This is a genomic window from Pseudomonas sp. LFM046, assembly GCF_000949385.2.
Lineage (GTDB): Bacteria > Pseudomonadota > Gammaproteobacteria > Pseudomonadales > Pseudomonadaceae > Metapseudomonas.
On record NZ_JYKO02000001.1, the window covers coordinates 5,078,820 to 5,134,204 of the forward strand.

Annotated in this window: 55 protein-coding genes (2 of these 55 cut by a window edge); 34 read left to right on the top strand and 21 right to left on the bottom strand. The window is 66.1% G+C overall.

Annotation, left to right across the window (positions count from 1 at the left end; translation table 11 throughout):
* On the bottom strand, positions 1–305 hold the 5' portion of the coding sequence (locus TQ98_RS23410) for a lytic transglycosylase domain-containing protein (protein ID WP_044873990.1). 346 nt of this gene lie to the left of the window's left edge; 305 of the gene's 651 nt are visible here — the first part of the coding sequence; it begins with the start codon at positions 303–305; its stop codon lies off the left edge, out of view.
* Positions 306–788: 483 nt separating this feature from the next.
* Here TQ98_RS23410 and TQ98_RS23415 point away from each other — a divergent pair, with 483 nt between their 5' ends.
* From TQ98_RS23415 to TQ98_RS23485, 15 genes are all read left to right on the top strand, one after another.
* Positions 789–1,223, top strand: coding sequence for a 3-isopropylmalate dehydratase (locus tag TQ98_RS23415; RefSeq protein WP_044873989.1), 435 nt, complete (start codon positions 789–791; stop codon positions 1,221–1,223).
* Positions 1,224–1,714: 491 nt separating this feature from the next.
* Complete coding sequence (locus TQ98_RS23420; RefSeq protein ID WP_044873988.1) at positions 1,715–2,473, top strand: sulfite exporter TauE/SafE family protein; 759 nt, start codon at positions 1,715–1,717, stop codon at positions 2,471–2,473.
* Positions 2,474–2,671: 198 nt separating this feature from the next.
* Positions 2,672–2,914: an exodeoxyribonuclease VII small subunit gene (locus TQ98_RS23425; RefSeq protein WP_044873987.1), complete on the top strand. Its 243-nt coding sequence runs from the start codon at positions 2,672–2,674 to the stop codon at positions 2,912–2,914.
* Entirely contained in the window at positions 2,911–3,798 is an 888-nt protein-coding gene (gene ispA / locus TQ98_RS23430) for a (2E,6E)-farnesyl diphosphate synthase (RefSeq protein ID WP_044873986.1), read from the top strand. The genes TQ98_RS23425 and ispA overlap by 4 nt, the downstream gene beginning before the upstream one ends.
* A gap of 115 nt (positions 3,799–3,913) precedes the next feature.
* Positions 3,914–4,849, top strand: a complete 936-nt coding sequence (locus TQ98_RS23435; protein WP_044873985.1) for a 4-hydroxyproline epimerase — start codon at positions 3,914–3,916, stop codon at positions 4,847–4,849.
* Positions 4,846–5,967 (top strand): FAD-dependent oxidoreductase, encoded by a 1,122-nt coding sequence (locus TQ98_RS23440; RefSeq protein ID WP_044873984.1) that lies wholly within the window; start codon positions 4,846–4,848, stop codon positions 5,965–5,967. Before TQ98_RS23435 ends, TQ98_RS23440 begins: the two co-directional genes overlap by 4 nt.
* Positions 5,964–6,200, top strand: coding sequence for a (2Fe-2S)-binding protein (locus tag TQ98_RS23445; RefSeq protein ID WP_044873983.1), 237 nt, complete (start codon positions 5,964–5,966; stop codon positions 6,198–6,200). Before TQ98_RS23440 ends, TQ98_RS23445 begins: the two co-directional genes overlap by 4 nt.
* Positions 6,197–7,450, top strand: coding sequence for an FAD/NAD(P)-binding oxidoreductase (locus TQ98_RS23450; protein ID WP_044873982.1), 1,254 nt, complete (start codon positions 6,197–6,199; stop codon positions 7,448–7,450). Before TQ98_RS23445 ends, TQ98_RS23450 begins: the two co-directional genes overlap by 4 nt.
* Positions 7,451–7,643: 193 nt before the next feature.
* The gene (locus TQ98_RS23455) at positions 7,644–8,390 is read left to right on the top strand and encodes an AraC family transcriptional regulator (RefSeq protein WP_177410195.1); all 747 of its coding nucleotides are present in this window, start codon (positions 7,644–7,646) and stop codon (positions 8,388–8,390) included.
* Between the two features lie 263 nt (positions 8,391–8,653).
* Entirely contained in the window at positions 8,654–9,475 is an 822-nt protein-coding gene (locus TQ98_RS23460) for a transporter substrate-binding domain-containing protein (protein WP_103103069.1), read from the top strand.
* 82 nt (positions 9,476–9,557) lie between these two features.
* Positions 9,558–10,223: an amino acid ABC transporter permease gene (locus TQ98_RS23465; protein ID WP_044873978.1), complete on the top strand. Its 666-nt coding sequence runs from the start codon at positions 9,558–9,560 to the stop codon at positions 10,221–10,223.
* A gap of 10 nt (positions 10,224–10,233) precedes the next feature.
* Entirely contained in the window at positions 10,234–10,884 is a 651-nt protein-coding gene (locus TQ98_RS23470; RefSeq protein ID WP_044873977.1) for an amino acid ABC transporter permease, read from the top strand.
* Entirely contained in the window at positions 10,877–11,599 is a 723-nt protein-coding gene (locus TQ98_RS23475; RefSeq protein WP_044873976.1) for an amino acid ABC transporter ATP-binding protein, read from the top strand. The genes TQ98_RS23470 and TQ98_RS23475 overlap by 8 nt, the downstream gene beginning before the upstream one ends.
* Position 11,600: 1 nt before the next feature.
* Positions 11,601–12,650, top strand: a complete 1,050-nt coding sequence (locus TQ98_RS23480; protein ID WP_044873975.1) for a proline racemase family protein — start codon at positions 11,601–11,603, stop codon at positions 12,648–12,650.
* A gap of 126 nt (positions 12,651–12,776) precedes the next feature.
* Positions 12,777–13,694, top strand: a complete 918-nt coding sequence (locus TQ98_RS23485; RefSeq protein ID WP_044873974.1) for a dihydrodipicolinate synthase family protein — start codon at positions 12,777–12,779, stop codon at positions 13,692–13,694.
* A gap of 93 nt (positions 13,695–13,787) precedes the next feature.
* Here TQ98_RS23485 and TQ98_RS23490 read toward each other — a convergent pair whose 3' ends face one another.
* Complete coding sequence (locus tag TQ98_RS23490) at positions 13,788–14,687, bottom strand: phosphatase PAP2 family protein (RefSeq protein ID WP_052659227.1); 900 nt, start codon at positions 14,685–14,687, stop codon at positions 13,788–13,790.
* A gap of 262 nt (positions 14,688–14,949) precedes the next feature.
* Here TQ98_RS23490 and dxs point away from each other — a divergent pair, with 262 nt between their 5' ends.
* Positions 14,950–16,845, top strand: coding sequence for a 1-deoxy-D-xylulose-5-phosphate synthase (gene dxs / locus TQ98_RS23495; RefSeq protein WP_103103071.1), 1,896 nt, complete (start codon positions 14,950–14,952; stop codon positions 16,843–16,845).
* A gap of 75 nt (positions 16,846–16,920) precedes the next feature.
* Here the strand turns inward: dxs and TQ98_RS23500 are convergent, their stop codons facing one another.
* A complete protein-coding gene (locus TQ98_RS23500; protein ID WP_044873971.1) occupies positions 16,921–18,318 on the bottom strand; it encodes a VOC family protein in 1,398 nt (465 codons plus the stop codon).
* A gap of 324 nt (positions 18,319–18,642) precedes the next feature.
* Between TQ98_RS23500 and TQ98_RS23505 the strand changes: the two genes are divergently transcribed.
* The 3 genes from TQ98_RS23505 (at position 18,643) to TQ98_RS23515 (ending at position 21,418) form a co-directional block, all read left to right on the top strand.
* Positions 18,643–19,932: an FAD-binding oxidoreductase gene (locus tag TQ98_RS23505; protein ID WP_044873970.1), complete on the top strand. Its 1,290-nt coding sequence runs from the start codon at positions 18,643–18,645 to the stop codon at positions 19,930–19,932.
* A 435-nt stretch (positions 19,933–20,367) separates the two neighbouring features.
* Complete coding sequence (locus tag TQ98_RS28190) at positions 20,368–21,057, top strand: Bro-N domain-containing protein (RefSeq protein WP_242443219.1); 690 nt, start codon at positions 20,368–20,370, stop codon at positions 21,055–21,057.
* Positions 20,942–21,418: a transposase gene (locus TQ98_RS23515; RefSeq protein ID WP_242443220.1), complete on the top strand. Its 477-nt coding sequence runs from the start codon at positions 20,942–20,944 to the stop codon at positions 21,416–21,418. The genes TQ98_RS28190 and TQ98_RS23515 overlap by 116 nt, the downstream gene beginning before the upstream one ends.
* A 110-nt stretch (positions 21,419–21,528) precedes the next feature.
* Here TQ98_RS23515 and TQ98_RS23520 read toward each other — a convergent pair whose 3' ends face one another.
* The 3 genes from TQ98_RS23520 to TQ98_RS23530 form a co-directional block, all read right to left on the bottom strand.
* The gene (locus TQ98_RS23520; RefSeq protein ID WP_044873967.1) at positions 21,529–23,025 is read right to left on the bottom strand and encodes a CoA-acylating methylmalonate-semialdehyde dehydrogenase; all 1,497 of its coding nucleotides are present in this window, start codon (positions 23,023–23,025) and stop codon (positions 21,529–21,531) included.
* 188 nt (positions 23,026–23,213) lie between these two features.
* Positions 23,214–23,501 (bottom strand): cupin domain-containing protein, encoded by a 288-nt coding sequence (locus TQ98_RS23525; RefSeq protein ID WP_044873966.1) that lies wholly within the window; start codon positions 23,499–23,501, stop codon positions 23,214–23,216.
* Positions 23,501–24,847 (bottom strand): aspartate aminotransferase family protein, encoded by a 1,347-nt coding sequence (locus tag TQ98_RS23530; protein ID WP_044873965.1) that lies wholly within the window; start codon positions 24,845–24,847, stop codon positions 23,501–23,503. The genes TQ98_RS23525 and TQ98_RS23530 overlap by 1 nt, the downstream gene beginning before the upstream one ends.
* Positions 24,848–24,967: 120 nt before the next feature.
* Between TQ98_RS23530 and TQ98_RS23535 the strand changes: the two genes are divergently transcribed.
* The 4 genes from TQ98_RS23535 (at position 24,968) to TQ98_RS23550 (ending at position 28,979) form a co-directional block, all read left to right on the top strand.
* Entirely contained in the window at positions 24,968–25,888 is a 921-nt protein-coding gene (locus tag TQ98_RS23535) for a LysR family transcriptional regulator (protein ID WP_044873964.1), read from the top strand.
* Between the two features lie 271 nt (positions 25,889–26,159).
* The gene (locus TQ98_RS23540; protein ID WP_044873963.1) at positions 26,160–26,828 is read left to right on the top strand and encodes a TetR/AcrR family transcriptional regulator; all 669 of its coding nucleotides are present in this window, start codon (positions 26,160–26,162) and stop codon (positions 26,826–26,828) included.
* A complete protein-coding gene (locus TQ98_RS23545; protein ID WP_044873962.1) occupies positions 26,828–27,412 on the top strand; it encodes a YigZ family protein in 585 nt (194 codons plus the stop codon). The genes TQ98_RS23540 and TQ98_RS23545 overlap by 1 nt, the downstream gene beginning before the upstream one ends.
* 616 nt (positions 27,413–28,028) lie before the next feature.
* Positions 28,029–28,979, top strand: a complete 951-nt coding sequence (locus TQ98_RS23550; protein WP_044873961.1) for an adenosine deaminase — start codon at positions 28,029–28,031, stop codon at positions 28,977–28,979.
* A gap of 48 nt (positions 28,980–29,027) precedes the next feature.
* Here TQ98_RS23550 and TQ98_RS23555 read toward each other — a convergent pair whose 3' ends face one another.
* The 5 genes from TQ98_RS23555 to TQ98_RS23575 all read right to left on the bottom strand — a co-directional run bounded on the left by TQ98_RS23555 (position 29,028) and on the right by TQ98_RS23575 (position 34,434).
* Positions 29,028–29,681 (bottom strand): 7-cyano-7-deazaguanine/7-aminomethyl-7-deazaguanine transporter, encoded by a 654-nt coding sequence (locus tag TQ98_RS23555; protein WP_044873960.1) that lies wholly within the window; start codon positions 29,679–29,681, stop codon positions 29,028–29,030.
* Between the two features lie 214 nt (positions 29,682–29,895).
* On the bottom strand, positions 29,896–30,429 hold the full coding sequence (locus TQ98_RS23560; RefSeq protein WP_044873959.1) for a cytochrome b/b6 domain-containing protein: 534 nt from the start codon (positions 30,427–30,429) through the stop codon (positions 29,896–29,898).
* A 3-nt stretch (positions 30,430–30,432) separates the two neighbouring features.
* Positions 30,433–30,699, bottom strand: a complete 267-nt coding sequence (locus tag TQ98_RS23565) for a PepSY domain-containing protein (protein ID WP_044873958.1) — start codon at positions 30,697–30,699, stop codon at positions 30,433–30,435.
* Positions 30,700–30,819: 120 nt separating this feature from the next.
* Positions 30,820–33,360 (bottom strand): PAS domain S-box protein, encoded by a 2,541-nt coding sequence (locus TQ98_RS23570; protein ID WP_052659226.1) that lies wholly within the window; start codon positions 33,358–33,360, stop codon positions 30,820–30,822.
* A gap of 159 nt (positions 33,361–33,519) precedes the next feature.
* The gene (locus tag TQ98_RS23575; protein WP_044873957.1) at positions 33,520–34,434 is read right to left on the bottom strand and encodes a LysR family transcriptional regulator; all 915 of its coding nucleotides are present in this window, start codon (positions 34,432–34,434) and stop codon (positions 33,520–33,522) included.
* A gap of 100 nt (positions 34,435–34,534) precedes the next feature.
* Between TQ98_RS23575 and TQ98_RS23580 the strand changes: the two genes are divergently transcribed.
* The 3 genes from TQ98_RS23580 to TQ98_RS28195 all read left to right on the top strand — a co-directional run bounded on the left by TQ98_RS23580 (position 34,535) and on the right by TQ98_RS28195 (position 37,065).
* Positions 34,535–35,551, top strand: a complete 1,017-nt coding sequence (locus tag TQ98_RS23580; RefSeq protein ID WP_044873956.1) for a zinc-binding alcohol dehydrogenase family protein — start codon at positions 34,535–34,537, stop codon at positions 35,549–35,551.
* 214 nt (positions 35,552–35,765) lie between these two features.
* Entirely contained in the window at positions 35,766–36,779 is a 1,014-nt protein-coding gene (locus TQ98_RS23585; protein WP_044873955.1) for a PAS domain S-box protein, read from the top strand.
* Between the two features lie 106 nt (positions 36,780–36,885).
* Positions 36,886–37,065: a hypothetical protein gene (locus tag TQ98_RS28195; protein ID WP_082073275.1), complete on the top strand. Its 180-nt coding sequence runs from the start codon at positions 36,886–36,888 to the stop codon at positions 37,063–37,065.
* On the opposite strand, the gene TQ98_RS23595 is transcribed toward TQ98_RS28195, so the two are convergent.
* The 3 genes from TQ98_RS23595 to TQ98_RS23605 all read right to left on the bottom strand — a co-directional run bounded on the left by TQ98_RS23595 (position 37,062) and on the right by TQ98_RS23605 (position 42,693).
* Positions 37,062–38,252 (bottom strand): Bcr/CflA family multidrug efflux MFS transporter, encoded by a 1,191-nt coding sequence (locus tag TQ98_RS23595; RefSeq protein WP_044874143.1) that lies wholly within the window; start codon positions 38,250–38,252, stop codon positions 37,062–37,064. The genes TQ98_RS28195 and TQ98_RS23595 overlap by 4 nt on opposite strands.
* Positions 38,253–38,363: 111 nt before the next feature.
* The gene (locus TQ98_RS23600) at positions 38,364–41,504 is read right to left on the bottom strand and encodes an efflux RND transporter permease subunit (protein ID WP_044873954.1); all 3,141 of its coding nucleotides are present in this window, start codon (positions 41,502–41,504) and stop codon (positions 38,364–38,366) included.
* A gap of 13 nt (positions 41,505–41,517) precedes the next feature.
* The gene (locus TQ98_RS23605; RefSeq protein ID WP_044873953.1) at positions 41,518–42,693 is read right to left on the bottom strand and encodes an efflux RND transporter periplasmic adaptor subunit; all 1,176 of its coding nucleotides are present in this window, start codon (positions 42,691–42,693) and stop codon (positions 41,518–41,520) included.
* A gap of 144 nt (positions 42,694–42,837) precedes the next feature.
* Here TQ98_RS23605 and TQ98_RS23610 point away from each other — a divergent pair, with 144 nt between their 5' ends.
* Positions 42,838–43,458 carry a TetR family transcriptional regulator gene (locus TQ98_RS23610; protein WP_044873952.1) on the top strand — a complete coding sequence of 207 codons (621 nt, stop codon included), beginning with the start codon at positions 42,838–42,840 and terminating at the stop codon, positions 43,456–43,458.
* Between the two features lie 103 nt (positions 43,459–43,561).
* On the opposite strand, the gene TQ98_RS23615 is transcribed toward TQ98_RS23610, so the two are convergent.
* Positions 43,562–43,759 (bottom strand): cation transporter, encoded by a 198-nt coding sequence (locus TQ98_RS23615; RefSeq protein WP_044873951.1) that lies wholly within the window; start codon positions 43,757–43,759, stop codon positions 43,562–43,564.
* 148 nt (positions 43,760–43,907) lie between these two features.
* On the opposite strand from TQ98_RS23615, the gene TQ98_RS23620 reads away from it, so the two are divergent.
* From TQ98_RS23620 to cueR, 3 genes are all read left to right on the top strand, one after another.
* Positions 43,908–44,279 (top strand): hypothetical protein, encoded by a 372-nt coding sequence (locus TQ98_RS23620; protein WP_044873950.1) that lies wholly within the window; start codon positions 43,908–43,910, stop codon positions 44,277–44,279.
* Between the two features lie 61 nt (positions 44,280–44,340).
* Positions 44,341–46,725, top strand: a complete 2,385-nt coding sequence (locus TQ98_RS23625) for a heavy metal translocating P-type ATPase (RefSeq protein ID WP_044873949.1) — start codon at positions 44,341–44,343, stop codon at positions 46,723–46,725.
* A 71-nt stretch (positions 46,726–46,796) separates the two neighbouring features.
* A complete protein-coding gene (gene cueR / locus TQ98_RS23630; RefSeq protein WP_103103072.1) occupies positions 46,797–47,198 on the top strand; it encodes a Cu(I)-responsive transcriptional regulator in 402 nt (133 codons plus the stop codon).
* Here the strand turns inward: cueR and TQ98_RS23635 are convergent.
* The 5 genes from TQ98_RS23635 to TQ98_RS23655 form a co-directional block, all read right to left on the bottom strand.
* A complete protein-coding gene (locus tag TQ98_RS23635) occupies positions 47,164–48,066 on the bottom strand; it encodes an EamA family transporter (RefSeq protein WP_044873946.1) in 903 nt (300 codons plus the stop codon). The two genes, cueR and TQ98_RS23635, sit on opposite strands and share 35 nt — an antisense overlap.
* Before the next feature lie 474 nt (positions 48,067–48,540).
* The gene (locus TQ98_RS23640) at positions 48,541–49,407 is read right to left on the bottom strand and encodes a sterol desaturase family protein (protein WP_044873945.1); all 867 of its coding nucleotides are present in this window, start codon (positions 49,405–49,407) and stop codon (positions 48,541–48,543) included.
* Between the two features lie 144 nt (positions 49,408–49,551).
* Complete coding sequence (gene bfr / locus TQ98_RS23645; protein WP_044873944.1) at positions 49,552–50,016, bottom strand: bacterioferritin; 465 nt, start codon at positions 50,014–50,016, stop codon at positions 49,552–49,554.
* A 66-nt stretch (positions 50,017–50,082) separates the two neighbouring features.
* Complete coding sequence (locus TQ98_RS23650) at positions 50,083–50,976, bottom strand: PA4780 family RIO1-like protein kinase (protein ID WP_044873943.1); 894 nt, start codon at positions 50,974–50,976, stop codon at positions 50,083–50,085.
* Positions 50,977–51,048: 72 nt separating this feature from the next.
* The gene (locus tag TQ98_RS23655; protein ID WP_044873942.1) at positions 51,049–51,942 is read right to left on the bottom strand and encodes a LysR family transcriptional regulator; all 894 of its coding nucleotides are present in this window, start codon (positions 51,940–51,942) and stop codon (positions 51,049–51,051) included.
* Between the two features lie 102 nt (positions 51,943–52,044).
* Between TQ98_RS23655 and TQ98_RS23660 the strand changes: the two genes are divergently transcribed.
* The 3 genes from TQ98_RS23660 to TQ98_RS28200 all read left to right on the top strand — a co-directional run bounded on the left by TQ98_RS23660 (position 52,045) and on the right by TQ98_RS28200 (position 53,531).
* On the top strand, positions 52,045–52,686 hold the full coding sequence (locus tag TQ98_RS23660) for an NAD(P)-dependent oxidoreductase (RefSeq protein WP_044873941.1): 642 nt from the start codon (positions 52,045–52,047) through the stop codon (positions 52,684–52,686).
* Positions 52,687–52,696: 10 nt separating this feature from the next.
* Entirely contained in the window at positions 52,697–52,978 is a 282-nt protein-coding gene (locus tag TQ98_RS23665) for a DUF2218 domain-containing protein (protein WP_044873940.1), read from the top strand.
* Positions 52,979–53,201: 223 nt separating this feature from the next.
* Positions 53,202–53,531, top strand: a complete 330-nt coding sequence (locus TQ98_RS28200; RefSeq protein ID WP_052659225.1) for a hypothetical protein — start codon at positions 53,202–53,204, stop codon at positions 53,529–53,531.
* Positions 53,532–53,707: 176 nt separating this feature from the next.
* Here TQ98_RS28200 and TQ98_RS23675 read toward each other — a convergent pair whose 3' ends face one another.
* Positions 53,708–54,985, bottom strand: coding sequence for an acetyl-CoA C-acetyltransferase (locus tag TQ98_RS23675; RefSeq protein WP_044873939.1), 1,278 nt, complete (start codon positions 54,983–54,985; stop codon positions 53,708–53,710).
* 163 nt (positions 54,986–55,148) lie between these two features.
* On the opposite strand from TQ98_RS23675, the gene TQ98_RS23680 reads away from it, so the two are divergent.
* On the top strand, positions 55,149–55,385 hold the 5' portion of the coding sequence (locus TQ98_RS23680) for a 3-oxoacyl-ACP reductase (protein ID WP_044873938.1). It continues 1,119 nt past the right edge of the window; only the first 237 of its 1,356 coding nucleotides appear in the window; its start codon is at positions 55,149–55,151; its stop codon lies beyond the right edge, outside the window.

A 55,385-nucleotide genomic window follows, 5' to 3' on the forward strand; every position in this document is an offset into this window, starting at 1 on the left:
AGCTCGGTCGGCAGGTCGTACTCGAAGGCCGCTTGCGCCACGATCAGCGCATAGCGTGGGGCCGACTTGTGCGGCGGCTTGTTCAGCGCCGTGTACGGGCGCCTGACCCTGGGCTTCATCACGTTCGGCGCCCAGGCCAGCATCGGAGCCTCGCGGTGCGGGCGGACGCCTTTGTGGACAGAACGATGAACATTGGTGAGGGTGATGTGGCCGTCGACGGAGGTCACCTGATAGATATCGGCCTGGGCGCTGACGGCGCCGGTCGCGACGATGCTGAACAGCACCAGAGCGGGCACTTTCATCATGTTCTCTCCCTTCGGAGGGCTCGGCCCTTGGGGTTGTTGGGTGCTGTACGGTGAGCAAAGCACGTGCCGGAAAAGAACGCGCCGGTGTGCGTCGGTCGCCTCGCCCGCTCGTCGTGGTTACCCCTGCATGGCCGCCGCCACTGATGCTGCCCCGAAACCGAGGCTCGCATGACGACGAAACCCCCGCCCCAACTGGACTTCACCCTTCTCGAACGTCTGCCAATGCGGGTGAATTCCGTCCTTTTCGCCAGCATTGTGGCGCCAAACTATTTCCGTTAGCCGACCGTTCGTAGATGAATCTGCCCTGGCTCAGACCGAGATCTTTCATCCAGGAACCTGATATTCGCCGCCTGTTGAGTGGGGTCACTCGCACAGCGCCGAACAGGGCCTGGCGATGCGATCCAGAGCGGTCCGTGGCAATCCCCGGCTCATCCACTAGAGTTCCAGCAGCACCTTTCGACCCCTACGCCCAAGGAGGGCCTCATGCGCCTGTTCTGCGCCGCTGTCTCCCTGATCCTGCTCGCCGGCTGCTCGTCCTACCGCGCCGACTCCAACCAGATATCCCAGGTACCCGCCGACCGCCTGCTGGCCTTCCAGGAGCCGGTGCAGGGAGGTGGAAGGATAGTCGTGAACCGCGACATGGGTGGGCTCGGCAGCGGCTGCTACATCGCCGTGCATGTGGATCGCCAGTTGGCCGCGCGCATCGGCATCGGCGAAGTCGCCACCTTCGAAGTGCCGGCGGGGGATCGGATCATCGGTATCGGTCTCGATGAACAGGACGACACGCTCTGCTCCAAGGGGAGCCTGCGCCGCGAGAAGGCGGCCCATGTGGAGCCGGGCCAGAGCGAACATTTCCGCATCATCAGCGACAACCGCGAAGGCTTCGCCATCCGTGCAGAAGACGCTGACGTGAAGTAACGCGGCCGGCCCCTTGCGCCAGGTCTGGACCGTAGGGTGCGCTGCGCGCACCGATTCAGAGGTCGGACTGGGCACTACGTCCAACCACCGGTGCGCACGGCGCACCCTACGGGTTGGAGCCTGAGGGCGCGATTCGTAATAGGCAAAACCGGTGATTCAGGCGCAGGTTTCCCAGGCCCAAATGAAAGAGGCCGGCTCCGAGTACTGCTGAACTCGAATCCGGCCCGACGCTCAAGGCTGGCTTACAGTGAATCAACCCTTGCGCCTTCCCCTGTTACTGCTCGGAAAGGTCATTGGAGTGGGCTTCCCTGCGGTCTACTACCCCCGCCCCATACGGTTGTTGCCAGATTACTGCTACCGCAGGTTTGCGGGCTCCCGCCCATCAGCGTTTCGGCTCACTGGTCGGCGCGGAGCCAGGCACCTCGCCACTCGGCGGGCCTTTGCCACCGTTCACCCCCGACGGTAACCTGCGGCTTTTTGCGCGCCCGATCATGAGCCTCCACGATTTCTTCATCCTGCTGCTCGCCGGCTTCGCCGCTGGCGGCATGAATGCCCTCGCCGGTGGCGGTACCTTCTTCTCCTTTCCCGCCCTGCTCGCCACCGGCCTGCCGCCGGTGACCGCCAACGCCACCAATGCCGTGGCCCTGTGGCCGGCCAGCCTGACCGCCAGTTGGGCAGCGCGGGAGCAATTGCGCCCCCTGGGACGCTACGTGGTGCCGCTGGTGCTGGTGTCCCTGCTGGGCGGTCTCGGGGGCGGGCTGCTCCTGCTGGCCGGCGGTGACGAAATCTTTCGAAAGCTGATTCCCTGGCTGCTGCTGGCCGCCACCCTGCTGTTCGCCGCCAGCCCCTGGCTGAGCCGGCTGATCAACCGTCAGCACGGCGCAGGCGGCCTGCCGCCCCACGGCCCGGTCAGCCACCTCTCCCACAGCCTGGTGGCCCTCTACGGCGGCTACTTCGGCGCGGGCATGGGCATCCTGCAACTGGCGGCGTTCTCCATCGAAGGCCACCCGCTACTGCGAGCCAATGCCCTGAAGAACCTGCTGTCCAGCACCATCTACAGCGTCGCGGTGGTCACCTTCGTCGCCGCCGGCCGGGTCAGCTGGAGCGAACTCGCGGTGCTGCTGGCCGCTGCCAGCTGCGGTGGCTACGCCGGCGGCGCCCTGGCCCGGCGCCTGCCGACCCGTTGGTTGCGCTGGCTGGTGATTGGCGTGGGGGCCGGGATGACGGCCTATTACTTCGCCACCACCTGAGCCCCGTGCGCGTCTGTGGGGGGCTGTTCGTAGGATGTGGTGGAGCTTGCGATACCCATCACCGGTGGAATCGATGGGTATCGCTCCGCTCCACCCATCCTACGGGTTGAACCCGGCAACCATCCGCCCCCTTCATTTGCGGCGCAGGGTGCGGCTCTGCTAGTGTCGCGCCCGATTTGACCTCCGCGAGACAGCAGCATGGCCCGCAAGAAAGCCACCCCCGATTTCGAACAGTCCCTCGCCGACCTGCAGGCCCTGGTGGAACGCCTGGAAAGCGGCGAGCTGTCGCTGGAGGACTCCCTCAGCGCCTTCGAACAAGGCATCCGCCTGACCCGGGAATGCCAGTCCGCGCTGAACCAGGCCGAGCAGAAAGTGCAAATCCTGCTGGAGCGCGACGGTCAACTGGAAGAAGCGCCATTCGACGCGGATGAGCAAGCATGATTTCCAGCTATCAGGCCCGCTGTCAGCAGCGCGTGGACGCGGCCCTCGAAGAGCTGTTCACCGCTCCGCTCGCCCCGCTGGAACGTCTCTACCAGGCCATGCGCTACAGCGTGGTGAACGGCGGCAAGCGCGTGCGCCCGCTGCTGGTCTACGCCGCCTGCGAAGCCCTGGGCGGTGACGTGGCCCGCGCCGATGGCGCGGCCTGCGCGGTGGAGCTGATTCATGCCTATTCCTTGGTCCATGACGACCTGCCGGCCATGGACGACGACGACCTGCGCCGGGGCCAGCCCACCACCCATATCGCCTTCGACGAGGCCACCGCCATCCTTGCCGGCGACGGCCTGCAGACGCTGGCTTTCGAAGTGCTGGCCGACGCCCAGCGCAACCCGCACGACGCCGAAACCCGCCTGGCCATGATCGCCAGCCTCGGTCACGCCGCCGGCCCCGCCGGCATGGTGGGTGGCCAGGCCATCGACCTCGGCTCGGTAGGCCTCAAGCTCGACCAGGCCGCCCTGGAAACCATGCACCGGCACAAGACCGGCGCCCTGATCGAAACCAGCGTGCGTCTCGGCGCCCTGGCCAGCGGTCATGCCAACCCCGCCGCCCTGGCAGCCCTGCGGATCTATTCCCGCGCCGTCGGCCTGGCCTTCCAGGTGCAGGACGACATCCTCGACGTGGAAAGCGATACCGCCACCCTCGGCAAGACCCAGGGCAAGGACCAGGCCCACGACAAGCCCACCTACCCCGCCCTGCTCGGCCTCGACAACGCCAAGGCCTACGCCCTGGAGCTGCGCGACCAGGCCCTGAACGCCCTCGCCAGTTTCGGCGAGTCCGCCGAGCCCCTGCGCGCCCTGGCCCGCTACATCGTCGAACGCCGCAGCTGAGCCCCTTTTCCGGCCTGTGCCGATTTCGTCACGGGCCGGAACGAAATCCCTCAAGCCGCCGATCGGCTTCCGACGCCACCCTTGCAGAAAATTCCAACCGCAAGGGCAGGCTCCCATGAAACGAATCCGCGTCATCGACTCCCATACCGGCGGCGAGCCGACCCGCCTGGTAACCGAGGGTTTTCCGGACCTTGGGCGCGGCAGCATGGCCGAGCGACGCCGGCTTCTCGCCGAGCAATTCGATGACTGGCGCGCCGCCACCGTGCTCGAACCCCGGGGCAGCGACGTCCTGGTAGGCGCCCTGCTCTGCGAGCCGCAGGACCCGACCGCCTGTGCCGGAGTCATCTTTTTCAACAACACCGGTTACCTCGGCATGTGCGGCCACGGCACCATCGGCCTGGTGGCCTCCCTCGCCCACCTCGGCCGCATCCAGGCCGGCGTGCACCGCATCGAAACCCCGGTGGGCACCGTGGAAGCCACCCTGCACGCGGACGGCTCCGTCAGCGTGCGCAACGTGCCCGCCTACCGCTACCGCAAGGACGTGCGCCTGGAGGTGCCGAGAATCGGGCAGGTGGTCGGCGATATCGCCTGGGGCGGCAACTGGTTCTTCCTCATCGCCGACCATGGCCAGCGCGTCGCCAGCGATAACCTCGATACCCTCACCGCCTACACCTGCGCCGTGAAGCAGGCCCTGGAAGACCAGGGCATCCGTGGCGAAGACGGCGGCGAGATCGACCACATCGAGCTCTTCGCCGACGACCCACGGGCCGACAGCCGCAACTTCGTGCTCTGCCCCGGCAAGGCCTACGACCGCTCCCCCTGCGGGACCGGCACCAGCGCCAAACTGGCGTGCCTGGCCGCCGACGGCAAACTGGGCGAAGGCCAGACCTGGCGCCAGGCAAGCGTGATCGGCAGCGAGTTCGAAGGCAGCTTCCAGTGGCAGGACGGCGGCCGAATCATCCCCACCATCCGTGGCCGCGCCCATATCAGTGCGGAAGCCACCCTGCTGCTGGACAGCGACGATCCCTTCGCCTGGGGCATCCGCCTGTGACGGCAGAGGTCATCGTCATCGGCGCCGGCATCGTCGGCGCCGCCTGCGCCCATGAACTGGCTCGACGCGGGTTGCGTGTGCGGGTACTGGACAGCCAACTGGGCGGTGCCACCGGCGCCGGCATGGGCCACCTGGTGGCCATGGACGACAACCCGGCGGAACTGGCCCTGAGTGGCTGGTCCCTGGCGCTCTGGCGCGAACTGACGCCACGAATGGACGACGGCTGCGCCTACCGCAATTGCGGGACCCTCTGGCTGGCCGCCAACGAAGCGGAAATGGCCGAGGCCGAACGCAAGGCCGCCCGCCTGCGGGAACAGGGCGTCACCTGCGAGATGCTCGACGCCGCCCGGCTGAAGGCCACGGAGCCGGCCCTGCAGCACGGTCTGCTGGGGGCACTCAAGGTGGGGGGCGACGCCATCCTCTACGCCCCCAACGCCGCGCGCTGGCTCCTGCACGATGGCGGCCGCGCCATTACCCTGGAACACGCCCAGGTGGTGGCGGTGGAAGGCAACCGCGTCCGCCTGGAAGACGGCCGCAGATTGAGCGCGGACGCCGTGGTACTGGCCAACGGCATCCAGGCCACCACGCTCTGCCCCGGCCTGCCGATCCGTCCGAAGAAGGGCCACCTGCTGATCACCGATCGCTACCCCGGCACTGTCCACCACCAACTGGTGGAGCTGGGCTACGTCAGCAGCGCCCACGCCAGCGAAGGCACCTCGGTGGCCTTCAATGCCCAGCCACGCCCCACCGGACAAATCCTTCTGGGCTCCTCGCGCCAGTTCGACAGCCTCGACCCGCAGGTGGAAGGACCGGTGCTGGCCCGCATGCTCGCCCGCGCCCTGGACTACCTGCCCGGCTTGGCCGAACTCAACGCCATCCGCAGCTGGACCGGCTTCCGTGCCGCCACCCCGGATGGCCTCCCCATCATCGGCGAACACCCGGAACAACCCGGCCTCTGGCTCGCCGTCGGCCACGAGGGCCTGGGCGTCACCACCGCACCGGCCACCGCGCGCCTGCTGGTGGCCGGACTGCTGGACGAGCGCCTGCCCCTGGCCGGCGACAGCTATGCCCTGCAGCGTTTCAGCCGAACCGCCCACCCCGTCGGAGCGCAAGGATGATCGAACTCACTCTCGATGGCCGCCGCCTGCGGCTGGCCGAAGGCACCACCGTCGCCGCCGCCTTGGCCCTGGGTGGCGACGGCTGCAGCCGCACCTCCGTCAGCGGTCAGCGGCGGGCGCCGTTCTGCGGCATGGGCATCTGCCAGGAATGCCGGGTCAGCATCGACGGCCAGCGCCGCCTGGCCTGCCAGACCCTCTGCCGCGACGGCATGCAGGTGGAGACCCGGCCATGACATTGGACCTGCTCATCATTGGCGCCGGCCCCGCCGGCATGGCCGCCGCCCTGGCGGCCGCTCCCAGCGGCGCCCGCATCGCCGTGCTGGACGACAACCCCGCCCCCGGCGGGCAGATCTGGCGCGACGGCCCGCAGGCGCACCTGCCCGAGATCGCCCGGAAGCAGCGCCGGTCCCTGGCGGAACAGGACAACATCCAGGTCTTCTGCGGCACCCGCGTGGTGGCCGTCGCCGGCCACAAGCGGCTGCTGGTGGAGGATGCCGAGCGCGGCTGGGTGATCGAGTACGACAAGCTGATCCTCTGCACCGGCGCCCGCGAACTGCTACTGCCCTTCCCCGGCTGGACCTTGCCCGGCGTCACCGGCGCCGGCGGCCTCCAGGCGCTGGTCAAGGGCGGCCTGCCGGTGGCCGGCGAGCGCCTGGTGATTGCCGGCAGCGGCCCACTGCTGCTGGCCAGCGCTGCCACGGCTCGCGCCGCTGGCGCCAGGGTGCTGCACATCGCCGAGCAGGCATCGTTCGCGGCCCTGGCCGGCTTCACCGCGAGCCTGCCGCGCTGGCCGAACAAACTCTGGCAGGCCGTGATGCTGTTCGACCGCCATTACCGCCCCGACAGCCACGTCCTCGCCGCGCTGGGCACGGACCGCCTCGAAGCCGTACGCCTCCGGCAGGGTGACAAAGTGCTGGAACTGGCCTGCGATCGCCTGGCCTGCGGCTTCGGCCTGATCCCCAACACCCAGCTCGGCCAGGCCCTGGGCTGCCGTATCGAGCATCAGGCCATCGCGGTCGATGCCTGGCAGGCCAGCAGCCTGGCCGACCACTTCGCCGCCGGCGAATGCACCGGCTTCGGCGGCAGTGAACTGGCCCGCGTCGAAGGGGCCATTGCCGGTCATGCTGCCGTGGGTGATCACGACAAGGCCGGTGCCCTCTGGCCCCAGCGGTACCGCTGGCAGGCCTTTGCCGACCAGTTGGCGAAAAGCTTCAGCCTCTCCTCTCGACTGCGGGACCTGCCCCAGCCCGACACCCTGGTCTGTCGCTGCGAAGACGTGCCCTACCAGGCCCTCCAGGGCAGCGACGGCTGGACCGACGCCAAGCTCCACAGCCGCTGCGGCATGGGCGCCTGCCAGGGCCGCGTCTGCGGTGCCGCCGGCCAGTTCCTGTTCGGCTGGACACCCCCCGCGCCACGGCCGCCGCTGTCGCCGGCGCGCGTTGAAACCCTGCTCTGCCTGGAACTGGAGGGGGGAGGATCGTAGGGTGGGTCACGCTTCATCGACCCACCATCGCCGCTGGAACGTAGGCCTGCCGGTGGATGTAAAAAGCGACATCCACCCTACGGACTGGAACCGCCGCAGCGGGAACGTACGCCTGCCGGCGGATGTAAAAAGCGACATCCACCCAATGGACTGACCTTGTAGGATGACAACGTCAACGGAGGCATATTGCGTCATGAAGCTTGAACACCTTCCCACCGCCCGCAACCTGCCCACGCTGCTCGACAGCCTGGAGCAGATCGCCCCGCTGCTGGATGCCATGCCCGGTGTGGTGTTCTTCATCAAAGACCCGCAGGCGCGCTATGTGCTGGTCAACCAGACCCTGGCCCAGCGCTGTGGCCTGAAGAGCAAGGACGCCCTGCTCGGGCGCACCGCCGAAGAGGTGTTCCCCACGCGCTTCGGGCCGTATTACACCGAGCAGGACCGCCGCGTGCTGAACGGTGGCGAGCCGCTCAGCGACCAGTTGGAGTTGCACCTCTACCCCGGCCGGCAGCCCGGCTGGTGCCTGACCCACAAGCTGGCGCTGCGCGACATGCAACAGCGGGTGATCGGCATGGCCGGCATTTCCTACGACCTGCAAGCCGCGCAGTCCAGCCACCCCGCCTATCAGCGGTTGGCCGCGGTGGACGCCTACATCCGCGAGCACTACGCCGATTCCATCAGCCTGGAGCAGTTGACCGTCATCGCGGGCCTGTCGGTCGCGCAGCTGGAGCGCCTGTGCAAGCGCATCTTCCAGCTCACCCCGCGACAGATGATCCACAAGGCGCGCCTGGGCGCCGCCAGCCAATTGCTCGCCGGCGACCTGCCCATCACCGACATCGCCCTCAGCTGCGGCTACACCGACCACAGCGCCTTCAGCCGCCAGTTCAAGGCCCTCACCGGCCTGTCCCCCAGCCAGTACCGCGACACCTGCCGCGCCTGATCCGCCCGCCCCTACCGCTCTAGCCACCGGCATGGCCGCCCCGCGCGCCAGGCCGGTCCGTGCTCGCCCGCTGGACAGTCCGCTGTGCTGATTTCGTCACGACGCCGCCGGAAATCCATCAAGCCGCAACCGGCCCTCCAAGGCGACGCTTGAGCCATCGATTCGACTTCAGGAGTCCAGCCGAAGAACGCCGTTCCGGGAGAAAGCGACACCCGTTCCAACCCCACCCGTAGCACCTACACACACGACTTACGAGGCCCACGATGAACAACAATAAAGCCCTTGTCCTGACCCTCAGTGCTGTACTTGGCTCGACCCTGGCGCTCACCGCGCAGGCTGACAAACTCGACGACATCATCGAATCCGGAAAGCTGCGCTGCGCGGTCACGCTCGACTTCCCGCCCATGGGTTTCCGTGACGAAAACAACGCCCCGGCCGGCTTCGATGTCGATTACTGCAACGACCTCGCGAAAACCCTGGGCGTGGAAGCCGAAGTGGTCGAAACGCCCTTCCCCGACCGCATTCCCGCACTGGTTTCCGGCCGCGCCGACGTGATCGTCGCCTCCACCTCCGACACCCTGGAACGCGCCAAGACGGTCGGCCTGACCATCCCTTACTTCGCCTTCCAGATGGTAGTGCTGACCCGCGACAACGCCGGCATCAAGGGCTACGACGACCTCAAGGGCCGCTCCGTCGGCGGGCCGGCCGGCACCTACGAAGCCATCGCCCTGGAGAAAGACGTCAAGCAGTGGGGAAATGACAAGGGCGCCTTCCACGCCTACCAGTCGCTGGCCGACGCCGTGCTTGCCCTGAGCCAGGGGCAGATCGACGCCACCACCGTGACCTCCACCGTTGCGTCCTCGCTGATCAAGTCCGGCAAGTACAAGGGCCTGACCATCGCCGGCACCGCGCCGTATGACATCGATTACGTCTCCCTGGGCGCCAAGCGCAGCGAGTACGGCCTGCTCAACTACCTCAACCTGTTCGTCAACCACCAGGTGCGCTCCGGCCGCTACCAGGAACTCTTCACCCAGTGGGTCGGCGGCGATGCGCCGGTGCTGACCGCCAACGGCGTTTACCGCTGACCGGTTGTTTTCCAACCGTCTGCCAAGCGCTAGGAACCGGCCGGTGGCGCAGCCCCGGCCCGGCTCCAGAGAGGAGTTTCAGATGTTCGATTACACCTTTCACTGGCGATCCGCCTTCCTCGCCCTGCCGGAAATGCTCGGGGGCGCCCTGGTAACCCTGGAGATCGCCGTCGTGTCGATGCTGCTCGGCACGGCCATCGCCATCGGCCTCGCCCTCGGCCAGCAATCCGGCAGCCGCCCGGTCAAGGCGGTCGCCACGGCCTGGGTCTCCATCGCCCGCAATACCCCGGCGCTGTTCCAGGTCTACATCCTGTACTTCGGGCTGGGCGCCTTCGGCCTGCACATGGGGTCCTGGGCCGCGTTGCTGGCCGGCATCACCTTCAACAATGCCGGCTACCTGGCCGAGACCTTCCGTGGCGGGCTCAACGCCGTGCCCCATACGCAAATGCGCGCGGCGCGCTCGCTGGGCATGGGTGCCTTCCAGGCCTACCGGCTGGTGGTGATCCCGCAGCTCCTGCGGGTGGTGTTCTACCCACTGACCAACCAGATGGTCTGGGCGCTGCTGATGACCTCGCTGGGCGTGGTGGTCGGCATGACCAGCGACCTCACCGGCGTTACCCAGGCGCTGAACGTGAAGACCTTCCGCACCTTCGAGTACTTCGCCCTGGCCGCCGCTCTCTACTTCGTCCTCGCCAAGCTGATCGTCCTCGGGGCGCGGCTGATGGCCTGGCGCCTGTTCCGCTACTGAGGAGCCCGGCATGTATAGCTCTAGCTTTACCTGGAACGACATGCAGTTCCTTCTCCAGGGCGCCTGGACGACCCTCACGCTGACCGCCTGGGCCATGCTCATCGGCACGCTGCTGGGCGTTCTCTGCGGCCTGATCCGCGCCCTGCTGCCGCGCGCCAGCCTGCCGCTGGCCTGGGTACTGGACGTGTTCCGCAGCGTGCCGCTGCTGATCCAGTTCGTCCTGCTCAATGCCTTCAAGACCATCATCGAGCTGGACTGGACGGCCTTCACCGTGGCCTGCGTGGTGCTCGGCACCTACGCCACCGCCTACTGCGCGGAGATCGTCCGGGGCGGCGTGCTGGCGGTGCCGCAGTCGACCCGCCGCGCAGCCCGCTCACTGGGCATGAGCCATACCCAGGACCTGCTGCACATCGTCCTGCCCATGGCCACGCGCGTCGCCTTCCCCGGCTGGATCAACCTGACCCTGGCGGTCATGAAGGACACCTCGCTGGTGCTGTGGATCGGCATCGTCGAGCTGCTGCGCGCCTCGCAAACCATCGTCACCCGGCTGCAGGAGCCGCTGTTCGTGCTCGGCATCGCCGGCCTCATCTACTTCGTCATGAGCCTGGTGATCGCCCGCCTGGGCACCCAGCTGGAAAAAAGGTGGCAGGAAAATGATTGAGATCGACAACGTGCACAAATCCTTCGGCGCACTCGATGTGGTCAAGGGCGTCAGCCTGACCGTGAACAAGGGCGAGGTGGTTTCGATCATCGGCGGCTCCGGTTCCGGCAAGTCGACCCTGCTGATGTGCATCAACGGCCTGGAGCCGATCCAGGGCGGGCAGATTCGCGTGGACGGCACGGAGGTCCACGCCAAGGGCACCGACCTGAACAAGCTGCGTCAGAAGATCGGCATCGTCTTCCAGCAGTGGAACGCCTTTCCGCACCTGACCGTGCTGGAGAACGTGATGCTGGCCCCGCGCAAGGTGCTCGGAAAGAGCCGCGAGGAGGCCGAGGAGGTCGCCGTGCGCCAGCTGACCCACGTCGGCCTCGGCGACAAGCTCAAGGTCTTCCCCAACAAACTCTCCGGCGGCCAGCAGCAACGCATGGCGATTGCCCGCGCGCTGGCCATGTCGCCGGACTACATGCTGTTCGACGAAGCCACCTCGGCGCTGGACCCGCAGCTGGTGGGCGAAGTGCTGGACACCATGCGCATGCTCGCTGCCGAAGGCATGACCATGGTGCTGGTGACCCACGAAATCCGCTTTGCCCGTGATGTGTCGGACCGCGTGGCGTTCTTCCGCAACGGCCGCATCCACGAGATCGGCTCGCCGGAGCAGGTGATCGGCGCGCCGCAACTGCCCGAAACCGCTGACTTCCTGAAATCGGTGAACTGACATGCGCAGCTCGAAAATCATTCATGTAGTCAGTTGCCACGCCGAAGGCGAAGTGGGCGATGTGATCGTCGGCGGCGTCGCACCGCCGCCCGGCGCCACCCTCTGGGAGCAATCGCGCTGGATCGCCCAGGATGAAACCCTGCGCAACTTCGTCCTCAACGAACCGCGCGGCGGCGTGTTCCGTCACGTCAACCTGCTGGTGCCGGCCAAGGACCCACGGGCGCAGATGGCCTGGATCATCATGGAGCCGGCGGACACGCCGCCCATGTCCGGGTCCAACTCGCTGTGCGTCGCCACCGTGTTGCTGGACAGCGGCATCCTGCCGATGACCGAACCACAAACCCGCCTGGTGCTGGAAGCGCCCGGCGGGCTGATCGAAGTCACCGCCAACTGCCGCGATGGCAAGGCCGAGCGCGTGACCGTGCGCAACGTCCCTTCCTTCGCCGACAAGCTGGACGCCTGGATCGAAGTGGAAGGCATCGGTTCACTGCGGGTGGATACCGCCTATGGCGGCGACAGTTTCGTCATCGCCGACGCCAAGGGCCTGGGCTTCGCCCTGGCTGCCGATGAGGCCGCCGACCTGGTGGCCACCGGCCTGAAGATCACCCACGCGGCGAACGAGCAGTTGGGCTTCGTCCACCCGCTCAACCCGGATTGGGACCACATTTCCTTCTGCCAGATAGCCGCTCCCGTCACCCGCGAGCAGGGCATCGCAGGCGCGGCCAACGCCGTGGTCATCCGCCCCGGCAAGATCGACCGCTCGCCCTGCGGCACCGGCTGTTCAGCGCGCATGGCGGTGCTGCACGCCAAGGGCCAGCTGGAGCTGGACGAAGCCTTCATCGGCCGCTCCATCATCGGCTCGCAATTCCATTGCCGCCTCGAAGCCGTGACCGAGGTCGCCGGGCGCACCGCGATCATCCCCAGCATCAGCGGGCGCGCGTGGGTCACCGGCACTCACCAGCACCTGCTCGACCCCGGTGACCCCTGGCCCGGTGGCTACCGGCTCTCCGACACCTGGCCGCGCGACAGGGAGGGCGGCGCCACCCAGTAATGCGCCCCACACAACACCCCGAACCCCTGATCCACCACAGCGCCCATCGTGGCGGGCGCGAACGGATTCGGCTGGCCGCCGCTGCTGCTGGCGAGCCGAACCCCACCCATAAGAACGGAGTTACCCATGAGCAAGAAGGTCAACTGGAGCGGCGTATTCCCCGCAGTCACCACCCAATTCAACAGCGATTTCTCGGTGAACCTGGAGGAAACCCACAAGGTCATTTCCAACCTGGTGCGCGATGGCGTGTCCGGTCTGGTGGTGTGCGGCAGCGTCGGCGAAAACACCTCGCTGACCATCGAAGAGAAAATGGCCGTCACTGAAGTCGCCAAGGACGCCTCCGGCGGCCGCGTCCCGGTGATCTGCGGCATCGCCGAGTTCACCAGCGCCGGCGCCGCCAAGGTGGCCAGGGCCGTGGAGCAGGTCGGCGTCGACGGCATCATGGTGATGCCCGCGCTGGTGTACTCCTCCAAGCCCCATGAAACCGCCGAGCACTTTCGCAGCGTGGCGCGTGGCACCGACCTGCCGGTGATGGTTTACAACAACCCGCCCATCTACAAGAACGACGTCACTCCGGAAATCCTCATCTCCCTGGCCGACTGTGAAAACATCGTCTGCTTCAAGGACAGCTCCGGCGACACCCGCCGCTTCATCGACGTGCGCAATGAAGTGGGCGACCGCTTCATCCTCTTCGCCGGCCTCGACGACGTGGTGCTGGAGAGCATCGCCGTGGGCGCCCAAGGCTGGATCTCCGGCATGTCCAACGTATTCCCCAAGGAAGGCGAGACCATCTTCCGCCTGGCCAAGGCCGGTCGCTTCGCCGAAGCCATGCCGATCTACGAATGGCTGATGCCGATCCTCCACCTCGACGCCCGCCCGGACCTGGTGCAGTGCATCAAGCTCTGTGAAGAGATCGCCGGCCGTGGCAGCGCCCTGACCCGCCCGCCGCGCCTGGCCCTGCAAGGCGCCGACCGCGAGCACGTGGAGCGCATCATGGCCAAGGCCCTGGCCAACCGTCCGCACCTGCCGGACGTGGGTCTCTGAAGGAACAGCCGGCAGACCTGGTGCTGCCGGCTCCCTCCGCGCCCGCTTCGCCCTATTCCCCTACCCCGATGCCGAATTCGGCACAGCCCGGCATCAGGCGACCGACCCGCGCAGCGCTTGGGAATCCGGCTCTCGCGGCGCTGCCAGCAGCTTCAGGCGCACCAGCAGCCAGGGCATCACTGCGGCGACGAACAGCCCCATCACCAGACCGCGAATGCCCTGCCAGAGCTGCGGATCGAACGGCCAGGCCGTCCCGGCCAGCTTCAGCACCTTCTGCAACAGGATGAACGCCACGGCGCCAAGGGTGGCGGCCAGCAGCCGGCGCCAGACGACGACGTCGGCGGAGAACACCATCTGCCGGTAGCCGAACAGCACGCCGACCATCATCCCGGCCAGCAGCGGCACGTAGCTCGGCGGTACGCCCGGCCAGGTCAGCCAGGCGGTCGCGAAGACCAGCAGGATCAGCGCCAGGTGCCAGAGCCCGTGGGCCTCGCGCCACCCGCTCCAGTGCCGCACCCGGGCGAACGCCAGCAACGTGCCGGCGCCCAGCAGCGCACCACCCAGCACGTCTTCCACATCATGGGCCCCCAGGTAGAGGCGGCTGAAGATGATCCCGGCCACCACCACAGCGCAGACCGCCCAGACCCAGGCTCGTCGGACCTCGAAGGCCAGCCACAGCCAGATCACCACGGCGATCTGCGCGTGGCCGCTGGGCAAGCCGAAGCTGTCACCCACCTCGTGGTCCATGCGCAGGGCGATGTCCGGGCGTGGGTCCTGCCAGTAATCCTTGAGCCAGGCGTTGAGCAGCGCGGTGACCGCCACCAGCACCAGCAGGCGCAGGAACACGCCGCGGTTCCAGACCCAGTAGCCCAACGGCAGGAAGAACAGGATGAACTTCTCGTAGCCCAGCAGAGTGAAGAAACGCATTACCGGGGTCAGCGTGTCGCTACGCAGGGGCAACACCCAGTCCAGGCTGTGCAGCAGCTCGTTCATGGACGGTCCTTGGGAATAAATGAAGGCGCCACAGATACTGCAGCGCCCCGGCCGGGGACAAGGGCCGATTCGGACAATCCGTGTCACCGGATCATCAATCGCCATGAAAGACGGGTATTTGGCGCGGCACAGTGGGCTGCGACAGGGGCCTGGAGGGTCTTCCCGACCAAAAGGTCAGCCGCCAACTGACACCACGTCTTGGGCAGCGAAAGGCGCATCAGGTAAACTGCGCCATCTTTTTTTGCCTATAACGATTCGCCTGATGCCCACGACGTTCCACGAGATTCCCCGCGAACGCCCTGTCACGCCCCTGCTTGACCGCGCGGCGACGCCGGACGAGCTGCGCCGGCTTGGCGAGGCGGAGCTGGAAACCCTGGCCGACGAACTGCGCCAGTACCTGCTCTACACCGTCGGCAAGACCGGCGGGCACTTCGGCGCTGGCCTCGGCGTGGTGGAACTGACCATCGCCCTGCACTACGTCTACGACACACCCGATGACCGGCTGGTCTGGGACGTGGGCCACCAGGCCTATCCCCACAAGATCCTCACCGGCCGCCGCGAGCAAATGGGCACCCTGCGCCAGAAGGACGGCATCGCCGCCTTCCCGCGCCGCGTGGAAAGCGAGTACGACACCTTCGGCGTCGGCCACTCCAGCACCTCCATCAGCGCCGCGCTGGGCATGGCGATCGCCGCCCGCATGCAGGGCTCCAGCCGCAAGTCCATCGCCGTGATCGGCGACGGCGCGCTGACCGCCGGCATGGCCTTCGAGGCGCTGAACCATGCCTCGGACGTGCAGGCCGACATGCTGGTGATCCTCAACGACAACGACATGTCGATCTCCCGCAACGTGGGTGGTCTGTCCAACTACCTGGCGAAGATCCTCTCCAGCCGCACCTACGCGAGCATGCGCGAAGGCAGCAAGAAGGTGCTCTCGCGCCTGCCCGGCGCCTGGGAAATCGCCCGCCGCACCGAGGAATACGCCAAGGGCATGCTGGTCCCCGGCACCCTGTTCGAGGAACTGGGCTGGAACTACATCGGCCCCATCGACGGCCATGACCTGCCCACCCTGGTGGCCACCCTGCGCAACATGCGCGACCTCAAGGGCCCGCAGTTCCTCCACGTGGTGACCAAGAAGGGCAAGGGCTTCGCCCCGGCGGAAGCCGACCCCATCGGCTACCACGCCATCACCAAGCTGGAGCCGATCAACGCCCCGGCCGCGCCGAAGAAGCCCTCCGGCCCGAAGTACTCCAGCGTCTTCGGCCGCTGGCTGTGCGACATGGCCGGGCAGGACCCGCGCCTGGTGGGCATCACCCCGGCGATGAAGGAAGGCTCCGACCTGGTGGCCTTCGCCGACCGTTTCCCCGATCGCTACTTCGACGTGGCCATCGCCGAGCAGCACGCCGTGACCCTGGCGGCCGGCATGGCCTGCGACGGCGCCAAGCCGGTGGTGGCGATCTATTCCACCTTCCTCCAGCGCGGTTATGACCAGCTGATCCACGACGTGGCGGTGCAGAACCTCGATGTGCTCTTCGCCATCGACCGCGCCGGCCTCGTGGGCGAAGACGGCCCGACCCACGCCGGCAGCTTCGACCTCTCCTACCTGCGCTGCATCCCCGGCATGCTGGTGATGACCCCCAGCGACGAGAACGAACTGCGCCTGCTGCTCACCACCGGCTACCACTTCGAAGGCCCGGCGGCGGTGCGCTACCCGCGCGGCAGCGGCCCCAACGCGCCCATCGACCCGGCCCTGGCGCCGGTGGAAATCGGCAAGGGCGTGGTGCGCCGCAAGGGCGCCAAGGTCGCCATGCTGGTGTTCGGCGTGCAACTGGCCGACGCCCTGCAAGTGGCCGAAGGGATGGATGCCACGGTGGTCGACATGCGCTTCGTCAAACCCCTGGACGAAGCCCTGGTGCGCGAGCTGGCCGGCAGCCACGAGCTGCTGGTGACCATCGAGGAGAACAGCGTGATGGGTGGCGCCGGCGCCGCCGTCAGCGAGTTCCTGGCCCGCGAAAACCTGCTCAAGCCCGTACTGCACCTGGGCCTGCCGGACTACTACGTCGAGCATGCCAAGCCGGCGCAAATGCTCGCCGAGTGCGGCCTGAACGCAGCCGGTATCGAGGCGTCGATCCAGAAGCGGCTTGCCCTGATGGGCCAGTGATCCGGCGTTCGACACGCTTCAAACAAAAGGCCCGGCAAATGCCGGGCCTTTTGCTTTGCGCCTGAGCGACGCGCCCTAGACCAGCGGTGGCAGGTCCAGGATTTCCGAGCATTCCAGCACCGAGCGGCGCTGGGTGTCGGCATACAGCTGCAGCTCATCCAGCACCGAAGCGCCCAGGGCGACATGGAATTCGGCCTGACTTGAGCTGATCCCGTAGCGGGATTGGGCGTTGTCGCCAAGGTTCGACTGGAAGATTCCAGCCGCGCTGACCGGCAGGAAGTCCTCGTAGACCAGCGGCTCGAAGCGCACATGACCCGCCTGGATCAGGCTTTCCAGATCGCGGGGGCGGACCACGTCGCTGCGCGCCGCGATGCCTTTCTCCGTCACGAAGTAGCGGAAGTACGCCAGGCCCTGGCTGCGCATTTCCTCAAGGCTGTCGGGGAAATCACGGAAGCAATTCTCCAGCAGCTCGCCGTAGCGCTCGGCATTGCGCTCGTTGGGGAGTTCCTTCAGCGCCGCGCGCGCCATGTCCAGCAAGGTGTCGTACAGGGCACGGCCCTTGGGCGTCAGGGCTGCACCGCGCTGCTCGATCTCACCGAAGCGGGCGGTGTGACTGCCCAGCGGGCCCTGCTGCCCCACGAAGGCGACCTTCTCCTGCAGCGCCTTGAAACTGGTCTGGCGCAACAGGATCGGGCATTTCCGGCGCGGCGGACCTTCCACCACTGCCTTCGGGGTGATGCCCCGCTGCGGCATGCCGTCCTGAATCTGGTCGATATCCAGGGTTCGCGGCGTCAGGTGATTGATGTGCGGGCCCTTGAATGCCACCACATCGGCGATCAGACGGTGCTGGTCGTGCAGTTGCTGGTATTCCTCGGCGGTCACCGTCGCCTCGGTGTGCCAGCGGAAGGTTTCCAGGGCTTCCTTCACGAACGCGTCGGCGTCCTCGCTGTTCAGCCCGCCATCGCGCTCGAACTGGGCGATCAGCTCGCGGGCACGCGCGGTGAAGATGTCGCGCTTGGCCAGGATGCGTGCGGCCAGTTCGCGCAGTTCGGCGTTGTCGATCAGTTCCAGGCGGAGCAGCGAGGTGAACACGCGGAACGGGCTGACCTGCAGTGCATCCTCGTGAACCGCGCGGAAAGCGGTGGAATGGACCGGCACGCCCGCGCTGCCAAGGTCGTAGTAACCCACCGGCTGCATGCCCATCACGGCGAACAGGCGGCGAATGGTGGAAAGCTCGTCGGCCGTGCCCACCCGGATCGCGCCGTGGCGCTCCATGGACAGCCGCTGGATTTCGCCGGTCCGCCGCAGGTGTTCCGCGACGTCAGGGGCCTCGGCCATGACCTTGTCGTTGATGTCCGCAACCAGCTGCAACAGGGTGCCGTAAAGGGGAACTTCTGTTTTGTACAGGTCGGACATGGCGCTGGAAAACCGCGCGCGAATGTCGTCCGGGCTTACGAACCCCTGCTTGGTCATGGTGCTGCGAACTCCCTTGGATCAACGAATCAACGGATTTGGGCGGGCCATGGGTGGCGCCAGCCTGGAGGCGATTCTGCTCGGCTTCGGCGGCGTCGACAAACGACATATCTTCTGCACTTGATTCCTCCAGGGAATGAAGTCGCCCCACAAAAAGGGCGAGTCTGACGGGGCCTGCCCGCGCGACATTCCGTTGTGGAATGACATTCAGAGGATATTTCGGTTGTCCTGACCCTCCCGGACCCGCTAAACAGTCGTTCAGCTAGCACTAGACGGATGAGTCCTGCCCGCCGGGTTCGAGGACACCATCGACAGGATCGACTGATGAACACCCATTTCCTCAAGACCTACTACGAAGCCACGGTCGAGCAACCGTCCTACCCGACGCAATCCGGCCGCACCGATACCCGCGTGTGCATCCTCGGCGGCGGCCTGGCCGGCCTCTCCACGGCCCTCGGCCTGGCCGAACGCGGTGTCACCGATGTGGTGGTGCTGGAGTCCCACCGTATCGGCCACGGCGCCTCGGGGCGTAACGGCGGCTTCGTCTTCGGCGGCTACAGCCTGGGCAATTCCGACCTGCTCGCCAGCCTCGGCGCGCAGGAAGCACGCCGCCTGTACCAACTGACCCTCGATGCAGTCGGCCTGATCCGCCAGCGCGTCCAGCACTACGGCATCGACTGCGACCTGGTGGACAAGGGCGTGATCCTCGCCAACTGGTTCAACGATCCGGCCCGGCTGGAAACCCCGCGCCAGCTGATGAAGGAGGCCTACGGCGTGAACTGGGAATACGTCCCGGCCGGCCAACTGAAGGAGCAACTGAAGACCGAGCGCTATTTCGGCGGCCTGCTGGAGCGCAACGCCTTCCACTTCCACCCGCTCAAGTACGTCTGCGGCGTGGCACGCACCGTCACCGATCTTGGGGTGAAAATCTTCGAACAATCCCCCGCGCTGGCCATCGAGAAACGCCAGGGCAAATACGTGGTGCAGACCGAAGGCGGTGAAGTGCATGCCGAACACGTGGTGTTCTCCGGCGGCGGCTACGCGCGCGGCCTGTACCGCCCGGTGGAACGCGCAGTGCTGCCCATCGCCACCTATGTGGTAGCCACCGAGCCCCTGGGCGATCGCCTGAAGGACGCCATCAACTGCGAATCGGCGGTCTACGACACGCGCTTTGCCTTCGACTACTACCGGCCGCTGCAGGACAGCCGGATTCTCTGGGGCGGCCGGATCTCCATCCTCGACCGCGGCCCGGAAGCCATCGCCGGCCTGCTCAAGGCGGACCTGGTCTCTGTTTATCCCCAACTGGAAGACGTGGACATCCAGTACTCCTGGGGCGGGCTGATGAGCTACGGCCGCCACCAGATGGCCCAGATCGGCCAGGACGACGACGGCATCTGGCACGCCGTCGGTTTCGGCGGCCACGGCATGGCGCCCACCACCGTGGCCGGCGAAGTCCTGGCAGACGCCATCGCCAAGGCCACGCCAATCCCCGCCGGCTTCAAGAAATTCGGCCTGACCCGCACCTTCGGCCTCGCTGGAATGCTCGCCGCGCAGATGACCTACACCGCGTTCCAGGCGCGTGATGCGTTCGATGCCAAGCGGTTGAACCGTTGAATCTTGATGGGTATCGCTTCGCTCCACCCATCATTCCGCGCAAGACGCGGAAATTTCCCAAACCCATTTCCGGGTCTTGTTCGCGCGCTTATGCATCCCTAACGTGCCCCGGTCGCGGTCAATCCCGCGACCGGGTTTGACGACCTGAAGCAAATGGCGCGATAGCGCTTACGGCGCATACGAGAAACGGCGGACGTTTCTGGTAGGCACCGGCTCGCATGTGGTTCTCTGGACTGCATCATTTAATGGCGGATCGCGTGGGGAGACCCACAAGGTCTGCCGGCTCCGTTTGCCCGGTTCGTCAACCCCACGCGATCCTCCGCCCTTCTAATGACGACGAGGGAAGAGCGACTAACCAGCAAACGGAGAAACACCATGCATGACGCATACACCCCCACCTTCTTCACCCGCCACAACCGCCCACTGCGCGGCGTGATGATCGACAACCAGCCCTGGTTCTCCGCCTACGACTTCGCCCGCCTGCTCGGCCTGAACCATCCGCAGGCCCTGCCCCGCCGCCTCAAGCCCCATGAAACCCGCCGCATTCGTTTCGGCTATGCCACCGGCAGCGAAGAAATCATCGACGTCATCAACGAAGCCGGCCTCTACAAGGCCCTGATCCGTTTCGGCCATCCCGAATGCCAGCAGCTGGATGAATGGCTCACCCGCGAAGTCATCCCCACCCTGCGCGACCAGCATGCCGAGGACTACTTCCATCCCCGCCGGGTGATGCTGAGCTGGCAATCGCAGAGGTTGATGTTGTTGGAGTGGCAGGGCGCAGGTGCCGCGTTACATGGGCGCGTGAACGACGATGGGTTTCGCTTCGCTCTACGCCATCCTACGACGTGCTGCGTACACGTCGGACGCCACGCCTCGACACGGCTGAGAAGCCCCTTTCGTAGGATGGGTAGAGCTTGCGAAACCCATCAATCGCCAGCAAGGACGCCACTCAATGACCAACTACCGCCGCGACCACACGCCAGGCGCAGCCTGGTTCTTCACCCTCAACCTGGCCGACCGTGGAAGTCGTCTGCTCACCGAACGCATCGACCTGCTCCGCGCCAGCTTCCGTGCCTGCATGACGCGCCATCCCTGGAGCATCGACGCCATCGTCGTCCTTCCTGACCATCTGCACGCTTTGTGCACCCTACCGCCGGGCGATGCGAACTACGCCCTGCGTTGGCGCCAGATAAAGAGTGGGTTTTCCCGCGCATTGCCGTCGTGCGAAACCCGATTATCCAGCCGGTTGAGCAAAGGCGAACGCGGCATCTGGCAACGGCGCTTCTGGGAACATCGCATTCGCGACGATGACGACTTCGCCCGGCATGTGGATTACATCCATCACAACCCGCGCAAGCATGGGCATGTGGAGCGGGTGGCCGATTGGCCGTGGTCGTCGTTTCACCGGTATGTGAAAGCGGGAATCTTGCCGGTGGATTGGGCGGGAAATGGGGATGACCTGAGCCTAGGTGCAGGGGAACGGTGATGGGTTTCGCTTCGCTCTACGCCATCCTACGAAGTACCCTCCCTGTACCCGCGAAACCCATCAAATGAAAAAGCCCGGCGAATGCCGGGCTTTTTCGTTCAACGCATCACTCAGCCGTTGCTGGGGAAGGCGAACTGGGCCGCCTCGTGGCTGGCGCGCTGCGGCCAGCGCTGGGTGATGGCCTTGCGGCGGGTGTAGAAGCGCACGCCGTCCGGGCCGTAGGCGTGCAGGTCGCCGAACAGCGAGCGCTTCCAGCCGCCGAAGCTGTGGTAGCTCACCGGGACCGGCAGCGGCACGTTGACGCCGACCATGCCCACTTCGATCTCGTCGCAGAACAGGCGGGCGGCTTCGCCGTCTCGGGTGAAGATGCAGGTGCCGTTGCCGTACTCGTGGTCGTTGATCAGCTGCATGGCGTCTTCCAGGCTGCCGACGCGGACGATGCAGAGCACCGGGCCGAAGATTTCTTCCTGGTAGATGCGCATGTCGGCGGTGACGTGGTCGAACAGGGTGCCACCGACGAAGTAGCCGTCTTCATGGCCGGCGACGCGGTAGCCGCGGCCGTCCACCACCAGCTTGGCACCGGCGGCAACGCCGTCGTCGATGTAGCCGACCACCTTGTCGCGGGCGGCGGCGGTGACCAGCGGGCCCATGTCCAGGCCGCACTGGGTGCCGGCACCGATCTTCAGGCCCTGGATCTGCGGGACGAGCTTGTCGACCAGCGCATCGGCGATCTGATCGCCGACGCACACGGCCACCGAGATAGCCATGCAGCGCTCGCCGCAGGAGCCGTAGGCGGCACCCATCAGCGCGCTGACGGCGTTGTCGAGGTCGGCGTCGGGCATCAGCACCGCATGGTTCTTCGCGCCGCCCAGGGCCTGCACGCGCTTACCGCGCTTGGCGCCTTCGGTGTAGATGTACTCGGCGATCGGGGTCGAGCCGACGAAGCTGATGGCTTTGACTTCCGGCGCTTCGATCAGCGCATCCACCGCTTCCTTGTCACCGTTGACCACGTTCAGCACGCCCTTGGGCAGGCCGGCCTGATGGAACAGTTCGGCGATCAGCAGGGTGGAGCTCGGGTCGCGCTCGGACGGCTTGAGAATGAAGGTGTTGCCGCAGGCGATGGCCAGCGGGTACATCCACAGCGGCACCATGGCCGGGAAGTTGAACGGGGTGATGCCGGCGACCACGCCGAGCGGCTGGAAGTCGCTCCAGGCGTCGATGTTCGGGCCGACGTTGCGGGTGTATTCGCCCTTGAGGATTTCCGGGGCGGCGCAGGCGTACTCGACGTTCTCGATGCCGCGCTTGAGTTCACCGGCGGCGTCTTCCAGGGTCTTGCCGTGCTCTTCGGCGATCAGCTGGGAGATGGTCGCCTCGTTCTGCTCCAGCAGTTGCTTGAAGCGGAACAGCACCTGGGCGCGCTTGGCCGGCGGGGTGTTGCGCCAGGCCGGGAAAGCGGCCTTGGCGGCGTCGATGGCCTGCTGAAGGGTGGCGCGGCTGGCCAGGCCCACCTGACGGCTGGACTCGCCGGTGGACGGGTTGAACACGGCGGCGGTACGGCCTTGGTCAGCGATGCGTTCGCCGTTGATCAGGTGCGGGATGAGGCTCATGGGTGGGGTCTCTTATAGGGCTTTTGTCTGGTGGCGCCGGATGGTCCGAGGGGCGGATGTTTCCCTCACCCCGGCCCCGCTCTGCGCCCCTGCCTGAACGCTGCGCGTTCAGTCGCTCATGGACACTGGAAGCAATGCTTCCAACAGCGTGTCCATTCGCCCCAGAGGGAGAGGGGGTTGTCCGTGCGCTATTTCAATTCGGTTTCCACGAAGACCACTTCGTGGTCGCTGGCGTTGATCACGTTGTGCTCGACGCCGGCCTTGCGGAAGTAGCTCTGCCCGGCCACCAGGGGGGCGAACTTGTCGCCCTCCGGGGTTTCCAGCAGCAGGGTGCCGTTGGTCATCGGCACCACCACGTAGTCGTAACCGTGGCGGTGGCGGCCGGTTTCGGCACCGGGGGCGAAGCGCCACTCGGTGACGATCACTTCGTCGTTGTCCACTTGCACGGTGGGCACGGCCTGCGGGCGCTGGGTCATCAGGCTACGCCTTGCAGGGCCTGGCCGACGGCGTCGAACAGGCGGTCCAGTTCTTCCGGCTTGGCGTTGAAGGTCGGGCCGAACTGCAGGGTGTCGCCACCGAAGCGGACATAGAAGCCAGCCTTCCACAGGGCCATGCCGGCCTCGAACGGACGGACGATGGCGTCGCCATCACGCGGGGCGATCTGCAGGGCACCGGCCAGGCCGCAGTTGCGGATGTCGATGACGTGCTTGGCGCCCTTCAGGCCGTGGATGGCCTTCTCGAAGTGTGGGGCCAGTTCGGCGGATTGCTGCACCAGGTTGTCCTTCTCCAGCAGGTCCAGGGCGGCGAGGCCGGCGGCGCAGGCGACCGGGTGCGCGGAGTAGGTGTAGCCGTGGGTGAACTCGACGGCGTATTCGGGCGTCGCCTGGTTCATGAAGGTCTGGTAGATCTCGCGGCTGGCGATCACCGCGCCCATGGGGATGGCGCCGTTGGTGACTTGCTTGGCCACGTTCATCAGGTCCGGGGTCACGCCGAAGTACTCGGCGCCGGTCAGCGTGCCCATGCGGCCGAAGGCGGTGATCACTTCGTCGAAGATCAGCAGGATGTTGTGCTGGTCGCAGATTTCGCGCAGACGCTGCAGGTAGCCCACCGGCGGTACCAGCACGCCGGCGGAACCGGACATCGGCTCGACGATCACGGCGGCGATGTTGGAGGCGTCGTGCAGCTCGATCAGCTTCAGCAGTTCGTTGGCCAGCTCCACGCCGCCGGTCTCGGCCATGCCCTTGGTGAAGGCCAGGCCCGGTTGCAGGGTGTGGGGCAGGTGGTCGACGTCCATCAGCTGGCCGAACATCTTGCGGTTGCCGCCGATGCCGCCCAGGGCGGTGCCGGCGACGTTCACGCCGTGGTAGCCACGGGCGCGGCCGATCAGCTTGGTCTTCTGCGGCTGGCCTTTCAGGCGCCAGTAGGCGCGGGCCATCTTGATGGAGGTGTCAGCGCTCTCGGAGCCGGAGCCGGTGAAGAACACATGGTCCAGGCCATCGGGCGTCAGGCTGGTGATTTTCTCGGCCAGCTGGAAGGACAGCGGGTGGCCGTACTGGAAGGCCGGGGAGTAGTCGAGGGTGCCGAGTTGCTTGGCGACGGCCTCCTGGATTTCCTTGCGCGAATGACCGGCACCGCAGGTCCACAGGCCGGAGAGGCTGTCGTACACGCGACGGCCGTGCTCATCGATCAGCCAGCTGCCTTCGGCGCCCACGATGAAACGCGGGTCGCGCTGGAAGTTGCGGTTGGCGGAGAAGGGCATCCAGTGGGCGTCCAGCTTGAGCTGGCTGGCCAGGGGGAGTTGGGCGTTCTGCGGCATGTTCATGTATGGCCTCGAAGGTGTCTTGTTCTGAGGAACGACGGGCTGCTTGCTGTCGACATTGCCACGGGCATAAAGTCACTAAAATCCAACTTTTCAAATCTTTAGGTTAGAGGCCACTAAACCATGAGTACCCGCCGCCCCGAGCCGCTGGCGCAGGTCAGCGATTTCGATATCCGCCTGCTCCGCATCTTCCGCAGCGTGGTGGAATGTGGCGGTTTCTCCGCCGCCGAGAGCGTGCTGGGCATCGGCCGCTCGGCCATCAGCCAGCAGATGAGCGACCTGGAGCAACGCCTCGGCCTGCGCCTGTGCCAACGCGGCCGCGCCGGTTTCGCCCTGACCGAGGAAGGCCGCGAGGTGTACCAATCGTCCATGCAACTGCTGGCCTCGCTGGAAACCTTCCGCACCGAGGTCAACGGCCTGCACCAGCACCTGCGCGGTGAGCTGAACATCGGCCTGACCGACAACCTGGTGACCCTGCCCCACATGCGCATCACCCACGCCCTGTCGCGCCTGAAGGAGCGTGGGCCGGACGTGCAGATCAATATCCGGATGACGCCCCCCAGCGAGGTGGAGCAAGGGGTGCTCGACGGCCGCCTGCACGTCGGCGTGGTGCCCCAGACCGCGGCCCTCTCCGGCCTGGAGTACCAACCGCTGTACGACGAGCGTTCGCTGCTCTACTGCGCGGTCGGCCACCCGCTGTTCTACGCGGACGATGCCCAGCTCAGCGACGAGCGCCTGAACCAGCAGGATGCCATCGCCCCCACCTTCCGCCTGCCGGCGGAGATCCAGGCCCAGTACCAGGTGCTCAACTGCACGGCGAGCGCTTCGGACCGCGAGGGCATGGCCTTTCTCATCCTCACCGGACGCTACATCGGCTACCTGCCGGACCACTACGCCACGTTCTGGGTACAGCAGGGACGGCTACGGGCGCTGAAGCCGGCAAGCCGCTTCTATGACCTGTCGCTGTCCACGGTGACCCGCAAGGGGCGCCGGCCGCACCTGGTGCTGGAGAGCTTCCTGGAGGCACTGGCGGCGACGACCTGAACCTTCTCTTGTAGGGTGGATATCGCTTTTCATATCCACCATCGGAGCCCGTCCCCACGCCAATGGAGGATCGGTGAAGCGTGATCCACCCTACGGCAGGGCGTGCCCGCGCGGCTCGGGAAGCGGCCATAGGGCTGCATTTCAGCCCCATTTCGGTGCAGCTCCGATAAATCCGTGGATAACCTGACCGACGCAACAGTTTTGGCTTGTCGGACAGGCCGAGCTGGGGTATCTGTGCAGTCGCCATCTCCCTATAAGAATCAGGAAGCCTATGACCTCGCTGGTGCCCGCCCACAGCCCGACTCCTCCCGCGAAACCCGCCGGCCGCATCCGTCAGAAGAATGAAGAGCTGATCCTCGCCGCCGCTGAGGAAGAGTTCGCCCGCCACGGTTTCAAAGGCACCAGCATGAACACCATCGCCCTGCGCGCCGGGCTGCCCAAGGCCAACCTGCATTACTACTTCAGCAACAAGCTGGGGCTGTACATTGCAGTCCTGAGCAACCACCTGGAACTCTGGGACAGCACCTTCAACGCCCTCACCGCCGAGGACGACCCGGCCGAGGCCCTGGCCCGCTACATCCGCGCCAAGATGGAATTCTCCCGCCGCTACCCGCTGGCCTCGAAGCTCTTCGCCATGGAGATCATCAGCGGCGGCAGCTGCCTGGAGGCCCACTTCGATCAGGACTACCGCGCCTGGTTCAAGGGCCGCGCCGGGGTGTTCGAAGCCTGGATCGCCGCCGGCAAAATGGACCCGGTAGACCCGGTGAACCTGATCTTCCTGCTCTGGGGCAGCACCCAGCACTATGCCGACTTCAATACCCAGATCTGCCGCGTCACCGGCCGCAAGCGCCTGACCAAGGAAGATTTCGAAGCGGCCACCCAGAACCTCATCCAGATCATCCTCAAGGGCTGCGGCCTGACGCCCCCCGCGACTGTCTGATGCCGTACACGCTGTCCGCTCCCGCCGAGTACCGCGAGGAAATCAAGAAAAGCCGCTTCATCGCCCACGCCGCGCCCGTCACCAGCGTGGCGGAGGCGCAGGCCTTCATCGCCCGCCTGTCCGACCCCGCTGCCTCCCACAACTGCTGGGCCTGGAAACTGGGCAACCAGTACCGTTTCAGCGACGACGGCGAACCCGGCGGCACCGCCGGCCGTCCCATGCTCGCCGCCATCGAGGGCCAGGATTGCGACCAGGTCGCCGTGCTGGTCATCCGCTATTACGGGGGCATCCAGCTCGGCACCGGCGGCCTCGCCCGTGCCTACGGCGGGAGCGCCGCCAAGTGCCTGCAGGGCGGCGAGCGGGTGGAGCTGGTGGCCCGCAGCCGCATCAGCTGCCATCCGGGCTTTGCAGAGCTGCCCCTGCTGAAAGCCCGCCTGGGCGAGTTCGAGGCGCTGCTGGAAAGCGAAAGCTTCGACGCCGAAGGCGCCGAATTGGTGCTGGCCCTGCCGGATGGGCAGATCGCCGGGCTGGAGCGCTTGCTGCGGGATATCAGCCGGGGACGGCTCGGGGTGAAAAGACTCTGATCGCGCGCGCACCGAAACTGTTGCACGGGACCGCTGGTGCGCGCGGCTCACGCTACGACTGGTGCTTCCTGTGGGGGCGAATTCATTCGCCAAGGGCTGCGCAGCAGCCCCAGAGCCCGATTGGCAGCCCTTCGGACTGCTTGGCGATTGAAATCGCCCCTACAACCATCAATCCACACCGCCTTTGACCCACCCACATTTTCTGTGGAGCCTGCTGTGGATAACTCGTGGGCTCCTCGCTGGAAAGCTGCTGTGGCGCGGCTTAGCGAGAATTGTTCGCTTTTTGCGCAGTTGCTGACTTTTCCCCTGCCCCAAAGATAAGCACTTGTTTTTCGGTGCTTTCCGCGCGCACCGCAGCGGTGCAATGGACCTTGGCCACCGGCGCTATGCGGTCGCCGTTGTCCACGTCCAGTGGGGAAAAGGCTGTGGATAAGCTTGGGGGCTTCCGCTGCGGGCCAGAGCCGGCGCAGCTTTCAGGCAGGCGATCAAAAAACGACCAAATACCCCGACGGGGAATCTTCACCCCTGCCCCCGCATTGGGCGCCTGTTGCGCCAGCGAATTCCTGTCCTGACAGTTAAACTTTCCGACGACTTTGCCTGATGACGAGAAACCACCATGTACGAATGGCTGAATGCCCTGCCCAAGGCCGAACTGCACCTGCATCTGGAAGGCTCGCTGGAGCCCGAGCTGCTGTTCGCCCTGGCCGAGCGCAACAAGGTGGCCCTGCCCTGGGCCGATGTTGAGACGCTGCGCCGCGCCTACGCCTTCAACAACCTGCAGGAATTCCTCGACCTCTACTACCAGGGCGCCGGCGTGCTGCGCACCGAGCAGGATTTCTACGACCTGACCTGGGCCTACCTGGAGCGCTGCAAGGCGCAGAACGTGATCCACACCGAGCCCTTCTTCGACCCGCAGACCCACACCGACCGGGGCATCCCCTTCGAGGTGGTGCTGTCCGGCATCCGCCAGGCCCTCGACGATGGCCGCGAGGAACTGGGCATCAGCTCCGGACTGATCCTCAGCTTCCTGCGCCACCTCTCCGAGGACGAAGCGCAGAAGACCCTGGACCAAGCCCTGCCCTTCCGTGATGCCTTCATCGCCGTCGGCCTCGATAGCTCAGAAAAAGGCCATCCGCCGAGCAAGTTCCAGCGCGTCTTCGACCGCGCCCGTGCCGAGGGCTTCCTCACCGTCGCCCACGCCGGCGAGGAAGGTCCGCCGGAATACATCTGGGAAGCCCTCGACCTGCTGAAGATCGAGCGCATCGACCACGGCGTGCGCGCCATCGAGGACGAGCGCCTGATGCAGCGCATCATCGACGAGCAGATCCCGCTGACCGTCTGCCCGCTGTCCAACATCAAGCTCTGCGTGTTCGACCACATGCGCCAGCACAACATCCTCGACATGTTGGAGTGTGGCGTGAAAGTGACGGTGAACTCCGACGATCCGGCCTATTTCGGCGGCTATGTCACCGAGAACTTCGCCGCCCTGCACGAGCACCTGGGCATGACCGAAGACCAGGCCAGGCGCCTGGCGCAGAACAGCCTGGATGCGCGGTTGGTGAAGTAAGGAAGGACCCGCTGCGGACGGATTCTGTAGGAGCGAATTCATTCGCTCCTACAGGGAGGGTGCCGGGCGCGGTGTCAGCAACCGCAGGATGCCGCCGAGCAGCACGCCATACAGCGGCACGAACAGCAGCAGGCTGACTGCCAGCTTCACGCCGTAGTCCACGGTGGCGATCTCAACCCAGTTGGCGGCCATGAAGGGGTTGTCGCTGTGCCAGAACGCCACGGAGAAGAAGGTGAAGGTGTCCAGCAGGTTGCCGGCGATGGTCGAGGCGACCGGGGCGATCCACCACTGGCGCATCTGCCGCAGGCGATCGAACACCTGGATATCCAGCACCTGGCCCAGCACATAGGCGAGGAAGCTGGCCAGGGAGATGCGCGCGACGAACAGGTTGAACTCGCCAAGGGCGTTGATGCCCTGGAAGGCCGCGTCCTGGAACAGCACCGAGACCACGTAGGACGCCGCCAGGGCCGGCAGCATGACCCGCGCGATGACCCGCCGCGCCGCCGCCTTGCCCATCAGGCGCACGGTCAGGTCGGTGGCCAGGAAGATGAACGGAAAGCTGAACGCACCCCAGGTGGTCTGCCAGCCGAACAGGGTCATGGGCAACTGCACCAGGTAGTTGCTGGCGATGATGATGAGGATGTGGAAGACGATCAGACCGGTCAGCGCCGGGCGCCAGATCGAAGGCAGTGCAGCGGGCATGGTGATTTGCATCCTTTTTGCCGATGGGGTGAGGGAACCCATGTCGCGGCCCCCCGGCCAACGACGGCGCGCATTCTAACTTGACCCAGGTGTCAGGAAAAGCTTCCGGTTCAATGCGTGATCAGGCCCCGCGATACCCATCAACGGCGGCATCCGGGCTACGGTTTGCGCAATCTCATGGGACAGAAAAACGAAAAGGGCCGCATCGCGGCCCTCATTCGTGGTTCACCTTGCGCCGTCCGGTCACCATGGACCAGGGCAGGTTTTCGCGCATGCGCACGCTTTCCACCAGCGCAGCCAGGACGTGCAGGCAGGCCAGCCAGAACAGGCTGTCGGCCATGAAGACGTGAATCTCCCGAGGCAGGTCCTCGCCCCAGAAGTAGTCGACTTCTTCCATCAGGAAGCCGGTGACGCCCAGCCCCAGCATCAGCACGAGCATGAGGATCATCACCAGCCCGCCCAGCGGCGAATGCCCCAGGCGGTGCATGTGCCCGCCGGTCAGCAATGCCTTGGCGTGGGCGACCAGGCGAGCCGGGTGCGGCCAGAAGTCCGCCCAGCGCGCAGGTCCGGAGCCGACGAAGCCCCAGACCAGGCGAACCAGCACCACCGTCACGGCGTAGTAGCCGAGCCAGCGGTGCCAGCCGTCGCCCGCCTCGTTGAGGAAGTAGTCGCCGATGAAGGCGGCCACCAGGGACCAGTGACCGATCCGGACCACCGGGTCCCAGAGGCGAACGGAGTCAGCAGCCACGCCTTACTCCTCGATCTCCTGCTTCACCACCTGGCCGTCCACCGGGTTGAAGTAGATCTCGACCTTGCGCTTGTCCTTGTCCCAGCCATAGATCTCGTAGCAGTTGCCGGCGGTGACCTTGAATTTCTTGATGTCGTAACCCTGGGTCTTGAGGTTTTCCTGGAACTTGGCCTGGTCTTGCCACTGAGCCTTGTCAGCGGTGGTGCATTCGGTCTTGGCGAAGGTCAGCGGGCTGACGAGGGCCAGGGAAAGAAGCAGGAGCTTACGCATGGTGTCGACCTCTATTCGTACTTGAAATAGCAAGGGGCAATGCAACGTTTTCTCATTCACTGCCATGTGGAAGGAGCTTAGGCCAGCCTCCGAGGGCTGTCATATCGTGATGTGCCGGGCTCAGCGATGTTCTACAGCGAATTGCCCGCGCCCTGCGTGCTTTGCGCGGTAGCAAGCTGTATCCGCCTGTTTCAGCAGCTCGGCGGGCTGGGCGTTTTCGCTGTGGATGCAGGCCATGCCGATACTGGCGCCGACGCGGAATTGCTGCCCCTCCCACCTCAGCACCAGGTCCTGGATCTGGGCGATCAGCCGGGCCGCCAGCAACTCCGCCTGAGGCAGCGGGCAGCTGCGCAGGATCAGCGCGAACTCGTCCCCGCCGAGGCGGGCCAACTGGTCGCCCGCACGGACCTGGGCCTGCATCAGCCTGGCAAGCTGGCGCAGCAGTTCGTCGCCGGCGGCATGGCCGGCGCTGTCGTTGACCTGCTTGAAGCGGTCCAGGTCGATGAAGCAGAGCACGCTGTGACCGCCGTTCTGCTGCACGTTTCGGCAGCTTTCGTTGAGGGCGTCCTCGAACGCCGGACGGTTGAGCAGGCCGGTCAGGGCATCATGGGTAGCGGCGTAGCGCAGGTGCTTCTGCATCGCCCGCGCCTCGCTGACATCGGTGAGCACCAGCACGCTGCCCAGCAGCGTTCCGTCCCCCCCACGCATGGGCGCCGCCTGGCCGCGCAGGGCGATGATGCCGCCGGCCGGATGACGGAGCGAAGACAGCCCCTGAAGGCTGGCGGTGGAGCCCTGCGCCAGGCAGTCGCGCACCGGGTTGGGCACCAGCCGGCCATCCTCCCCTTCCAGCAACAGCACCTGTTCGATGGGCAGGCCCTGTGCCTCGCCGCTGCTCCAGCCGCTCAGGCGTTCAGCCACCGGATTGAGGAAGCTGACCCGGCCCTCCAGGTCGGTGGTGATGACGCCGTCACCGATGGCGTCGAGGGTCACCTGCAACCGCTCGCGCTCGTCCCGCAGGCGCTCCGCCAGTTGCCGTAGCTCGCTCACGTCCCAGTTGGTGCCGACCATGCGCAAGGGCTTGCCATCGGCATCGCGGACCAGCCGGGCGCGGCCCTTGATCACCCGCTGGTTGCCGTCGGCGCGGAGGATGCGGAACTCGACGTCCAGGCGGCCGCTTTCTCGCGCAGCCTGGAGTTCGCGCTCGGCGCGAACGGCGTCGTCCGGATGCAGGTGAGCCTGCCAGTCCGCGTAGGTCAGCTCGCCCTCGCCCACGCTGCTGCCATACAGGCGGTACATGCCTTCGTCCCAGAGCAGGCGGTCGCTGGCCAGGTCCCACTCCCAGACGCCGACGCCACTGGCCTCAGTGGCCGCCGAATAGCGCCGAGCCAGCACCGCCTCGCGCTCTTCGGCGCGCTTGCGGCGGTCGATGTCCTCGATCTGCGCGATGAAATAAAGCGGCTCGCCTTCATGGTCGCGAACCAGGGATACCGCCAACAGGCCCCAGATTTCCCGGCCGCTCCTGTGCAGGTAGCGCTTCTCCAGGCGATAGCTGTGGCGCCGCCCGGCGAGGATTTCACGGACCAGTTCCAGGTCGCCGGCGAGGTCATCGGGATGGGTGACGTCCTGGAAGCTGAGGGTGGCGAGTTCATCTTCGCTGTACCCCAGCATGTCGCAGAGCGCGTGGTTGACCCGTTGCCAACGGCCATCCAGCCCCACCAGCGCCATGCCAATCGCGGAATGATCCATGGCATCGCGGAAGCGGGTTTCGCTGGCCACCAGTTCGTGGCGGCGCCGGCGCAGCTGTTCGACGGCAGACGCCAGCAGCAGGGCCGGGAGCAAGGCCAGCAACAGCGGCAGGTAGATCAGCAGGTCGCGCCAGCCCTCCCCCGGGCTCGGGGTATCGAGCAGGCCGAGGGCGATGATCAGGCCGCCGCTCACCGAGGCGACGGCCACCAGCAGTGCGGTGCTGGCGAAGTTCAGGCGCGCCGAGGCGAACATCAGCGGCAGGGACAGATAGACGAAGGGGAACGGCAACAGCAGCAGCGCGAAGGGCGTGCCCAGCAGCACCACCCCGCCATAGAGCAGCATTTCCCGGCGGCGACGCTCGCCCCAGAGTTCCCACCAGCCATGCTGCCGCACCCAGACCGCCAGGGGCATCGCCGCCACGGCGCCGAGCATGGAGCCCTCGACCCAGTACATCCAGCCACGCTCGAAGGACTCCAGCCCCTGCCAGGCCAGGATGCTCGCCCCCAGGCTGGCCCCGACCAGTGGCGGCAGCAGCGCGCCGAAGAAGATGAACTGGAGGAAGGCGCCAGGCCCCTCGCTCATGCGCGGACCGGCGCCGCTGACCCGCAGCAGTGCAGCCGCCAGGCTCACTTCCAGCAGGTTGGGCGGTAGGAAGCTCGCGGCCAGGAGCAGGCCATCGCCGAACGCCAGATTGGCCACCAGGTCCGCCAGCATGGCCGCCGTCAGGTAAGGCACCCAGCGCCGCAGCGGCTGGTCCCAGAGCAGGGCGACGGTAAAAGCGTTGGCGTACCAGAGGGTGGCGATGCTGCCGGGCTGGCGCGATAGCCAGATGGCACCCACGGCCAGCAGCAGGTAGCTGAAAAAGACCAGCAGCAGGGTCGGCAGGAAAGCGCTCGGCTCGCGGATGCGGGGCATCAGCGGGGCTCCCCAGGGCGGGGCCCGGCAGGGTTCAGGCAGGTCGGACGCGGTTCAGCCACGGGTATCTCCACGCAGGCCACGGCTTATCCAGACGATAGCGGAACCTCGGGCCCAGGCAATTCGACGATCTGACGCCGACATTGCCGCGACCGACACTCAGCTCCAGGGCGCGCCGACGAGCTGCAGGCTGCAGCGCGCCTGAACGAATTCGCGAAGCAGGCGCACCGGCTTGCTCAACTGGGCACGGTGGGCGCAGATCAGGTTGAGCGGCGTGGCCTGACCCAGGTACTGCGGCAAGGCCAGTTCCAGCCGCCCGGACTGGACGTCGCCGGCCACGTCCAGCCAGGACTTGTAGATCAGGCCGAGCCCGGACAAGGCCCAGCGCCGGACCACGTCGGCATCGTCGCAGACGCGGTTGCCGGACACGCTCACCACCCGCTCCCGGCGGCCTTCGATAAAGCTCCAGCGGTCATGGACGCGGCCACCCAGTTGGTAGAGCAGGCAGTTGTGTCCGGCCAGGTCCTCCGGCTGACGCGGCCGGCCATGACGGGCGAAGTAGTCCGGAGAGCCGCAGAGCACCCGGCGGTTGGTGGCGGCCAGCGGCAAGGCCACCAGGCTGGAGTCCTCCGGCTCGCCGTAGCGGATGGCGATGTCCACGGCCTGGCGATAGAGGTCGGCGACCTGGTCACTGAGGTGCAGGCGCAGGCTGAGGCGCGGGTGCTCGCGCTGGAATTCGTCGAGCCAGGGCAGCAACACATTGCGGCCGAAGTCCGAGGGGGCCGACAGTTGCAGGACCCCGGCGATGTCTTCGCGACCGCGGGCCAGTTTCCGCTGGCCCTCCTCCAGGCTGGCCAGGGCACCGCGCGCGTGGGCGAGGAACTGTTCGCCCTCGGGGGTCAGGCGCAGGCTGCGGGTAGAACGCACGAAAAGGCGGGTTTCCAATTGCTGCTCCAGGCGCTTGAGGGCGGCACTGGCCACAGCCGGCGAGACTTCCAGTTTGCGCGCAGCCGCCGAGAGGCTGCCGTGGTCGGCGGTGTTGACGAACAGGGTGAGGTCGTCGAGGCGCAGCATTTTCAAAATTCCTTTGAAAGACTGTCGTTTTCTAGCCGATTTTTCTCGCCAGCGAAATAACCGACCATGCGTCCCATCAATCCCCTGGCGGAGAATCCCGATGAAAGCCGTTGCCTATTTCCAGAACCTGCCCATCGACAATCCCGAGTCCCTGCAGGACATCCTGCTACCGGAACCCCAGCCGGGCCCCCGCGACCTGCTGGTGGAAGTCCGCGCCATTTCGGTGAACCCGGTGGACACCAAGGTGCGCCGCAACGCTGCCCCGGAAGCCGGGCAGCCCCGGGTGCTGGGCTGGGACGTGGCCGGTGTGGTCAAGGCCGTGGGCAGTGAGGTGACCCTGTTCCAACCGGGCGACCGGGTGTTCTACGCCGGCGACCTGACCCGCGCGGGCGGCAATGCCGAGTTCCACCGGGTGGACGAGCGCATCGTCGGGCCTATGCCCAAGAGCCTGGACTTCGCCCAGGCCGCAGCCCTGCCGCTGACCTCCATCACCGCCTGGGAACTGCTGTTCGACCGCCTGCAGATTGCCGAAGGCAAGGCCGACCTGGGGCAGAGCCTGCTGGTGGTGGGGGCTGCCGGCGGGGTGGGTTCGATCCTGGTGCAGCTGGCCCGCCAGCTCACCGGCCTGACCGTGATCGGCACCGCCTCGCGCCCGGAAACCCGGGCCTGGGTGCGGGAACTGGGCGCTCACCACGTGCTGGATCACAGCAAGCCGCTGGCCGAGGAACTGCGCCGCGCGGGCCTTGCCAGCGTCACCCACGTCGCCAGCCTGACCCAGACCGACCGGCATCTGGACCAACTGGTGGAAGCCCTGGCGCCCCAGGGCCGCTTCGGCCTAATCGACGACCCGGTGCAGTTCGACGCGACCAAACTCAAGCGCAAGAGTCTGTCCCTGAACTGGGAGTCCATGTTCACCCGCTCGACCTTCCAGACCCCGGACATCCTCGAACAGCACCGTCTGCTGGAGCGGGTCAGCCAGCTGATCGATGCCGGCGTGCTGAAGACCACAATGGGCGAGCACTTCGGCAGCATCAACGCCACCAACCTGCGCCGCGCCCATGCCCTGCTGGAAAGCGGCAAGGCCAGGGGCAAGATTGTGCTGGAAGGGTTTGCCTGACTGCGGGCAGGACTGCGGCCTGCTCAGCGATTGAAATCGCCCCCACAGGGACGGAGCCACAAGGCGCGAATCTGTCCCCCTCCTCCCTGACCGACGAGCCGATGGCCGGGCGAACGGTCCGGTACGCTCGTGCGAAGAGCGCTAGACTTCTTGGGGTTCTGCCAGCGGCCGGCCGCGCCGCATTGCTACCGCTTCTGATTCGCTGGGGTCCAGGATGCATCCCAACCTCGCCCGGCCCGCCATCCGGGCCGGCCTCTACCTGCTGTGCGCGGGCGCCTGGCTCCTGGCCTGGGGCGCAGGGCCCGTGAGCGCGCTCGGGCTGATTGTGCTGAGCACAGTCCTGATCTTCTTCCTCGAACGCCGCCACCGCCTTGGCCGGGAGCGCCTGCGCCAGGGCCTGCGGCGCACCAGCCTGCAACTGGAACAGGCCCAGCGGGACGCCACCCTGGGCAACTGGGAGTACGACCTGGGCTTCATCTGGAGCCCGGGCGCCCAGCGCATTCTCGACTGCGGCGAGGAAGACAGCCTCGATGGCCTGCTGAACCGCCTCCACCCGGCGGACCGCAACGGCGTCCAACGCGGTCTGGAAATGCTCTTCTTCCGTGGCACCGTCCTGTCGGTGAACGCTCGCCTGAACCTGCCCAGCGAACGACAGCCGGTCTGGCTGGCCCTGCGGGGCGAGGCGCAGGCCGATGGCCACGCCATCGGCACCGTGCAGGACATCAGCGCGCAGAAGCGCGACGAGGAGGCGCTGCGGGCGAGTGAACAGCGCTTCCGCCAGCTGTTCGAGCAGACCCCGCGAATCGCCGTGCAGGGCTATGACCGCAACCGCCGGGTGATCTACTGGAACCGCGCCAGCGAACAGCTCTACGGCTACAGCGTCGATCAGGCCATGGGGCGCTACCTGGAGGAGCTGATCGTTCCGCCGGCCATGCGTGACCAGGTGATCGCCGACATCAATAACTGGCTGATCGGTGGTTCGGCCATTCCCGCCAGCGAGCTGACCCTGCAGCGCCGCGACGGCAGCCCGGTGACGGTGTTCTCCAGCCACCTGCTCTTGCGCAACCTGCACAACCAGCTGGAGCTCTACTGCGTGGACATCGATTTCAGCGCCCTGAAGTACGCCCGGGACGCTCTCCGGCTGAGCGAAAATCGTTACCAGGCGTTGCTCGAACGCCTCAACCAGCGCGCCGCGCAAGGCCAGTCGACGGGCGACGAGCAAGGCTGAGACGAGCGGCGGCGACCATCAGTCGGCTGCTTGATTCAGGTCATTTTCTGTCACTGGGGCAGGTCTACACTCAGTTTCCCCGCCACATATTTGGGAGATGACTGAGGTGAAGATTCTCGTTCGTCCGTCTACCACCTTGCAGGGTTCCGCTTGGCAAGTCTGCCTTGATCAGCATGCGGTGAGCTTCCGTAGCGAAGCCGAAGCACGCCGCTTTGTGAGCGTCCTCGAGGAGCGCCTGAAGGCGCCCCATACGTTGCCGGAATGGTCTCGACGAATAGCGAGTTAGCCCAAGGGCGCCCGACCCGTGCGGTCGAGGCGCCAGGTCATCAGCGCACAGGCGACGGCCCCGCAAGCGCAGAGGCTGATGACCAGGGCCAGGGGCACGGCGCTGCCATTGTGCAGCGCCCCCACCAGAGCGGCGGCGCCCGCCGCCACACCGAACTGCAAACTGCCCATCAGCGCCGAAGCGCTGCCTGCGTTCTGGCCTTGACCGGCCATGGCGCAGGCCGAGGCGTTGGGCAGGATGCACCCCAGGCTGGCGATGCAGCCGAACAAGGGCAGCAGCAGCGGCCAGAGTGACTCGGTACGCAGGCTGGACACCAGCAGCAACGCCAGCGCGCATACAAAGTGGACCCAGACCACCCGCCGCATCCAGAACGCCGGGCCGCGATGGCGCAGCAGCACGGTGTTCACCTGGCCCACCAGGATGAACCCCGCCGCGTTGGTACCGAACAGCCAGCCGAAATGTTCTGGCGCAACGCCGTAGAGCTGGATGAAGACGAAGGGCGAGCCGGCGATGTAGGCGAACATCCCGGCGATGGCCAGGCCCCCGGTCATCCCGTACGCCAGGAACTGCCAGTCACCGAACAGCCGCCGGTACTGCCCGAGGGCACCGCTCAGGGGCGCCCGGGGAGTAGCGCCTGAGAGGGTTTCCGGCAGCCAGGCGGCAATGCCCAGGAGCACCAGGGCGCTGAACAGCGCCAGGCCCCAGAAGATCGACTGCCAGCCGAACAGTTCCAGCAGCACGCCTCCACCCAGCGGCGCCAGGATCGGTGCCAGCCCCATCACCAGCATCAACTGCGAAAACGCCTTGGCCGAGGCGATGGGATCGCACAGGTCACGTACCACGGCCCGGGCCACCACCATACCGGCGCAGCCACCCAGGGCCTGGACGAAGCGCGCACCGATCAGCCATTCCAGGCTGGGTGCATGGGCACAGGCCACCGAGGCGAGGGTGAAGATGGTCACGCCCAGCAACAACGGCGGGCGACGACCGAAGCGATCCGCGAGCGGGCCATAGAGGAGCTGACCGAAGGCCAGGCCGATGAAATAGGACGCCAGGGTGAGCTGCACATGCTCCACGTCGGTGGTGAAGGCCTCGGCCATGGCCGGGAAGCTGGGCAGGTAGAAGTCGATGGCCATCGGGCCGAAGGCGCTGAGGGCGCCAAGGAGCAGGAGAATGCGGAACGTCATGGTGGTATCGGGCGCCATCCCTTGCGGATCAGGCGCCAGATAGTAACAGGGGATGTCAGGGCCTCGTGTTCATTTCTGTGTGGGGGCGAACTCATTCGCCCCCACGATCAGTCAGCCCTCGTGCACCTCGACCGCCTTGGGCGTCTTCTTGCGGTCCACCCAGTCCGACGCCTTTTCCACCAGCATGAAGAACATGGGGATGAGGAAGGTAGCCAGGAGGGTGGCGGCAAGCATGCCGCCGATCACGCCGGTGCCGATGGAGTGACGGCTCGCCGAGCCGGCGCCGGAGCTGATGGCCAGCGGCACGCAACCGAGGATGAATGCCAGCGAGGTCATCACGATCGGTCGGAAGCGCAGCTTGGCCGCTTCCAGCGCAGCTTCCACCGGCCCCATGCCCTGCTCGCGGCAGAGCACGGCGAACTCGACGATGAGGATGGCGTTCTTCGCCCCCAGGCCGATCAGGGTCACCAGGCCGACCTGGAAGTACACGTCGTTCTGGATACCCCGCAGCCACACCGCGAGGATGGCGCCGAACACCGCGAAGGGCACCGCGGTGACCACCGCCAACGGCAGGGTCCAGCGCTCGTACTGGGCGGCGAGGATCAGGAACACCATGATCAGGCCGAAGACGAAGGCAATGCTGCCCGAACCGTGGGTCGCCAGTTCCTGGTAGGCCGAGCCGATCCAGCCGAGGCTGTAATCCTCGCCCAGTACCTCGTCCGCGACTTCCTGCATGGCTTCCAGGGCCTGGCCGGAGCTGTAGCCCGGCGCCGGCCCGCCGAGCACCTTGGCCGCCGGGTAGACGTTGAAGCGGGCGTAGGAGTCCGGCCCGAGGATGCGCTCCACCCGTACCAGGGACGACAGCGGCACCAGGTCGTCCGTGGACGAACGCACATAGACCTGGCTGAGGTCATCCGGCTTGCGGCGGAACTCCGGCTCCGACTGCAGGCTCACCTGCCAGGTACGGCCGTAGAGGGTGAAGTCGTTGACGTAGTAACTGCCGAAGGTGGCCTGCATGGCGGTGAACACATCGTTGATCGCCACGCCCAGGGCCCGCGCCTTGGTGCGGTCGAGGTCGATGTAGTACTGCGGCACGTTGGCGTTGAAGGTGGTGTTCACCCCGGCCAGTTCAGGACGCTTGGCCGCCGCCGCGACGAACTTCTGCACCACTTGCTGCAACTGCTGCACGGTGCCGCCGCTGCGGTCCTGGATGTAGGCCTCGAAACCGCCGGTGGTACTCATGCCGGTGATGGGCGGAGGGTTGAACGACAGCACGATGCCGTCCTTCTGCCCGGCGCCCATGCCCATGAAGGTGTGGGTCAGGTTACGGGCGTCCAGCTCGGGGGTGGTGCGCTCGCTCCAGTCCTTCAGCGGCACGAAGGACACGCCGGCGTTGCTGCGGGTGCCGAAGGTGAGGATGTCGAAGCCGGCGAAGGTGACGACGTCCTGCACCGCCGGGTGTTTCATCAGTTGCTCATCGACGGCGCTGGTCAGCTCTTCGGTACGGGTCAGCGAAGCCGCCGGCGGCAGGAAGTACGCGTTGATCACGTAGCCCTGGTCCTCGTCTGGCACCAGGGCGCCGGGCACGCGGCCAAAGAGAATGATCAACAAACCGATCATCCCGCCGAACAACAGCAGGCCGATCATGGCGCGCTTGAGGAAGAACTGCACGCCGGCGCCATAGCCATCGGTCATGCGCTCGAAGAAGGTGTTGAACCAGCGGAAGGGCGCCGCCGGCTCTCCATGGCCAGGCTTGAGCATCAGGGCGCAGAGCGCTGGCGACAGGGTCAGGGCGACGATGCCGGAGATCACCACGGATACCGCAATGGTGATCGCGAACTGCTGGTACATCTGCCCCGCCAGGCCGCCGAGGAAGCCCACCGGAATGAACACCGCACAGAGCACCAGCACGATGGCGATGATCGGTCCGGTCACCTCTTCCATGGCCTCGATCGCCGCCTCACGCGGGCCGATCTTCTTGGTCGCCATCACCCGTTCGACGTTCTCGATCACCACGATGGCGTCGTCCACCACGATACCGATGGCCAGCACCATGCCGAAGAGGGTCAGCAGGTTGATGGAGAACCCGAGCAGGTACATGCCGGCGAAGGTGCCGATCAGGGACACCGGAATCGCCAGCACCGGGATCAGGGTGGCGCGCCAGTTCTGCAGGAAGATGAAGACCACCAGCACCACCAGCACCAGGGCCTCGAAGAAGGTGTGGATCACCTCCTCGATCGAGACCTCCACGAATTTGGTGGTGTCGTAGGGGATCTTGTAGGCGATGCCCGAGGGGAAGCGCTTGGCCAGCCGCTCCATGGTCGTCTTCACGGCTTCGGCGGTATCCAGGGCGTTGGCGCCCGGCTGCAGGTAGATACCGAACGCCGCGTTCTGCTGACCGTTCAGGGCGGTCATCAGCGAGTAATCCTGGGCCCCCAGTTCCACCCGCGCCACGTCTTTGAGCAGCAGGCTGGCGCCGGTGGCGTCGGAGCGCAGGATGACGTTTTCGAACTCCCTGGGATCGGTGAAGCGGCCCTGGGTGGTCACCGTGTAGGTGAAGTCCTGGGGCTGGTTCAGCGGTTGCTGGCCGAAGCTGCCGGCGGCGAACTGGGAGTTCTGCTCGCGGATGGCGTCGACCACGTCCGCCGGTGTCAGGTCGTACTGCGCCAGCTTGTCCGGGCGCAGCCAGATGCGCATGGAGTAGTCCTTGGAGCCGAACTGGCTGGCCTCACCCACGCCGGGAATCCGCTTCAGCTCGTCGATCACGTTGATCAACGCGTAGTTGCTGATGTAGATCGGGTCGCGGGAGTTGTCCGGCGAATAGAGGGTGACCACCTGGAGGATGTCGGAGGATTTCTTCTCCACCTTCACCCCCTGCCGGCGCACTTCTTCCGGCAGCTTGGCCAGGGCGGCCTGGACCTTGTTGTTGACGTCGATGGTGGCCTGGTCCGGATCACGACCCACCTCGAAGTACACGGTCAGGCTCATGGCGCCGCTGCTGTCGGAGTTGGACAGCTGGTAGATCATGCCCTCCACGCCGTTGATTTGCTGTTCCAGAGGCGCGGCCACGGTTTCCGCGATCACCTGGGAGCTGGCGCCGGGGTAGGACGCAGAGACCGAGACCTGGGGCGGAAGGATCTCCGGGTACTGGGCGATGGGCAGTGCGCGCATGGCGGCGAGGCCGGCGAGCACGACGACGATGGAGATGACCGCGGCGAACACCGGCCGGTCAATGAAGAAACGCGAGATCACGGCGAGCGCTCCTTCAGGATTGTTTGGCGGATTGTTCAGCGGTTGCCTTGTCGGCTTCGACCGCCTTCACCGGGGTGTCCGGGCGTACCTTGGGCAGGCCCTCGACGATTACCCGGTCGCCGGCCGTGATGCCGGACTCGATCACCCAGCGACCGTTACGCGTATCACCGGTCTTCACCTGGCGCACCCGCGCCATGCCTTCCTTGTCCACCACGTAGACGAAGGTGCCACGCGGCCCCTGGGCCAGGGCGCGCTCGGGCAGGGTGATCGCCTGCGGACGGGTGAAGCCCTTCACCAGCACCCGAACGAACATGCCAGGCAGCAGTTTCTGTTCCGGGTTGGGCACCACGGCGCGCGCACTGACGGTACCGGTGCCGGTGTTGACGAAGCTGTCGGTGAAGTCCACCCGGCCGGTGAGCGGGTAGGTGGAGCCATCGCCGAACTTCAGGTCCGCGCTGAGCATGCCGTCCGGCGGCAGCTCCACGCTGCCATTCTTGACGCCTTCGCGCAGGCGCTCGGCCTCGGTGTCCGGGTAGGCGAAGTTGACGTAAATGGGATCGAGCTGGGTCAGCTGGGTCAGCAGACTGCCGTTGGGATCACCCGCCACCACCAGGCTGCCTTCGGAGCGGGTCTCCTTGCTGGTCATGCCGGAGATGGGCGCTTCCACCGTGGTGTAGTCGAGGTCGATCTGACGGGCCTTCACCTCGGCCTGGGCGGCTTCGACGTTGGCCTTGCTCTGTTCGAAGTTGGAGATGGCGTTGTCCAGCTCGCTTTCGCTGGCATAGCCCTTCTTCTGCAGTTCGCGGGTCCGCTTGAGGTCACGCTCGGTCTGCCGGTAGCGCGCCTGTTCCTGGGCCAGGGCGCCCTTGGCCCGGGCCAGGGCCGCCTCGTAGGTGCGCGGGTCGATGCGGAACAGAATTTGCCCCTGCTTCACCCGGCTGCCTTCGGTGTAGGTCCGCTGCTGGAGGATCCCACTGACCTGCGCCCGCACTTCCACTTCACGAAAGCCCGCCGTACGACCGGCATACTCCAGCACCAATGGCAACGGGCTGGCCTTGACGATTTCCACGACCACCTCGGGGGCAGGCGGAGCGGCGGACGGTGCATCAGCGGCGCCGGCGAGGCCGGCCAGGCTGAAGCTTGCCGCGAAAAGCGCAAGGCGGAAGGGAAGGTAACGAGCAAACGGCATAAAGTGTCTCCATACGGCGCCGAACCCACATGCGAGGCATGTGGCATAAAAATTCAACTCTGTTTGTAAACGGCGCCACACCGACCAAAATCGGTAAACTCCGTTCCCCAAACAAGAAGCCTAGACACTAATAGCCTACCTGCTATGCGCAAAACGAAAGAAGAAGCCGAAAAGACGCGCGTCGCAATTCTTACTGCTGCCGAGCTCCTTTTCCTTGAAAACGGCGTGGCTCATACCTCTCTGGAACAGATCGCCCGGGCCGCCGGAGTGACCCGGGGCGCGGTCTACTGGCATTTCCAGAACAAGGCCCACCTGTTCCACGAAATGCTGTCCCAGGTGCGCCTGCCCCAGGAGCAGATGATCGACCGCCTGTGCGGCTGCAACGGCCAGGACGCGGTGATGTCGCTACGCGACCTCTGTGTGGAGGCCATCGTCAGCCTGGCGCGGGACGAGCAGCGAGGGCGCATCTTCAACATCCTGCTGCACCGCTGCGAATTCACCGAAGAACTGCGGGAAGCCGAGGAGCGCCACTACGCCTTCGTCGACCAGTTCATCCAGCTCTGCGAAAAGCTGTTCGACCGCCCCGCCTGCCGCGAACGACTGCACGCCGGGCTGACGCCGCAACAGGCATCCCGGGCGGTGCACGGACTGGTGGTCGGGCTGTTCAGCGACTGGACCCGCGACCCGAAGCTGTTCGATCCGCTGCGGGACGCGGAGCCCATGGTGGATGCGCTGTTCCGGGGGCTGGTGAAGGATTGGGATTGAAAGGACCGCAACGCGGTCCCGTAGGTTGGCGCGGAGGAACGAAGCCCAACACCGGTGTCTCGACCGAACATGTTGGGCTTCGCCAGCTCAGCCGCAACGGGCCTCAGGCCGCTTCGGCCTGATACCCCTCTTCGCGAATGGCCTCCAGCACCTGCTCTTCCACCAGGCGGCTGGCCACCCGCACCTCACCCGCCGCCAGGTCCACCTGCACCTCGGCGGCCTGGTCGCGGGCCTGCACGGCCTGGGTGATGGCGCGGACGCAATGGCCGCAGGACATGCCTTGAACCTTGAATACCTGCATGGTCGTTCTCCTTGAGCGTGGAACCTGGCGCCAGTCTCATCCTTCCCGCCGTGGCAAGGTCAAGGCCCTGTGGAAAACCGCCTGCATTCGGCGAGTTCGTTGCGCAGAACTAGACTGAAAGCTGCCCAGTTCGCAGGAGATTCTCGCCATGTACGGCCTCCGCCCTGCCCTCCTTGCCCTGTTCGCCTCGCCGTTGTTGGCCCAGGCGCAGCCCGCCGTCGACTACGGCGTGCTGATCATTTCCCGCGAGCGCCTGGAGCTCGCCACCGCCTGCGACGTTGGCCTCTATCTGGAAGACCAGTTGGCCGCGCGGCTGGTGCAGGGCCAGATGGTCTCCTTCAACCTGCCACCCGGCCCGCTGTCCATTCGCCTCAGCCTGCTCGGTCCGGGCCGCTGCAAGCCGGGCATCGAGCAGTATCGCCAGCAGACCATCACTCTGGTGGCCGGCGAGGTCCGCAAATTCCGCCTCGCGCAGAGCACCGAAGGGCTCTACCTGATTCCGACCAAAGCTGCGCAGTGAGGGGCTTGACCTTTCCCTTGTGTCAAGGTTGATCCTAGGCGCCAGTTAAGGAGGATCAGCCATGACCAGTTCCACCGCATTCGACCTGCCCATCTCCGGGATGACCTGCGCCAGCTGCGCCGGGCGAGTCGAGCGCGCCTTGGCCAAGGTGCCGGGCGTGCATTCCGCCAACGTGAACCTCGCGACCGAACGGGCCCGCGTGGAGGCGCCCGGCGACAGCCTGCCCGCCCTGGTGGCGGCCGTGGAAGCCGCCGGCTACCAGGTGCCGGCCCAACGCCTGGAACTGGCCATCGGCGGCATGACCTGCGCCAGCTGCGTCGGCCGCGTCGAACGGGCCCTGCGCAAGGTACCGGGCGTGGCCGAGGTGACCGTGAACCTGGCCAGCGAGCGCGCCCACCTGCAGCTGTTCGGCCAGCCCGACAGCGCCCGCCTGATCCAGGCCATTGAAGCCGCCGGCTATACCGCCAGCCTGATGGACGAGGCCCAGCCGCCGGTGGACGACGCCGAGGCCCGTCTGCGTCGCGAACGCTGGGCGGTGCTGCTGGCCCTCGCCCTGGCCGTGCCGCTGGTGGTCCCCATGGTGCTGGAATGGTTCGGCCTGCACTGGATGCTGCCGGCCTGGGCGCAGTTCGCCCTGGCCACACCGGTGCAATTCATCCTCGGTGCGCGTTTCTACCGCGCCGCCTGGAAGGCGGTGAAAGCGGGCGCCGGCAACATGGACCTGCTGGTGGCCATCGGCACCAGCGCCGGCTACGGCCTCAGCCTCTACCAGTGGTGGGCGGCCCATCCCGGCCATGTCCCTCATCTCTACTTCGAGGCCTCGGCCGTGGTGATCGCCTTGGTGTTGCTGGGCAAGTACCTGGAAAGCCGCGCCAAGCGCCAGACCAGCGCCGCCATCCGTGCCCTGGAAGCCCTGCGCCCGGAACGCGCCACCCGCCTGCGCGACGGCCGCGAGGAAGACGTCGCCATCGCCGCGCTGCAACTGGGGGACCTGCTGGTAGTGAAACCCGGCGAGCGCTTCCCTGCCGACGGCGAGGTGAACGAGGGCCAGAGTCATGCCGACGAAGCCCTGATCAGCGGCGAAAGCCTGCCGGTGCCCAAGCAACCCGGCGACCGCGTCACCGCCGGCGCCATCAACGGCGAGGGCCGCCTGGTGGTACGCACCACCGCGCTGGGCGGCGAGACTGTGCTGGCACGCATCATCCGCCTGGTGGAAGACGCCCAGGCCGCCAAGGCGCCCATCCAGAAGCTGGTGGACCGGGTCAGCCAGGTGTTCGTCCCCGCCGTGCTGCTGATTGCCTTCGTCACCCTGGCCGGCTGGCTGCTGGCCGGCGCGGGTATCGAAACCGCGCTGATCAACGCCGTCGCCGTGCTGGTGATCGCCTGCCCGTGCGCCCTGGGCCTCGCCACCCCCACCGCGATCATGGCCGGCACCGGCGTGGCGGCGCGCCACGGCATCCTGATCAAGGACGCCGAAGCCCTGGAAGTGGCCCACGCCGTACAAGCAGTGGCCTTCGACAAGACCGGTACCCTGACCTCCGGCAGCCCGCGCATCGCCCATCTGGCCGCGAGCAATGGCGACGAGGCCGAACTGCTGCAACTGGCCGGCGCACTGCAACGCGGCAGCGAACACCCCCTGGCCAAAGCGGTGCTGGACGCCTGCGCCGAGCGCCACCTGGAAGCCCCCGCCGTGAACGCCAGCCAGGCCTTGGCCGGGCGTGGCATCCAGGGTCGAGTGGACGGACGCCTGCTGGCTCTGGGCAACCGCCGCCTGCTGGATGAACAACAGCTGCCAGCCGGAGAACTGGCCACACGCGCCGGTGAATGGGAAGCCGAAGGCCGCACCCTGTCCTGGCTGTTGGAACTGGAACCGGAGCGGCGCGTGCTCGGCCTCTTCGCCTTCGGCGACACCCTCAAGCCCGGCGCTGCGCAAGCCGTGGAAGCCCTGCGTGAGCGCGCCATCCACAGCCACCTGATCACCGGCGACAACCGGGGCAGCGCGAAGGCGGTGGCCGGCGCCCTGGGCATCGAATCCGTCCATGCCGAAGTGCTGCCGGCGGACAAGGCCGCCACCGTGGCCGCGCTCAAGGCGAATGGCGCGGTGGTGGCCATGGTGGGCGACGGCATCAACGACGCCCCGGCCCTCGCCGCCGCTGACGTCGGCATCGCCATGGGCGGCGGCACGGACGTGGCCATGCACGCGGCCGGCATCACCCTGATGCGCGGCGACCCGCGTCTGGTGCCGGCGGCCCTGGATATCTCCGGACGCACCTATGCAAAGATCCGCCAGAACCTGTTCTGGGCCTTCATCTACAACCTGGTGGGCATCCCGCTTGCCGCTGCCGGCCTGCTCAGCCCGGTCGTGGCGGGCGCGGCCATGGCCCTGTCCAGCGTCAGCGTGGTGAGCAATGCGCTGCTGCTGAAAACCTGGAAGCCGAACGACTGACGCGCACCTGTAGGGGCGAATTCATTCGCCAAGCGCGCCGATGGGGCGCCCAACGATTAGAGGAAATGCGTATGAACATCGGCCAAGCCGCCAAGAAAAGCGGGCTGACCGCCAAGATGATCCGCTACTACGAAGGCATCGGCCTGCTGCCGGAAGCGGGACGCACCGACAGCGGCTATCGCCAGTACAACGGCCAGGACCTGCACACCCTGGCCTTCATCAAGCGCTCGCGGGACCTGGGCTTCTCACTGGAAGAAGTGGGCCGGCTCCTGGAACTCTGGCAGGACCGCCAGCGCGCCAGCGCCGACGTGAAGGCCCTGGCCCGCGACCACATCGAGGCGCTGAACCGCAAGATCGCCGAACTGGCCGGGTTGCGGGACACCCTGCAGGAACTGGTGGACCACTGCCACGGCGATCAGCGCCCCGACTGCCCGATCCTCAAGGACTTGGAGTCGGGCGGCGGCTGCCACTGAAGACGCGGCCCAGCACATCCTTTGGCAGGACGGTGACCGCCAGGCCTATGAACACCAGCACGCAGGCCAGCCAGCCCGACGTGCTGAGTTGCTCACCCAGCAGCAGCCAGCCGGCCAGCAACCCCGATACCGGAACGGCCAGCGCGAAGGGCGTCACAAGGCTGGCCGGGTAGCGATGCAGCAGGAAGCTCCACAAGCCGTAGCCGACAGTGGTGGCGAGGAAGGCGACGTTAAGCAGCGCGCCGAGCCCGGCCCAGCTGGGATGGGTCAGCGCTGCGACGATGGCCTCCGGCCCCTCCAGGAAGTAGGACAGCGCCAGCAGGGGCAGCGGCGGGATCAGGCTGACCCAACAGATCAGCCGCAACATGTCCGTCGCACCACTGCGCTTGGTGGCGATATTGGCGAACGCCCAGGCCAGCGCCGCGACGATCACCAGCATGAACGCCAGCAGGCTGTCCCCCAGCGGCCGGTTTAGCCCGATCAGCACCAGGCCCGACGCCGCCAGCACCAGCCCCACCAGGCTCCGGCGGGCGGGGCGCTCACCGAGGAACAGGGCAGCCAGCAGGATGGTGAAGAACACCTGGCTCTGCAGCACCAGTGACGACAGCCCCGCCGGCATCCCCAGGTGCATGCCCACGAACAGGATGCCGAACTTGATCACCCCGAGCAGCATGCCGATCTGCACGATGCGCCAGAACGGCGCCGGCATCGGCCCACGCAAGAACAGCAGCGGCATCGCCGCAAGGGCGAAGCGCAGGGCGCAGAACAGCAGGGGCGGGAAATGCTCCAGGCCGACTTTGATAAACACGAAATTGACGCCCCAGATCAGGGTGACCAGCAGGGCCAGGAGAATGTGCGGGAATGGCATGGAATGGGCTCCGAACGTTGGACAACACGCTAGCAGCCGGGGTCGGAAATGTATGGATACAGATGGATGGGAAAACTGTTGGGGCTGTATTGAGCGCCGATGCCTGAGGGGGCGGATTCATTCGCCACGCAGGTCGTAGGGTGGATGTCGCTTTTCACATCCACCAATGGCGCCCAGGCGAACCGCGAAAGGTGGACCGGTGAAGCGTGGTCCACCCTACGGGGAGCCCGTAGCAGGCGGTTGGACTTTCCCGGATTGCATCCGGGTTACGGACTGGAGAGGGGTGACTCGCACCGTCCCTTGTAGGAGCGATTTCAATCGCGAAAGGGCGGCAACGCCGCCCCAACAAAAAGGGCCGCAATCGCGGCCCTTTCCGGTTCAGCTTGATCAGGCTCAAGCCTGCGACTGCAAATAGATCTTAGGCCCAAGGGCCTGAGCCCCCACTTTCGGCCCCCACAGAATTTTCACTGCTCACTACGAGCCCTGTGAAAGATGTCCATCGCTAACGCGAAGCGTCTCCGAGCTTGCCGGTTTTTCATCCAGCCACGAAAGGAAGGATTGCCTGAATGGTGTCTGCGGCGAGCGATCGTTGTCGATGCCGGTTTCCACCCATTCATTGCCCTCGGGCGCCCGGAGCGTTCCGAATATGTAATCCAGGAAGGGAAAGAATGCTGCGTAATTGCAGTTGTGATAACTGCAGTCCCGACCATGATGCAATCTGTGTAATTGAGGGCCAGAAAGGACGAAAGTCATCACGCCCAGCGAAACGCGAAGATTGGCATGGTTGAAATACCCCCAGCAGCTGAAAAGTATCAGTGAGCCCAGATAAGGGAGCATGCCACCTCCACATACCGCTATGGTTGGAATATGGGTAAACATGAAGCCAAGCAGGGCGCCCCCAACACTCTGCCGCAGGGAAGTCGTTGAATTCATGTGGGCATCGCTGTGGTGAATACGATGAAACTTCCACAGCACGGAAAATTTATGTTCCAGACGATGGGTCCAGTACTGGAAGAAGTCCCAGACCAGTGCATAAATGACCGTGGCAACTACAGCCCCCAGCAGCCCTTCGCTCCGCCAACCGGGAAAGACCTGATCTATAAGAGCCACACTCGGAAGCAGTTGGCTGTACCAGGTAATGAAGGGGGCACTGATCACCATGCCGATCAGCAAGTAAGTAAAAACACAGAGATTATGCCATCTACCTTTTAACCCGACATCAACCGTCGATGGCCTGCACGACTCGATCAACCAACAGACGCCACTGATGGATGCCACAATAGCAAGTGTCTTTAAATTACTTTCAAGTATTACCTTTGCCCACTGAATGAACTCTTCCATTGCAACCTCATTCTTGAAGCGGCAATACTACTGCGCCCATTCACGGGAAACAATGTGTTACAGATTAGTATTTGAACTGACCTTTCCATCCAATAACAAAAAAGGGCCGCAATCGCGGCCCTTTCCGGTTCAGCTTGATCAGGCTCAAGCCTGCGACTGCAAATAGTTCTGCAAGCCGATGCGGTCGATCAGGCCCAGCTGCTGCTCCAGCCAGTAGGCATGGTCTTCCTCGGTGTCCTTGAGCTGGACGGCGAGGATGTCGCGGCTGATGTAGTCCTTGTGCTTCTCGCACAGGGTGATGCCCTTGCTCAGCGCGGCGCGCACTTCGTATTCCAGCTTGAGGTCGGCGCGCAGCATATCCGGCACGGTGTGGCCGGGGTGGATGGTCTTCGGACGCATGTCCGGAGTGGCTTCCAGGAACAGGATGCGTTGCAGCAGGGCATCGGCGTGCTGGGTTTCCTCTTCCATCTCGTGGTTGATGCGCTCGAACAGCTTGTTGAAGCCCCAGTCCTGGTACATCCGCGAGTGCAGGAAGTACTGGTCCCGGGCAGCCAGTTCGCCGCGCAACAGGTCCTTGAGGTAGTCCACCACTTCGGCTTGGCCTTGCATCGCCACATCTCCTGAAAAAACCAATGAGCAAGGATCGTGTGCCGACCCGGTCTGGTCAAGTCGGACTCAATCGCGCAGCCACGGTGGCGTCGGCTCTTCCCGCACAGTTGGCGCGTCCTGTTCGGCCAGCGCCGCCTGACGCCGGGCTTCGTCGGCCAGGGCGGCCTTGATTTCGCGCATCACGGCGTCGAGGTCGGCGGCGTCCTCGGGTTCGGCGAACTGGCCGGTAAGCGGGGATTCCGGGGTCAGCTTGCCCTCTTCGAAGAGCGCCCACATTTCCTTGGCGTAGCGGGTGTACTTCAACTCGGGGGCGAACTGACCGAAATAAGCGGCCATGTTGCCGACATCGCGCTCCAGCATGCGGAACGCATGATTATTGCCGGCGGCGTCCACCGCCTGGGGCAAATCGATGATCACCGGGCCGTAGGGGTCGAGCAGCACGTTGAACTCGGACAGGTCGCCATGGACCAGGCCGGCGCAGAGCATCTTCACGATCTCGCCGATCATGAAGGTGTGGAATTCACGGGCGTCCTCAGGCGTCAGGTCGACATCGTTCAGGCGAGGCGCGGCATCCCCCTCACCGTCGCTGACCAGCTCCATCAACAGCACACCGTCGAGGAAGTCGTAGGGCTTGGGTACCCGCACCCCGGCGCCGGCCAGACGGAACAGCGCGGCCACCTCGGCGTTCTGCCAGGCGTCTTCACGCTCGCGACGACCGTACTTCGAGCCCTTGGCCATGGCGCGGGCGTCCCGGCTGTTGCGGACCTTGCGACCTTCCTGGTACTCGGCGGCCTGGCGGAAACCCCGCTTGTTGGCCTCCTTGTAGACCTTGGCGCAACGCAGCTCGCTGCCGCAGCGCACCACGTAGACGGAGGCTTCCTTGCCGCTCATCAGCGGGCGCAGGACTTCATCGATCAGGCCATCTTCCAGCAGTGGCTCAAGGCGTTTCGGGGTCTTCATGGAGGTGCAGCGGGCGATCCTGGGAGATGGAGAACACTGGGGCGACGTTATACGGCATGCCTTCGCTCGCCGCTATCCATGACGCGACAGACCGTAGCGCAGGGCCTCGATGGCATAGCGCACTTTGGCCGGCTGAGCGTCGCGGCGCGGGGTGACGATGTAGAGCCCCACCGGCGCCAGCTGCCATTCCGGCAGGAGCGCCAGCAACCGCCCGCTCGCGAGCTCCTCACGAATTTCCGCCTTCGGTTGCAAGGACAGCCCCATGCCCGCGAGAGTGAAGCTGCGCACCGCCAGGATGTTGTTGCAGCCCACCCGGCACTCCAGGCGCAGGCGCTGTTGCTCGCCGCCGGGCCCGGTGAAGGTCAGCTGGTGCTGCTGGCGTTCGCCGTTGAGGCTGATCCAGTCCAGCTCCAGCAATTGCTCGGGGCGGCGGATCGGCCCGCTGCGCGCGAGGTAAGCCGGTGAGCAGCAGAGCACCGCCGGCCAGTCGGCGAGATGGCGCGCCACCAGACTGGAGTCTTCCTGGCGACCGACGCGGATGGCCACGTCGATGCGCTGCTCCACCAGGTCGATCTGCTCGTCATGGAAGAACAGTTGCAAGCTCAGCCCCGGATGCGCCTCCAGCAAAGGCGCCAGGGCTTCCGTGAGCATGCCGTTGGAGAAGCCCACGGGCGCCGCGATGCGCAGTTCGCCCACCGGCGCATCCCGCAGCTCCGCCAGGCGCTGCTCGGCCTGCTGGGCCAGTTCCAGCACCTGGGCGCAGCTCTTGTAGAACACCGCGCCGGCCTCGGTGAGCGTCAGCTTGCGGGTCGTGCGGTGCAGCAGGCTGACCTGGGTTTCCTGCTCCAGCTTGCGGATCTGCTGGCTGACCGCCGAGGCCGTCATGCCCAGCACTTCGGCGGCGGCCACCATGCTGCCCCGCTCCACCACCGTGGCGAACACCGCCATGCGTTTCAGCTGCTCCATTCGTAAGCCCTGCTTAATTGTGAAAGCACCCTACGGCACTTTTTCCAATGATTATTCAGCAGCGATTATGCGTCACCTCGCAACCCACCTTGGAGATGCCCCATGAAAATCGCCCTGATCGGCGCTACCGGCTTCGTCGGTTCCGCTGTACTCACCGAAGCCCTGCAACGCGGCAACCAGGTCACCGCCATCGTCCGCCACCCGGAAAAACTGTCCCCACACGCCAACCTCACCGCGCGGAAGGGCGACGCCTACGACGCCACCGATATCGCCCATGCCGTGGCCGGTCATGACGCCGTGGTCCACGCCTTCAACCCCGGCTGGGGCGAGGCGAAGATTCGCGAACTGTTCATCGAAGGCACGAAAGCCATCTACGCGGGCGTCAGACAGGCTGGCCTCAAGCGCCTGCTGGTCGTCGGCGGCGCCGGCAGCCTCTACGTGGCCCCGAACCTGCAGCTGATCGACACCCCACACTTCCCCGCCGAGTACAAGGACGGCGCCGAAGGCGCGCGCCAGGCCCTCAACCTGATCCGCGAGGAAAGCAGCCTGGACTGGACCTTCCTCTCCCCGCCCGCCCTGCTCGAACCCGGCAAGCGCACCGGCCGCTTCCGTGTTGGCGGCGACCAGTTGCTGATGAGCGGCGAACAGCCGGCGCGCATCTCGGTGGCGGACCTCGCCGTCGCCCTCCTCGATGAGCTGGAACAACCCCAGCACATCCACCAGCGTTTCACCGTCGGCTACTGAGGCCTCCACCATGCCCCTGACCGCATCCGCCCACGTCGTCACCGCCACCCCGGCGCGCTACATCACCCGCCTGTGCAAACACTTTGCCCATCGGGTTCCGGTGAGCCATGACGAGGTGCAGGGCCGCATCGAATTCGACCTCGGCCTGGGCCTGCTCCGCGCCGAAGGCGACGGCCTGACCCTGGCCGTGGAAAGCCAGTCACCGGAAGGCCTGGAGCGCCTGAAGGAGATCGTCGGCAGCCACTTCGTGCGCGTCGCCTGGCAGGAGGAGCTGCACCTTCAGTGGCATTGACCGCCCACCCTGCCCTGGGTGGGGACCGGCCCCACTCTTGAGGCCTGGGCCCCACTCCTGGCGGGGCCCACCCCCACTCCACGCTGAAACCACCGAAACAGAGCCATTCCCTCCCGTGGCACGCCCATTGCTGAGAAGCAACTGCGACTGCGAAATACCCGGTTGCTGGCCAGGACGGCTGCATGCGTCCAAACGCGTTCGTGCAAGAGGGAGGCGCTTTCCAATGAATGACTCCAGGCCGCTGTACGACCCCGAGCTGAGCGTCAATGAGCTGAAGATTCACGAAGCGGGCGTGGAGGCCGTGTTCAGGAGCAGCGTGCCGCCCAAGGCGGATCAGCAGGATTCCTCCTGGATCGAATACATCGCGGGCCAGTGGGTCGTCGTCAAACCGCGCCCGGGCGCAGCCAGGGAGCGGCGCTACTTCCACGCCACACGCAAGCACATCGACAAGCTGCTGGACCAGGGCTGGAGCATCACCGGACGCGACCCGGTGCGCCTGGAAATCCACCAGCGGGTGAAGATCGTCAGGGGCGGCAAGCTGGTGAATGGCTGACGACAGATTTCTCGCAGGAGCGAGCGCTGCTCGCGAGCAGCGCTCGCTCCTACAGCATGGACATGTTCAGCGCAGAGCAGGCGAAAAAAAGGGCGGCCCCGACATTGCGGGCCGCCCTAAATCACGGAGTTGCTTACATCACGTGACTGCGATGACTTGCAGCCACGGGTATTGGATTACTTTTCCAGGATCGCGGTCACACCTTGGCCACCCGCCGCGCAAATTGAAATGAGTCCGCACCCCTCCCCCGCCACCGAAAGCAGCTTGGCCAGGTTGGCGACGATGCGCCCGCCGGTCGCGGCAAACGGGTGGCCGGCGGCGAGCGAGCTGCCTTTCACGTTCATCTTGTTGCGGTCGAGGGCGCCCAGCGGCTTGTCCAGGCCGAGGCGGGATTTGCAGTAGTCCGCGTCCTCCCAGGCCTTCAAGGTGCAGAGCACCTGGGCGGCGAAGGCTTCGTGAATCTCGTAGTAGTCGAAGTCCTGCAGCGTCAGCTTGTTGCGCGCCAGCAGGCGCGGCACGGCGTAGACCGGCGCCATCAGCAGACCTTCCTCGCCGTTGACGAAATCCACCGCCGCCGCCTCGCCATCGCGGAAATAGGCGAGAACCGGCAGGCCTCGCGCCTTCGCCCAGTCCTCACTGGCCAGCAGCACCACCGAGGCGCCATCGGTGAGCGGTGTGGAGTTGGCCGCCGTCAGGGTGCCGCGCGGGCCCGGCTCGAACACCGGCTTCAGGCTGGCCAGCTTCTCGGCATTGATGTCCGGGCGCAGGTTCTGGTCGCGGTTCAGGCCGCGGAACGGCGTCATCAGATCGTTGTGCCAGCCCTCGGCGTAAGCCGCGGCCAGCTTCTGGTGGCTGGCGATGGCCAGTTGGTCCTGCTCATCGCGGGGGATGGCCCAGGTCTGCGCCATCAGCTCGCAGTGCTCGCCCATGGACAGCCCCGTGCGCGGCTCGCCGTTGCGCGGGATATGCGGCGCCAGGTGACGCGGGCGCACTTTCAGCAAGGCCTTGATCTTGTCCCCCGTGGTTTTGGCGCGGTTGGCTTCCAGCAGGATCTGGCGCAGCCCTTCATTGACCCCGATGGGCGCGTCGGAGGTGGTGTCCACGCCGCCGGCAATGCCGCAGTCGATCTGCCCCAGGGCGATCTTGTTGGCAACCAGGATCGCCGCCTCCAGGCCGGTGCCGCAGGCCTGCTGAATGTCGTAGGCCGGGGTTTCCGGAGCCAGGCGCGAGCCCAGCACGCATTCCCGCGCCAAGTTGAAGTCCCGCGAGTGCTTGAGCACCGCCCCCGCCGCGAACTCGCCGACGCGCACGCCGTGGAGGTTGAAGCGTTCCACCAGGCCTTCGAGGGCACTGGTCAGCATGTCCTGGTTGCTCGCCGTGGCGTAGACGGTGTTGGAGCGGGCGAAGGGGATGCGGTTGCCGCCGACGATGGCGACCCGGCGGAGCTGGGCCATGGTGACTCCTTGGAATGAGGGTTTGCGGGATGCAGTGTGGGATACAAGACTAGACGGCTGGATTGGCCGCCTCGACGGCCGGCAGGTCAGCGCGGTCAATTGCGTGCAACGCCGGTCTGCGTAGAGTGGGCCCACTTTCGATTTGCCGCAGGAGCGCCAGCCCATGAACGACCGTTATCTCGCCTTCGCCAACTCCAACGCCGGCCGGCGCCTGGTGGGCGCCCTCGGTCTGCCGGCGCCGGTGCGCCTGGAGCGCTGGATGGCGGGCCGCGCGCGGCCGGTGGACGGCGCCCTGCTGATCGGCGGTTCCGGCGCGCTGGCCGAGGCCGCCAGTGCCATGCTGAACAAACTCACCGACCAGAACTTCGCCGCTGATGAAGGCCGCTTCGGCCTGCCGCGC

What these genes read in the sequence shown, in the direction of transcription:
- TQ98_RS28190 (WP_242443219.1), top strand. Translation starts at nt 20,368, where the DNA reads ATGATCGACAACCAGCCCTGGTTCTCCGCCTACGACTTCGCCCGCCTG.
- TQ98_RS23580 (WP_044873956.1), top strand. Translation starts at nt 34,535, where the DNA reads ATGAAAGCCGTTGCCTATTTCCAGAACCTGCCCATCGACAATCCCGAG.
- TQ98_RS23615 (WP_044873951.1), bottom strand. Translation starts at nt 43,759, where the DNA reads ATGCAGGTATTCAAGGTTCAAGGCATGTCCTGCGGCCATTGCGTCCGC.
- TQ98_RS23525 (WP_044873966.1), bottom strand. Translation starts at nt 23,501, where the DNA reads ATGACCCAGCGCCCGCAGGCCGTGCCCACCGTGCAAGTGGACAACGAC.
- TQ98_RS23535 (WP_044873964.1), top strand. Translation starts at nt 24,968, where the DNA reads ATGAGTACCCGCCGCCCCGAGCCGCTGGCGCAGGTCAGCGATTTCGAT.
- TQ98_RS23675 (WP_044873939.1), bottom strand. Translation starts at nt 54,985, where the DNA reads ATGGCCCAGCTCCGCCGGGTCGCCATCGTCGGCGGCAACCGCATCCCC.
- TQ98_RS23595 (WP_044874143.1), bottom strand. Translation starts at nt 38,252, where the DNA reads ATGACGTTCCGCATTCTCCTGCTCCTTGGCGCCCTCAGCGCCTTCGGC.
- TQ98_RS23610 (WP_044873952.1), top strand. Translation starts at nt 42,838, where the DNA reads ATGCGCAAAACGAAAGAAGAAGCCGAAAAGACGCGCGTCGCAATTCTT.
- TQ98_RS23460 (WP_103103069.1), top strand. Translation starts at nt 8,654, where the DNA reads ATGAACAACAATAAAGCCCTTGTCCTGACCCTCAGTGCTGTACTTGGC.
- TQ98_RS23465 (WP_044873978.1), top strand. Translation starts at nt 9,558, where the DNA reads ATGTTCGATTACACCTTTCACTGGCGATCCGCCTTCCTCGCCCTGCCG.
- TQ98_RS23475 (WP_044873976.1), top strand. Translation starts at nt 10,877, where the DNA reads ATGATTGAGATCGACAACGTGCACAAATCCTTCGGCGCACTCGATGTG.
- TQ98_RS23480 (WP_044873975.1), top strand. Translation starts at nt 11,601, where the DNA reads ATGCGCAGCTCGAAAATCATTCATGTAGTCAGTTGCCACGCCGAAGGC.
- TQ98_RS23640 (WP_044873945.1), bottom strand. Translation starts at nt 49,407, where the DNA reads ATGGAAGAGTTCATTCAGTGGGCAAAGGTAATACTTGAAAGTAATTTA.
- TQ98_RS28200 (WP_052659225.1), top strand. Translation starts at nt 53,202, where the DNA reads ATGAATGACTCCAGGCCGCTGTACGACCCCGAGCTGAGCGTCAATGAG.
- TQ98_RS23660 (WP_044873941.1), top strand. Translation starts at nt 52,045, where the DNA reads ATGAAAATCGCCCTGATCGGCGCTACCGGCTTCGTCGGTTCCGCTGTA.
- TQ98_RS23565 (WP_044873958.1), bottom strand. Translation starts at nt 30,699, where the DNA reads ATGCGTAAGCTCCTGCTTCTTTCCCTGGCCCTCGTCAGCCCGCTGACC.
- dxs (WP_103103071.1), top strand. Translation starts at nt 14,950, where the DNA reads ATGCCCACGACGTTCCACGAGATTCCCCGCGAACGCCCTGTCACGCCC.
- TQ98_RS23570 (WP_052659226.1), bottom strand. Translation starts at nt 33,360, where the DNA reads ATGCCCCGCATCCGCGAGCCGAGCGCTTTCCTGCCGACCCTGCTGCTG.
- TQ98_RS23530 (WP_044873965.1), bottom strand. Translation starts at nt 24,847, where the DNA reads ATGAACATGCCGCAGAACGCCCAACTCCCCCTGGCCAGCCAGCTCAAG.
- ispA (WP_044873986.1), top strand. Translation starts at nt 2,911, where the DNA reads ATGATTTCCAGCTATCAGGCCCGCTGTCAGCAGCGCGTGGACGCGGCC.
- TQ98_RS23575 (WP_044873957.1), bottom strand. Translation starts at nt 34,434, where the DNA reads ATGCTGCGCCTCGACGACCTCACCCTGTTCGTCAACACCGCCGACCAC.
- TQ98_RS23425 (WP_044873987.1), top strand. Translation starts at nt 2,672, where the DNA reads ATGGCCCGCAAGAAAGCCACCCCCGATTTCGAACAGTCCCTCGCCGAC.
- TQ98_RS23545 (WP_044873962.1), top strand. Translation starts at nt 26,828, where the DNA reads ATGCCGTACACGCTGTCCGCTCCCGCCGAGTACCGCGAGGAAATCAAG.
- TQ98_RS23455 (WP_177410195.1), top strand. Translation starts at nt 7,644, where the DNA reads ATGAAGCTTGAACACCTTCCCACCGCCCGCAACCTGCCCACGCTGCTC.
- TQ98_RS23585 (WP_044873955.1), top strand. Translation starts at nt 35,766, where the DNA reads ATGCATCCCAACCTCGCCCGGCCCGCCATCCGGGCCGGCCTCTACCTG.
- TQ98_RS23450 (WP_044873982.1), top strand. Translation starts at nt 6,197, where the DNA reads ATGACATTGGACCTGCTCATCATTGGCGCCGGCCCCGCCGGCATGGCC.
- TQ98_RS23665 (WP_044873940.1), top strand. Translation starts at nt 52,697, where the DNA reads ATGCCCCTGACCGCATCCGCCCACGTCGTCACCGCCACCCCGGCGCGC.
- cueR (WP_103103072.1), top strand. Translation starts at nt 46,797, where the DNA reads ATGAACATCGGCCAAGCCGCCAAGAAAAGCGGGCTGACCGCCAAGATG.
- TQ98_RS23635 (WP_044873946.1), bottom strand. Translation starts at nt 48,066, where the DNA reads ATGCCATTCCCGCACATTCTCCTGGCCCTGCTGGTCACCCTGATCTGG.
- TQ98_RS23445 (WP_044873983.1), top strand. Translation starts at nt 5,964, where the DNA reads ATGATCGAACTCACTCTCGATGGCCGCCGCCTGCGGCTGGCCGAAGGC.
- TQ98_RS23505 (WP_044873970.1), top strand. Translation starts at nt 18,643, where the DNA reads ATGAACACCCATTTCCTCAAGACCTACTACGAAGCCACGGTCGAGCAA.
- TQ98_RS23540 (WP_044873963.1), top strand. Translation starts at nt 26,160, where the DNA reads ATGACCTCGCTGGTGCCCGCCCACAGCCCGACTCCTCCCGCGAAACCC.
- TQ98_RS23435 (WP_044873985.1), top strand. Translation starts at nt 3,914, where the DNA reads ATGAAACGAATCCGCGTCATCGACTCCCATACCGGCGGCGAGCCGACC.
- TQ98_RS23555 (WP_044873960.1), bottom strand. Translation starts at nt 29,681, where the DNA reads ATGCCCGCTGCACTGCCTTCGATCTGGCGCCCGGCGCTGACCGGTCTG.
- TQ98_RS23605 (WP_044873953.1), bottom strand. Translation starts at nt 42,693, where the DNA reads ATGCCGTTTGCTCGTTACCTTCCCTTCCGCCTTGCGCTTTTCGCGGCA.
- TQ98_RS23550 (WP_044873961.1), top strand. Translation starts at nt 28,029, where the DNA reads ATGTACGAATGGCTGAATGCCCTGCCCAAGGCCGAACTGCACCTGCAT.
- TQ98_RS23625 (WP_044873949.1), top strand. Translation starts at nt 44,341, where the DNA reads ATGACCAGTTCCACCGCATTCGACCTGCCCATCTCCGGGATGACCTGC.
- TQ98_RS23470 (WP_044873977.1), top strand. Translation starts at nt 10,234, where the DNA reads ATGTATAGCTCTAGCTTTACCTGGAACGACATGCAGTTCCTTCTCCAG.
- TQ98_RS23655 (WP_044873942.1), bottom strand. Translation starts at nt 51,942, where the DNA reads ATGGAGCAGCTGAAACGCATGGCGGTGTTCGCCACGGTGGTGGAGCGG.
- TQ98_RS23420 (WP_044873988.1), top strand. Translation starts at nt 1,715, where the DNA reads ATGAGCCTCCACGATTTCTTCATCCTGCTGCTCGCCGGCTTCGCCGCT.
- TQ98_RS23500 (WP_044873971.1), bottom strand. Translation starts at nt 18,318, where the DNA reads ATGACCAAGCAGGGGTTCGTAAGCCCGGACGACATTCGCGCGCGGTTT.
- TQ98_RS23415 (WP_044873989.1), top strand. Translation starts at nt 789, where the DNA reads ATGCGCCTGTTCTGCGCCGCTGTCTCCCTGATCCTGCTCGCCGGCTGC.
- TQ98_RS23650 (WP_044873943.1), bottom strand. Translation starts at nt 50,976, where the DNA reads ATGAAGACCCCGAAACGCCTTGAGCCACTGCTGGAAGATGGCCTGATC.
- TQ98_RS23485 (WP_044873974.1), top strand. Translation starts at nt 12,777, where the DNA reads ATGAGCAAGAAGGTCAACTGGAGCGGCGTATTCCCCGCAGTCACCACC.
- TQ98_RS23490 (WP_052659227.1), bottom strand. Translation starts at nt 14,687, where the DNA reads ATGAACGAGCTGCTGCACAGCCTGGACTGGGTGTTGCCCCTGCGTAGC.
- TQ98_RS23620 (WP_044873950.1), top strand. Translation starts at nt 43,908, where the DNA reads ATGTACGGCCTCCGCCCTGCCCTCCTTGCCCTGTTCGCCTCGCCGTTG.
- bfr (WP_044873944.1), bottom strand. Translation starts at nt 50,016, where the DNA reads ATGCAAGGCCAAGCCGAAGTGGTGGACTACCTCAAGGACCTGTTGCGC.
- TQ98_RS23520 (WP_044873967.1), bottom strand. Translation starts at nt 23,025, where the DNA reads ATGAGCCTCATCCCGCACCTGATCAACGGCGAACGCATCGCTGACCAA.